The sequence below is a fragment of the Vibrio chagasii genome, assembly GCA_041879415.1.
Lineage (GTDB): Bacteria > Pseudomonadota > Gammaproteobacteria > Enterobacterales > Vibrionaceae > Vibrio.
This window is the reverse complement of record CP090852.1, coordinates 1,557,132-1,614,802: the sequence shown is the minus strand read 5'-3', so window position 1 is coordinate 1,614,802 and position 57,671 is coordinate 1,557,132. Positions and strand designations below refer to the sequence as shown.

Below are 57,671 nucleotides of genomic sequence, written 5' to 3'. Positions count from 1 at the left end.
TTCAAAGAACATCATTGGTGCCATCTCTGCGCCTTGCCACGCCCAACTAAGGACCAGAAGTGCTATCACAGCAATCACACCATTTTTAATCGACAGCTTCGATGAAGGTTCGTAACGTTGAGTTATTGCAGTCATTGTTCTATTACTCGGTTGCTGCGCCACTCAAAGTGGCGCAAGGATTAGGGTTAGCCTTTAAGGGCATCAATTTCAGTTTGTAGTTGGTCGATTTCAGCTTGGTATTGCGCCATGCGCTTAGTTCTATCTTTCTCACTCAAGTTGCTGTTGTTCTCCGCTTCAACCAACTTCTTAAACGCTTCCATTTGACGAATTGGCAACAGTTGCTTGTTATCGGTTGCAGCAAAGCCAGACCAAGCTAGCAGGCTCAGGTTTTCAAGCTGTTGAGGCTCTTCTCCATAAGCGACAAAGAATTCACGCGCCTTCTGCTTTAGCTCTTCATCTAAGCCTTTTCGGTAAGTAATCACATCTGAAGGGATGAGCTCTGACTGCCAAACCACTTTCAGCTTGTTAAACAATTCAGGGTTTTGTTCTTCGATACGAACAAGGCTCATGGTGTGATTGGTGGCAACATCAACCTGGTTGTTGGCTACGGCCATTACGTTTGCGCCATGGCTAGCAGTGACGTTGCGATGGAAATCGTTGGCTGATACACCATTGTTGGCGAACGCTTCGAAGTTTGGTACTAAGAAGCCTGACGTGGAGTTAGGATCACCGTTGCCAAGCCTGAGTTTCTCATGTTGGTCTAGAACATCTTGAAGCGTGTTGATGCTGTCATTTTCTGCATTAACAATAAGTAGGCTGTAATAGCCCTGTAAGCCATCCGCATCGATATAACGGGCAAAAACTTCCGCATCGGCACGATCAACAGCTTCCATTGCCGCTTTGTTTCCGTAGTAGGCAAAATCAACTTTTCCAAAACGTTGCGCTTGGATGATTCCCGCGTAATCGGGAGCGAAATACGCCTTCACGGGCTTACCCAAGGCTTCGCCTAAATCATCTAAAAGAGGCTCCCAGCGCTGACGTAAGTTTTGTTGCGCATCGGTCGCGATAATGCCGAAGTTGATTGCGTCGTTTGCAAAAGCATGACTAGCAGTGAACGTTGTCATCAGTACCGTTGCCAACATTGAGGCTTTTTTAATTCCCGACTTGATTGAATGAAACATCTTAATTCCCTGATATTTAAAAAGACGCAGCAAGCACGTCGTTAGATTGGATGTGTGGTGCGTTCGCCGTTTTTTTAGAGCGGTATAGGTCTTCAAGCTGAGGCTTAGTGAGTTCCGCACTCTTTCCTTCATAGAACACTTGGCCATCTTTAAGAGCGATGATGTTTTCGCAGTACTTAAGGGCATGGTCCACTTGGTGAAGTGTGACGATGACAGGAATGCCTTCTTTTTCATTAATGTCGGTCAGCAGTTCCATCACGATGCGCGCAGATTCTGGGTCAAGCGAAGCGATGGGTTCATCAGCAAAAATGATTTCAGCCTTTTGCATCAATGCTCTAGCAATCGCAACACGCTGCTGTTGGCCACCAGATAGATTGCCAACACGTTGGCCCGCGAAATCTTCCATACCGACTCGACGCAATGCTTCTAATGCTTGTTGCTGCTGTTCAACCGTGAACATGCCAGTTAGCGTTCTCCACTTAGGAGTCGAACTCAGTGCACCAATCAGTACATTGGTCATCACCGATAAACGGTTTACTAAATTGAATTGTTGGAAGATGTAGCCCGCTTTCGCACGTCGCTCACGAACTTTGGCATCAGGCTTACCATTGGATTGAACAGTCTTGCCTAAAACTCGAATGTTTGAGTCGTTACCTTTATCGCCAATAACTAGTCCACTTAAATGACGCAACAACGTAGATTTACCGGAACCCGATGGGCCAAGTAACGCCGTCATCTTGCGGCTGGTAATCGTCAAATTGATGCTATTCAGTGCTTTATTCGAACCGAATGTTTTGTTGACCTTGTTAACTTCAATGATGTTATTCATCGTCAATGTCCCTGTTTGATTTAAGGCCACTTTGACGTCTGAATATTAAATTTACGTGTCGGTTTATTTGCAGAAATGAAATATTTCAACGGGTTAGCCAACTTGTCTAGACAAGCTTAACCTGCTGTTTTAAATGATAAAAACTAAAGGAATTAGCAGAGGGATATCAACTTATATACAGACGTAATTCACAGTAATTTGACAATAAAAAGTTCGATAGACACAGCGACACCTTTTAACTCTCAGATCAATCAATAAACATGTCCAATAACTAATAAGTTCGCATATAAAAAAGCATCCCATTATGGGATGCCCGTTTCACCTCAATCGTGGATTTGTTCTAGATCATTAAAGTGTTCAAAAATGCAATCTTTGGTTTTAAATATTTAAACTTTGATGAAGTTTAAGAAATTAAACCATATTGAAGATGGTTTGGTGATCCTGTTCAAATTTCACTCTTAATTTAGGTTAAATTTCCGTTATTTGTTGGTGTTTTAGACGCTTTTTATCGGTTTACAGAAGTTTACTGCATCTTGTTCAAATACCACCAAAGGAGTAGATTCCAGTCATCGAGTTCAAAAATGTAAACCGAAACTATGAATGTAAAACAAGTTAGATTCACCGACGAAGATAGAGAATGTTTAAGCAACTACTTTCGCTTAGCAGACACACTCGCTGATTTAATTGGCCCCTATTGCGAAGTAGTCATTCATTCATTTGAAAGCTTAGAAAACTCGGTCGTGAAAATCGTCAATGGTCATCACACAGGTCGTGAAATTGGCTCTCCAATCACAGATCTCGGTTTACGTATGTGGAGCACATTCGAGAAAACTGGCGAAGTTTCTCCAAAGAGCTACTTCACTAATGCAGCAGATGGTTCCCTACTAAAATCGACCACCTGTGTGCTAGCAGGCCCACAGAAAAAGCCGATTGGCATGCTGTGTATCAACATGAACTTATCCTTCCCATTCCCAGAAATCGTTAAAACGTTAATGCCAACGTGCAACGTGTCTCAAACACTAGTCAGTGAGACTTTCAGCAAAAGTGCAAACGATGTGATTCAACAAGCACTGACTGCTGCAATAAAAGAAGTAGAACAAGACGAAACGATTTCCTGCAAAAGTCGCAACAAAGCCATCATTCGTTGTTTGTTTGATAACGGCGTATTTGAGCTAAAAGAGACGACGACACAAGTATCAGAACAACTTGGGATCAGCCGTCAGGCGGTTTACAAGTTTATCCGTGAATTTAAATCAGAATAAAACCAATAATTTAGGAGTTACATCGTGAAACAGATCATTGCCACTGAACAAGCACCAGCAGCTATCGGACCGTACTCACAAGGTACGTCTTACGGCGAAATGGTTTATACCTCAGGTCAATTACCTCTTGTTCCAGAAACCATGCAGTTTGTTGAGGGCGGTATTAAAGAGCAAGCTTGCCAATCTCTCGAAAATTTGAAGGCCGTTTTAGAAGCGAGCGGAGCTGGGCTAGACACTGTATTGAAGACAACTTGCTTCCTGTCAGACATGGAGAACTTCGTTGCGTTTAACGAAGTGTACACCGAAATATTTGGCACGGAGAACGCACCTGCTCGTTCTTGTGTAGAAGCAGCAAGACTACCAAAAGACGCATTGGTTGAAGTTGAAGCCATCGCATACAAAAAATAACCGACTTAGGTATTAATGGGTATCATAGGAGATTCTCATGAGCGTTTCATTTATTGGATTAAGCATACTGTTCTTTGGGTTCTACGCACTGTTGTCGAACTTCAAAAAGCAAAAGAAAAGTTTTAACTTCCGCGTACTCAGTGCGCTCGCTGCCGGCTTGTTGTTCGGTGGTGCAATTCAACTGGTTTTTGGTGTCGGCAACGTCGCGACATCTGGCTTTGCTGAACTAATTTCAGTGTTCGGTAAAGGCTATATCAAACTTCTACAAATGATCGTTATCCCGCTCGTATTCGTGGCTATGATCTCTTCGATCATGAACGTTGAAGGTGGTGGTGCACTGTCTCGTATCGCACCAAAAATCATCGGTATTCTACTTTTCACTTGTGCAATCTCAGCAGCCGTTGGTATCGCGAGTATTTACCTATTTGGTATCGATGCAAATGCGCTAGTGAGCACAATCGGCACCAACAGTGCAATTGAAGCACGCGGCGATTCATTGGTAGCAACACAAGATGCAATGGCGAGTAGCGGTCTGTCTGGTATGGCGCTATCTATCATCCCAACCAACATCTTTGACATGCTAACAGGCTCTCAGCGTACCTCGACACTATCGACAGTATTGTTCGGTATGTTCCTTGGCTACTGCATCCTACAAGTGAAAAACCGTAAGCCTGAGAAAGTGCAAAACTTCGTTGATTTCATCAACTCTGCAAAAGAAGTTGTACTGTCAATGGTACGTGAAATCTTGAAGCTAACGCCTTATGGTGTATTCGCTCTGATGACAACCTTCATGATGACCAACGACCTATTCGCACTCGCTGAAATGGGCCGTTTCTTGCTAGCAAGCTACGTGGCAATCGGCGTGATGTTCGGCATCCACTTCGTGATGGTATCGATGTTCGGCCTTTCTCCAGCCAAGTTCATGAAGAAAATCTGGCCAGTGCTAGTATTCGGCTTTGGTTCTCGCTCAAGCATGGCGGCAATCCCACTAAACGTTGAAACACAAACTCAACGCCTAGGCGTAGATGAAGAAACGGCAAATATGTCAGCAACATTTGGTACCAGTATCGGTCAGAACGGTTGTGCGGGTATCTATCCAGCAATGCTAGCTATCATGGCGGCTCAAGTAATGGGTATGCCAGTTGACCTAGGCTTCATCCTACAACTGATTGCTGTTATCGCGATTGCTTCATTCGGTATCGCAGGTGTTGGTGGCGGTGCAACGTTTGCAGCAGTAGCAGTACTAACCATTATGGGTCTAGATATCACAGTAGTAGCAATTCTAGTGTCTATTGAAGCTCTGATTGACATGGCGCGTACCGCGCTAAACATCTCAGGCTCTATGTTGTCTGGTGTTCTAACAGCTAAGAAAAACGGCTCACTGAACACAGAACAATACGATGCTGATGTAGCTGCAACAGTTTCAAAAGAAGCAGCAGTATAATCCCCGCGTTTAATTAAGAGCACTCCCATGGGTGCTCTTCTGTTTTTCCTGAGTTCAGGTTATTTAGGTAATAAATATGAAAGTTGTTGTTATAGGCGGTAGCGCCGCTGGTATGAGTTTCGCAGCTAAGTACAAACGTAATCAACCGTCAGACGAAGTCATTGTTCTCGATAAACGCAGTTACATCTCATTTGGCGCATGTGGTTTACCCTACTTTGCGGGTGGCATGTTTGACGACACAGAACGCATGATTTCTCGTACACCAGAACAAGCGATTAGATCTGGCTTAGACGTTCGTATTGAAACAGAAATGGTCGCACTAGACCGCGTTGAAAAGCAGATTAAAGTCCGTCATAAAGGCGAAGAGAGTATCATCGATTACGATATGGTGGTGATTGCTACAGGCGCGCGTCCAATCGTTCCTTCGCTCGGTGAATACAACTCAGAACACGTATATACACTGACAAGCATGGAAGATGGCTTAGCAGTTAAGGAAGCTTTGAAAGACAGTGACAAACAACGAGTGTGCGTAATTGGCGCTGGTTTTATAGGTCTAGAAGTATTCGACGCAGCACATGGCCTCGACAAGCACGTAACCATCATCGAACGTGAACAGCACATCATGAGCCGCCAGTTCAGTCCAGAGATCATTGAAGTAGTTGAAGGGGCAATTAGAGAATCAGGTGCAGACCTGAAAACAGGGTGCAGCGTGTCTGCAATTCGTAATGCAGAGCAAGGCGGTTACATTGTAGAAACCGACAACGGCAATGTTGAAGCAGACGTTGTGATCATGTCACTTGGTTTCAAACCAAACACAGAAGCATTCGAGTTACCAAAAGCAGCGAACGGCGCACTACTAGTCGATGAGTTTGGCGCAACAGAAGATGCGCACATTTACGCTGTTGGCGACTGTGCCGTGGTTCACCACATGGCGCTAGGCAAATCAGTGTATGTCCCACTGGCAACCACTGCCAACAAGCAAGCGCGCATGATGGCTGACAAACTTGCAGGCAAAGACACTTACATGAGTGGTTTCTTGGGCTCGTCTTGCTTGAAAGTGCTGGACTACGAACTTGCATGCACTGGCGTATCGGAACTTCTAGCTAAAGAACACGGTTTGGAAGTGAAGGTTTCAACCATTTCAGATAAGAACCAAACCGACTACTACCCAGGCCAAGAAGACATTAAAGTGAAGCTGGTTTACCACCCAGAAACTAATGTGCTGCTTGGTGGCGAAATCGTTGGCAAGAAGGGCGCAGTAGGACGAATCAATGCACTCGCTGTTGCCATCACTGCGAAGATGACTACACAGCAACTAGGTTACATGGACTTCTGCTACGCACCACCGTTCGCACGTACTTGGGATGCATTAAACGTGGCGGGTAACGTGGCAAAATAAGCCATGTCTAATTAACTACATTCAAGAATACTAAAGCAGAGCCTAAATGCTCTGCTTTTTAATATCTTAAGCCTAAAGCTTCCCCTTATCGCGAACGATACTGCTCAATTTTTCATAACAAATACAAATTGTTCTTGGCGACAAGGTATCAATGAAAATTATGTTTCCCCTACGATGTAACCAAATCCCCCTCTTAGCTCCATTAACAATAATTCACATTGATACGAAATATGTCCTCTTCTTGCTATTTATTGTCTCTATCTTGTTACTTGTCAAAATTTGAGCGCTATATAATTTACACCTCTAATTTATCAATGAGGTGTCATTTTTCATATGTTTTCACAGCACATAAAAAATAATATTAAGAAGTCGATTTCATTAATTTTTATTTTATTCATTATAATTCCATCATTAACTGCATGTGGTGGCGGGGGCGGTGATAGCAAGGATGATTCACATACAAAGAGATTAGAAAAGATCACCATCGAAGAAGTCTCTCAAAATAATATCCTAGACTCTAACGAGGCTTTATTAGATACAACATTAACATTTAAAGCAATCGGGTATTATGATGATAATAGCACTAGTGATATCACATCATCAGTAGAGTGGATCAGTAGTGAACCTGAGTTCGCCAGCTTTGATAAACCAGCACAATTAAAGACACTTCAAACCGGACAAACAACTATTATCGCAAAAGCAACTAATATTAGTGCCACTTGGTCACTCTCTATATTAGAGCCTGTCGCGATTACAATTTCACCTCGGGTCCAAGCATTAGGTTTCGATAATGACCAAATAGCTTATGTACCAAATGGAACCTCGATAACACTAGATTGTATCGTGGAGTGGAGTGACAATTCAAAACGTGATGGCACAAATTATGTTTCATGGACTCTAGATAACAGAATTTTCTCTCAAAGCTCGTCTGAAAAAAATCGTTTCAAAGCTACAGGAAACGTTGGTGAGATCACAAGTTTAACGGCTAACTTTGATGATTTTACAAGTAATAGTGTTTCATTAGAAATAAGCGATGCGATGCTAAAAGAGATTATTATTAGCCCAACCACTAACTCTGAGAAGACAACTCAATTAAGCAGCGCTTTGTACGGAACAAGCCGAGAGTTTACTGCAGTGGGCGTCTATCAAGATCCAAGAGATGACCAGGTAAAGCATATTGATATCACAAAAGATGTAAAATGGGTTTCAAGTGAACCAGATATATTCAATAATGCTGAGGGCGCCAATATTTTTACGGCTGATAGTGAAGTAGGTAAAAGCAAGGCTACTATATCTGCAAGAATGTTTGATGTCGAAAGTAATCCACAAGAAATAATAATTTCTGATGCCACATTGGAATACATTGAAATTACTGGAACAGGCAATTTCGATAATTTGGTTAACAATATTGAATTTTCACTTTCCGCAATCGGTCATTATAAGATAAATAAAGAAGATAACAAAAAAATCACGGCTGATATTACACCCTTTGTGGACTGGTTAAGCTCAGATGATAATGTGCTAAAACAGACTGGGCATAATAGTTTCGTGCCAATAAAAGAGTCTAACAACATATCCGTCACTGCAGAAATTAATGATAAAGGTTTTAAGGTATCGAAAAAATTTAACGTTGTTGCGGGGAAACTAAAAAACATTACAATTTCAGAAATACATAACTACCCTCACTACCCAATTACAAATACCATTCCATATAATAAGAGTCGAACTTACAAGGCTATCGGAGAGTACACTGTCGATAAATCCAATAATACTGTATCGTTAGATATCACAGATAATGTCAAATGGCAGCTAGATCAAGAAGACAAAGCTTTTTATTTATCAGGCAGTACTGTACTTGCTATTTCGCATGACAAGAGCTCAGCGGCTATATTTGCCATCGGCGACAATAAAACAAAAGTAACCAGTAACATTATAAAGCTCGCTAACATCGACTTTAATAAAACATTTACCTTAGGAAAGCTTGAATACAGCTTATCTGAGTTAATGATACAATCAACTTCCCCCTATAATTCCCCCTATTATGAAAATGGTCTTTGGTGGGGTCTCGGGACATGGCAGGATTCTTTTGATAGTTGTGCAGGCCAGGATAAAAGGCTAGCTTCAGTAGAAGAATTACAAACTATTCAGTCGACTATAGGTGATGTTAGTAACGCTTTTGGCTGGCCAGTCGGTAATGGTGGACTTGAATATTGGACTAAGAATAGTGGAAAAGCAGCGAGCAGTCATATTAGTAAAAATATGAATATTTTTGGTGGAAGTTATGAAGAAGGGGACTGGGTAACTAACGCTAGTATTTGTGTATCAGATATTAATTAAAAACATCCCTTAGCCTGCAAGTAATTAAAAGCCAGTTGGTATCCACCAACTGGCTTTATTTGTTCTTAGCAGCATGCTTCTTTTCGATGTCTATCAGTCACGTAAGGGTGATGAGTGGATGTAGAAAACGGTAACTGTAACTCCTATATTAGAAAGCAGACGTACCCTACTAGCAGAGCGTAGATACTCTGAATCACGTCATTCATCAATCTCACGGCAGTGTCCTCTCCCCCTTCCATCGAACGCTTAGGTTGCTTGGTAGTACTTACGCGCACATACAAATACGTTTAAAACGTGTTAGGCAGCTTTGTGGAAAGCATACAAAAAGCTCGATTCTAAACGCGCCTTTACGTCTCAGATGTATCAAGGTAACTATCCGCGATCATATAGCACTCAATACACCAAGCGCCTCTACAGTACAGAAAGCCAACCATAGAATCTTTAAGTGTATGATGCCTGTACAACTTATTACATCGCGTCCTGCGCTTCATGTAGATGTAATCAACATACGTCGTCAATGGGCCCACAACGCAACTAACAAGCTCATAGAGCAGCTAGACTGAACCATCTACATGCAGACCGTACGCCAATAGAGCTTTGAATAATATAGATTTTAGATACAAAAAAGCCCGCTGATTTCTCAGCGGGCTTTCTAATGGTGGTGGAGGGATAGGGATTTGAACCCTAGAACCGCTATTAACGGTTGCCGGTTTTCAAGACCGGTGCTTTCGACCACTCAGCCATCCCTCCAACAAATTTACATCAACAGATTAGTACACTGTTGAGGTTGTTATTTGCTATGCAAATAACGAAATTAAAGCCTGGCGATGTCCTACTCTCACATGGGGAAGCCCCACACTACCATCGGCGCTATTGTGTTTCACTTCTGAGTTCGGCATGGAATCAGGTGGGTCCACAATGCTATGGTCGCCAAGCAAAATTTTGCTTTTACTTTCAGCTTTTTTTAAAACTGAAGGCAAAATAATCTGGAAAGCTGTTTATTGTTCTCTCAAACTCATTCAAGCGTTTGTATCTTTGAGTCCATCAAAACCCCTTGGGTGTTGTATGGTTAAGCCTCACGGGCAATTAGTACAGGTTAGCTCAACGCCTCACAGCGCTTACACACCCTGCCTATCAACGTTCTAGTCTTGAACAACCCTTTAGGACGCTTAAAGCGCCAGGGAAAACTCATCTCAGGGCTCGCTTCCCGCTTAGATGCTTTCAGCGGTTATCGATTCCGAACTTAGCTACCGGGCAATGCCATTGGCATGACAACCCGAACACCAGAGGTTCGTCCACTCCGGTCCTCTCGTACTAGGAGCAGCCCCCTTCAATTTTCCAACGCCCACGGCAGATAGGGACCGAACTGTCTCACGACGTTCTAAACCCAGCTCGCGTACCACTTTAAATGGCGAACAGCCATACCCTTGGGACCGACTTCAGCCCCAGGATGTGATGAGCCGACATCGAGGTGCCAAACACCGCCGTCGATATGAACTCTTGGGCGGTATCAGCCTGTTATCCCCGGAGTACCTTTTATCCGTTGAGCGATGGCCCTTCCATTCAGAACCACCGGATCACTATGACCTGCTTTCGCACCTGCTCGAATTGTCATTCTCGCAGTCAAGCGGGCTTATGCCATTGCACTAACCTCACGATGTCCAACCGTGATTAGCCCACCTTCGTGCTCCTCCGTTACTCTTTGGGAGGAGACCGCCCCAGTCAAACTACCCACCAGGCACTGTCCGTAACCCCGATTCAGGGGCCAACGTTAGAACATCAACACTACAAGGGTGGTATTTCAAGGACGACTCCACCACATCTGGCGACGCGGTTTCAAAGTCTCCCACCTATCCTACACATGTAGGGTCAATGTTCAGTGCCAAGCTGTAGTAAAGGTTCACGGGGTCTTTCCGTCTAGCCGCGGGTACACTGCATCTTCACAGCGATTTCAATTTCACTGAGTCTCGGGTGGAGACAGCGTGGCCATCATTACGCCATTCGTGCAGGTCGGAACTTACCCGACAAGGAATTTCGCTACCTTAGGACCGTTATAGTTACGGCCGCCGTTTACCGGGGCTTCGATCAAGAGCTTCGACCGAAGTCTAACCCCATCAATTAACCTTCCGGCACCGGGCAGGCGTCACACCGTATACGTCATCTTACGATTTTGCACAGTGCTGTGTTTTTAATAAACAGTTGCAGCCACCTGGTATCTGCGACTCTCGTCTGCTCCATCCGCAAGGGACTTCACTGATAAGAGCGTACCTTCTCCCGAAGTTACGGTACCATTTTGCCTAGTTCCTTCACCCGAGTTCTCTCAAGCGCCTTGGTATTCTCTACCCGACCACCTGTGTCGGTTTGGGGTACGATTCCTTACAATCTGAAGCTTAGAGGCTTTTCCTGGAAGCATGGCATCAATGACTTCACTACCGTAGTAGCTCGACATCGTATCTCAGCGTTAAGAAGAACCGGATTTACCTAATTCTTCCGCCTACGTACTTGAACCTGGACAACCGTCGCCAGGCCCACCTAGCCTTCTCCGTCCCCCCATCGCAATTGTAAGAAGTACGGGAATATTAACCCGTTTCCCATCGACTACGCCTTTCGGCCTCGCCTTAGGGGTCGACTTACCCTGCCCCGATTAACGTTGGACAGGAACCCTTGGTCTTCCGGCGAGGGAGTTTTTCACTCCCTTTATCGTTACTCATGTCAGCATTCGCACTTCTGATACCTCCAGCAGCCCTTACAGACCACCTTCAACGGCTTACAGAACGCTCCCCTACCCCACACACATAAGTGTGTAGCCGCAGCTTCGGTGTATAGCTTAGCCCCGTTACATCTTCCGCGCAGGCCGACTCGACCAGTGAGCTATTACGCTTTCTTTAAATGATGGCTGCTTCTAAGCCAACATCCTGGCTGTCTGAGCCTTCCCACATCGTTTCCCACTTAGCTATACTTTGGGACCTTAGCTGGCGGTCTGGGTTGTTTCCCTCTCCACGACGGACGTTAGCACCCGCCGTGTGTCTCCCGGATAGTACTTACTGGTATTCGGAGTTTGCAAAGGGTTGGTAAGTCGGGATGACCCCCTAGCCTTAACAGTGCTCTACCCCCAGTAGTATTCGTCCGAGGCGCTACCTAAATAGCTTTCGGGGAGAACCAGCTATCTCCAGGTTTGATTGGCCTTTCACCCCTAGCCACAAGTCATCCGCTAATTTTTCAACATTAGTCGGTTCGGTCCTCCAGTTGATGTTACTCAACCTTCAACCTGCCCATGGCTAGATCACCTGGTTTCGGGTCTAATCCTAGCAACTGTACGCCCAGTTAAGACTCGGTTTCCCTACGGCTCCCCTAAACGGTTAACCTTGCTACTAAAATTAAGTCGCTGACCCATTATACAAAAGGTACGCAGTCACACCACGAAGGTGCTCCTACTGCTTGTACGTACACGGTTTCAGGTTCTATTTCACTCCCCTCACAGGGGTTCTTTTCGCCTTTCCCTCACGGTACTGGTTCACTATCGGTCAGTCAGTAGTATTTAGCCTTGGAGGATGGTCCCCCCATATTCAGACAGGATATCACGTGTCCCGCCCTACTCGTTTTCACTGATGATGAGATGTCGACTACGGGGCTATCACCCTTTATTGCGGCACTTTCCAGAGCCTTCGTCTGTCTCATTAAAAGCTTAAGGGCTAATCCAATTTCGCTCGCCGCTACTTTCGGAATCTCGGTTGATTTCTCTTCCTCGGGGTACTTAGATGTTTCAGTTCCCCCGGTTTGCCTCTTGCTGCTATGTATTCACAACAAGATACTTACTTATGTAAGTGGGTTTCCCCATTCGGAAATCCCAGACTCAAATGACTTTTACTGTCTAATCTGGGCTTATCGCAAGTTAATACGTCCTTCATCGCCTCTGACTGCCAAGGCATCCACCGTGTACGCTTAGTCACTTAACCATACAACCCGAAGAGGTCTTATGTATGGCATTTGCTTTCACTTTTAAAAAGTGAAGACAAAACAGCAACCAAGGTTTTTGGTTGTAACAAGAAGGGTTAGTTCTTATTACGTGTTTGCCGGACTCAATATGATTCAAACGAATTTGAATCGAATACAAGACACTTGAATGTGTTTGTGTTGTGTTTATCTAAAAGATAAACATTGAGAACTTTTAATTTGATTAACTCTAAGAGTTAATCAGTCAGCTTTCCAAATTGTTAAAGAGCAGATTTTCTAACGAAAACCATTTTTAAGAACACTTAGCAAATGTGCTTAAAGATGGTGGGCGATACCGGGCTCGAACCAGTGACCCCCTGCTTGTAAGGCAGGTGCTCTCCCAACTGAGCTAATCGCCCATGATAGTTTTAATTCCTTCATGGAGAAAGAATGGTGGAGCTATGCGGGATCGAACCGCAGACCTCCTGCGTGCAAGGCAGGCGCTCTCCCAGCTGAGCTATAGCCCCATATTTTATTTCCTTGGGAGGAAATGGTGGGCGATACCGGGCTCGAACCAGTGACCCCCTGCTTGTAAGGCAGGTGCTCTCCCAACTGAGCTAATCGCCCACTAAAAGTTTTAATTCCTTCGTGGAGAAAGAATGGTGGGTCGTGCAGGATTCGAACCTGCGACCAATTGATTAAAAGTCAACTGCTCTACCAACTGAGCTAACGACCCAATGGTATCCCGTAGGGGAGTCGAACCCCTGTTACCGCCGTGAAAGGGCGGTGTCCTAGGCCTCTAGACGAACGGGACACTGCTAATTTATCTCCACTTTAAAAAGTAGAAACAAACTTCGAAGAACTTGGGAGTTCTTCAACTCTTTTCTTTTCTAAACCATATCAATCTGTGTGGACACTTATCGTGAACATCTTCGTATAAGGAGGTGATCCAGCCCCAGGTTCCCCTAGGGCTACCTTGTTACGACTTCACCCCAGTCATGAACCACAAAGTGGTGAGCGTCCTCCCGAAGGTTAAACTACCCACTTCTTTTGCAGCCCACTCCCATGGTGTGACGGGCGGTGTGTACAAGGCCCGGGAACGTATTCACCGTAGCATTCTGATCTACGATTACTAGCGATTCCGACTTCATGGAGTCGAGTTGCAGACTCCAATCCGGACTACGACGCACTTTTTGGGATTCGCTCACTCTCGCAAGTTTGCAGCCCTCTGTATGCGCCATTGTAGCACGTGTGTAGCCCTACTCGTAAGGGCCATGATGACTTGACGTCGTCCCCACCTTCCTCCGGTTTATCACCGGCAGTCTCCCTGGAGTTCCCGACATTACTCGCTGGCAAACAAGGATAAGGGTTGCGCTCGTTGCGGGACTTAACCCAACATTTCACAACACGAGCTGACGACAGCCATGCAGCACCTGTCTCAGAGCTCCCGAAGGCACACCTGCGTCTCCGCTGGCTTCTCTGGATGTCAAGAGTAGGTAAGGTTCTTCGCGTTGCATCGAATTAAACCACATGCTCCACCGCTTGTGCGGGCCCCCGTCAATTCATTTGAGTTTTAATCTTGCGACCGTACTCCCCAGGCGGTCTACTTAACGCGTTAGCTCCGAAAGCCACGGCTCAAGGCCACAACCTCCAAGTAGACATCGTTTACGGCGTGGACTACCAGGGTATCTAATCCTGTTTGCTCCCCACGCTTTCGCATCTGAGTGTCAGTATCTGTCCAGGGGGCCGCCTTCGCCACTGGTATTCCTTCAGATCTCTACGCATTTCACCGCTACACCTGAAATTCTACCCCCCTCTACAGTACTCTAGTTCACCAGTTTCAAATGCAGTTCCGAGGTTGAGCCCCGGGCTTTCACATCTGACTTAATGAACCACCTGCATGCGCTTTACGCCCAGTAATTCCGATTAACGCTCGCACCCTCCGTATTACCGCGGCTGCTGGCACGGAGTTAGCCGGTGCTTCTTCTGTTGCTAACGTCAAGAGATGCCGCTATTAACGACACCCCCTTCCTCACAACTGAAAGTACTTTACAACCCGAAGGCCTTCTTCATACACGCGGCATGGCTGCATCAGGCTTTCGCCCATTGTGCAATATTCCCCACTGCTGCCTCCCGTAGGAGTCTGGACCGTGTCTCAGTTCCAGTGTGGCTGATCATCCTCTCAGACCAGCTAGGGATCGTCGCCTTGGTGAGCCATTACCTCACCAACTAGCTAATCCCACCTAGGCATATCTTGACGCGAGAGGCCCGAAGGTCCCCCTCTTTGGCCCGTAGGCATTATGCGGTATTAGCCATCGTTTCCAATGGTTATCCCCCACATCAAGGCAATTTCCTAGGCATTACTCACCCGTCCGCCGCTCGACGCCGTTATCGTTCCCCGAAGGTTCAGATAACTCGTTTCCGCTCGACTTGCATGTGTTAGGCCTGCCGCCAGCGTTCAATCTGAGCCATGATCAAACTCTTCAATTTAAGATTTTGTGACTCAATGAATACTGATTACATTCTCTTCGCTTAATAAAAAGCCAAGTAATGTTGAATTGACTGTGCCGAATCTTACGATTCGAATTGGTCACTCAGTTCATTGAAATCAATGTGATTCCTAAGAATCAATTTTGATATTCATCAACGAGTGCCCACACAGATTGATAGGTTTAAATTGTTAAAGAGCTTTGCTTATCGAAACTTTCTTTTTACAAAGAAACCCTTGAAAGCGGACGTGAATTCTATCGATTTAATCTTAAGTGTCAAACACTTTTTAAAATTAATTTCTTTCGAACTTTCCGTCTTACTGATTACTGCTGAAGCCTTGTGGCGTCTGCCGTGTCAGTGAGGCGGCATTATAGAGATCATCGAAAACATGGCAACCCCTTTTTTGATAAAAATTCAAAAAAACTGTTTAAGTGTTTACTTTTACGTCAAAAGGCTCTTTCGTCGCTCAAAGCTCATACAATAACAGGCATATTCCTCAAAACTTTGTGATTAAATCTCTCGAAAAGGATTCTATATCTAACTCTATACCCCATTTTTTACTCAGCTCTACGATGTTATCTAGGGAGTTCTGCACCGTCGTTATCGTCAATGTGTTGTTATCTAGGTCGTATACTTGTTTTTGTGTGGTGTAATAGAAGTACAGAATGACCAACGCATCTTGGTCACCTTGCTCAGCCTTCGGTTGAATTCGTTTTAGTTTTCGATAAATTTGATTGTGGATTTGTTTTAGGTTCCACACGTACACCGCTTCCTTGAAGTATTCATGTCCTTTTACGCGACTCGCAATAAAAGCATTTAGCGCTACAGACAAGATCACTCCAAGCACGTTTAAATGGAAATTGCCCGTTGATTCACCAGCAATCGAATCTGTTGTGCCAAATAAGTCAATCAGTATGGTGCCGAATACGATAGCAAACACTGCAAGTGATCCAACTAAACCCACCAACAACAGGTTCATCTTCTTTCTATATTCTTCTTTATCTATTTTCTGCAACTTCATCGACTACTTCCTTCAGCAAGCCTCCTAATAATTTGCGCATACTATCTATGTAAACAATCGGTCGCTTCAACCTTTACCATCTTGTAATGTGGTCATTCTCTATTTAATACGTTGAGTTCTTGAAGTTAGCGCTATAAGCAACTCTATTTGACTTCATTAATAGAAAAGAGTTACATACCGCCACAATTTTGGTTATTCATCAATTCATGTTGCTAAAGCTCGTTTCGCTTTATCACATACTGACAAGGTACATTCTATGCGTTCATTTGTATTACGCGCTCGCGCAGCCCCTACGGAGAGTAAACTTATCTTAGAAGGCGTTGGACAAGATGCTCATACTGAGATTCTGGCTCATACTCTGATGAACACGATCTTCGTTGCCCAGTCTCACCGCGAGAATGTCACCGTACACCTTGTATTAGAAAGTACTAAAGACTTTTCACGTACAATTACATTCGATTCAAACGAAATCACTAACATTGGTGGTTTCCATGAGTCGGCGTTGTTGTCAGCGGTAGTAAGAGCGGTTGACGCTTCCCAAGGTATGACTAAAGAACAGACGCGTCAGGTTGAACCGGGCATCACAGTTCGTACTATGAGTTTTGAAAAGCTAGTTAAAGAACTGGCTGAAGACCACCAGCTGTACATGATGGATAAAAAAGGTGACTTTATCCGTGATGCAGAGATTGCTGAAAACCCATGTTTCCTTTTGACTGATCACATCCCTATGCCTAAGAAAAGCTACAACAGCTTAAAGCGCCTAGGTACAGAGAAAATCAGCTTAGGTCCAAACATGCTATTCGCTTCTCAGTGTGTCGTGTTAATCAACAACGAATTGGATATCCGCGGTTTCTAAACCAACGGAATACAGAAAAAATGGAGCATTCATAGCTCCATTTTGCTATTCAAACTAGTTACCGCCGCAACTAAAATCGAGCTTCAACAGTCATCCCTTCAACCCAATACTCTTCTGGTGGTGCTGTAATAAAGTCCAATACAACTTTCAAATACGCAGGCTGGCCTTCAAACGGGCTTACTAACTGGCTTGGTAATTTACTCACAACTTCCACAGAATCTGACACTTCAGCGTCAAACGAGCTACCGTTAGGAAACTTTACCAACACATTTGCTCCTTTTACCGCGTCTTCTAAATATTTAGGGTCTAGGTAAGCCACGATATGAGGAACGGTATTTGGGGCTATTGTCACTAGCTCATCGCCTTCAAAAACACGCTGCCCCTCGACAACATGTATATCAACAACACGTCCTGCATATGGCGACTTTATGGAAAGCTCTTGCTCTTCCACACGCTTGAGCGCAAGGTCTTTCATTAATGAGCGTCTAGCCATACTTACTGGCCCTGCCAACTTTCGCTCCTTTTCGGCCAATTTAGCATTGTGATAATCAAGCTTTTGTTGGTTCAATTGATTATTTAGCGAATTACCCATCCCTACAATGCTCGCATAGTCAACATCAGATACTTGACCTTTTTTACGATATTCTTCATAGCGTTTCTGAATCTGCTGTACTTTAATTAGGTTCCGACGTGTTTCTGCCATACCATTCAAGTGCAATGCTTCCATTTCGCTTGATAAATCATCTTTTAGTCCCAAAAGTTCCGCATGTATAAACTCAATCTGTGCTTCGATTTCCAAATTCGTCAATTGAATTGCAGTCTGTTCTCTATCCATTTGAGTCCCGTCTTCTATGGGAATCGGCCCAACAATACCTGCAACCTTAGCAGTTAAAGTAACTGGATAAGATGTAATAATAGCCGGAGCAATTACGAGAAAGTTTGTCTTCAAGAAAAAATAAGCCACGAATAAAAGCGGACTTATTACCAAGCTCAATATCAAATACCAACGAAAGCGATAGCCCCCTCTTTTAGCTTGTCCGTAAGCAACCTTTACGCCGTCATCCGATTGAGGTTTGTTTTTCTTATCCAGATGAAACTTTACTTTCATTGCTAAAACCTTTTGCCTTTTTTCAATACCCACCAAGGAGCCATACTCGACTCTTCGTGACTTCTTCTAAATAATTCATTAATCATGGAGAACGCAGTAATCAAGCGCATAAAAAACTGATAAAAAGGATAAAGGGGTAGCCATTTAGCCATTCTTAGGTCCTCTTTCTCCCTTTCAGAAACTAAACCAATGTAAACAGTAAAAAATAGAACTACGGTAAACAAATACACGCAATAAATTAGAATTATCAATGCAGTAACAAAATCAATTGAGTAGACCCAAAATATATAGAACATAAATACTGATACTAGAATCGGCAGCAATACATTTTGCAAGACACCATAAACGAGAGTGAAGATGAAGTTCCCCCACCCCAATAAACGGGGAGTTAGTCCTTCATTGTGTTTCCTCAAAAACAGAAACAATAAATCTCCGTCCCACCTAAGCCTTTGCTGTACCAATCCTTTCAAGGTATCAGGCACATCAGTATGACCGACAGCTCTTGGTGCAAAAGCCAATCTATTCTTGGGGTAGCGTTTCTTATATTGCTTAAGCCTCATCGTTAAATCCAGGTCTTCAGCCGTATGCGTATCCCAACCTCCAACTTGTTTTAATACATTTTTTCTAAATGCACCAAAGGCTCCAGAAATATTATTTAGCACTCCCCAATTTGAGAGGCCAGTTTTCCCTGCTTGCATAGACAACATATATTCTAAAGACTGCATACGAGTAAGTAAGTTGTCCCGCCAATTTCTCACACGCAACGCGCCACCCGAAGCAATCACATTCTTGTCAGTAAATTGCTTCATCATTTGCAGTGCCATATCGTTATCAAAAGAAGTATCGCCATCAACATTTATAATAAAATCGCCGGTGGCATTATCTAAACCAGCATTCAACGTTGATACTCTTCCTCCTCTTTGCCACTTAGGTATAACTCGAACATTCCGATTTTTTACTGATTGATGTCTCTGCTCACCTCGAATCGCAGCTTGATAAGTATCTTCATTCTGAACTGCACCATCAACTACCGCTAACACTTCAATCTTTCCGGGATATAGTTGCTCAACTAGTGTGTCTATAGTAATTTCAATTGCATCCCCTTCGCCATAACAAGTAATAACGAAAGATATGCTTGGGTATTCTGTTATTTCAATATCGCTATCTGAATAAGACCAACGAAATACTCCTGTTAACACAAGTAAAAAAAGTGGCAGTTCAATAATAATCATCATGGGGAACAACATGAGCCATAGCTCTGTATTTTCAAGTAACATCCCCCAAAAATATTGTTGAAGATTGAGACTATTCGACAGCATAAATTTCGCCGACCTTACTCTCTAACCATGCCCCTACGTCCTCTTTAACCATAGGGTCAGGAAGGCTCCAAGCGAACACATTCAATGTGAAATCATCGTCTTCAATAAGTAGACAAAGAGCTTCTATTTTTTCACGCAGAACATTGATGTGTTCCATCTTTGCTTTAGGCATAAATACGAAAAGAACATCACTTTTGTACTGACAACAAATATCTGAGTCTCGAAACAAACCGTTAAGGCGCTCAGTAATTTGCTCGATCAATGCAAACATTTTTGCATCACCATTCTTAGATACATATTGAGCTAGATCAGGGAGATGTAGTCCTAGGAGAAGGTGCTCTTCTTGATGACGAATAGCGATACGATTTACCCAATCAAGGAGATTTGAAAAATACCCACTGTCTACTTTGCCGCGTAACGTAAGCTCCGGTGCAGATAATTTGACTCCGTGACGGAATATATACTCACCCTGCACACCTAATTTTAATGAATAGATTTTCCTGACAACCAACTGAGCGACATCATTTTTGGCGTCACAACTAAAGCAAACAGCCAGAGTCTCTGCTTCAGAAAAGGAATGAGAACATACGTTACATGAATGAGTCTCCAACGGGCGATCATAATCCACACCAATATGACGAAGTTGAGTTAAACATTTCGGACATTCCAGTTTATGGTTACGTTTAAATTGCCCTTGCTCGGCTACATGACCACAGGTGAAACAATGTAACGAGACACGCTCGGTAATATCAATGTCTTTACATGAAGGGCACACTTCGATGTAATTCAAATGAGCGCTAGCGCAGTCAGAACATACACGGACACGATTGATCAATTCATCATATTCAAACGTGTCACGCTTGGTTTCAGACAAAACAAAACGATATGTAGAACTTAACTCTGGATAATATAAGTCGACTAAAGGGTATGAATATATCGATTTCAGAGCAAGGGACCGATGAGGGACCAGTCGTCGATGTTGCTCTAACCCTAACCACCCAATTAAAGGGTCTAAAGCGTCCATCGATTCAGAAACACTGTTCAACGTTCTATTATGTTGGAGCAGTTCCTCTTCAATAGTCTCTTGATTTAAAACTCCATCAGATAAACAAGCTGATAATTCGCTAGTTTCAAAGACATAAATCTTCCAAGACCAAAACTTTCTGCAACGATGAAGTTGGCTTAATACATCATCTTGTACACTGGCTTCTGTATTTATAACAACTACACCACCTAACAACTCTGGTAGTTGGTCAATATCACTTACTTGTGCAATATCAAATCGGTCTTCCGTATCAACGATTGGGGCACCAAGACAGTAAATTTTTAATTTATCTCTCATTCATTAACTCCATAATTTTGACACTCCCACCGTCAAATAAACGTAACATTCTGAATATTAATGAATGCTATTGGATTGATCGACCTTACACAAATACTAGATATCGATGTAAAAACAATCCAATTATTAACTAAATATATAAAATACCGACGCCATTACATTAACAACACAAAAACATAAGCATCGGTGATAACTTTAAAGTTATAGATAAATCGCACGCTAAAATTGGATAGTCATACATTTCCCAGGCTACTTACATAACTTTCGGAATTACGCCTCTCTAACTCATTAAATCTTATAACTTTCTCATATCACATCTATACTGACTCTAATCTCTAATTATTGGTGTTAAAGGCAAAGGATGAGCGTATTAACCGTGTTCTTCTGTGGTACGGGATCCAATTCAGAAGATAATAATCATAAGAACTATGTGTCTGGCGAGCTGATATCAACATTGGCGAAGAATACTACTGGGCGAGACATGATTGACTATATCCAAGTGGACGGTGTTGGTAGCGGAAACCAAAACGAATGGTTGAAGCAAGGCAAGGACGATACATACTCTACGATTAGAGGGACTCTGCAAGGCAAAGGTATAGATAGCAACATGCGCCATGTATTGAACATCATACGTGGTAACCAACAAGACAAGAATGACTACCTCAAACGAGCTAAAGGATTGCTCAGTGAATCCCGCCCCGCGAAATCTCCTTGGCCTTTTGCAACCAACCAGAAATATCAAGATTGGCTCAAAGATTCAAAAGAGTTAGCCGCCGATCTAAAACACGGTATTGCCGCTCGTCAGCAAAACATAGCGATTGAGCGCCAGAGCAAACCGATCAGCCAAGTGAACATCGTTGGCTGGAGCCGTGGTGGTGTCAGTTGCTTTGAGCTGGCGAACCGTATGCTCAAAGATCCGGAACTTAGCCATATCCCAGTCAATATTTTCGCTTGCGATCCTGTTCCGGGTGGAATGAACGCGTTCAAGGATTACAAGTCACTTGGTAAAAACGTAAAACAGATCGTTTGCGTATTTGCGGAAGACGAACGTTCTCTAGCGTTCAAAGCAAGAATGCCCCGTTTGTCTCGATCAACCCAATATTACACCACCTATATGCCAGGCCGACACGGAACCTTAGTTGGTAATGCCAATACCTCTGGCGGAAGCAAAGGTGCAGGTTTACTGACTGGCCCAGGGCTTGTAACCCGAGACTTTATGGAAAAAGTATTAACAGGATGGGGAACCAAGCTTAAAGGCAGTTCAACACTGAACTTTTCAAGGCAGCGTATTATTGAGTTATACGAACAGATGCGTAGCCACGAAGAATACTTCAATAAAATGCACGGCATAACCTACACCGCTAAGAATCGACTGTTTTGGACAAGCAAAGACCGAATCGGACAGCAGAGAGAGCGTCGCTTTGGTATTCCAATGTATCGTTTTCAGTTTCCCGGTATAACCAATAACTATGGCGATGCAATCAATCGTCACCACTGCGATGTGTTAGCGACCAATGCTTTCGCGACAAAAGGAACCTCTTCTGCACTGCCTAACTCTGTGTAATCTTGCGTTGCTGCTTTCCTTTAAAAACAAAAAGAGCTCAACAATGTGAGCTCTTTTTTATTGGCTGTATTTTCGTATCGATGGTGTTATCTAAGATTAACCAAAGATGAAGGTGTATAGGTAACCTGCACCAATCGCCATACTTAGTATTACGAATAGGAAGGCCGCTATCATCTGATTTTTGAAGATAGACTTAAGTAAAATCACTTCCGTCAAACTCGCACCAGCACTACCAATGATCAATGCCATTACTGAACCCAAGGCCATACCTTTTTGAACTAAGGCTGCACTCAGTGGAATCACAGCTTCAGCACGAATGTACAGTGGAATACCAATTACAGCTGCGATTGGAATCGCGTACCACTTACCTTCACCTGCATATTCAGCAATCAAGTCAGTTGGAATGAAGCCATAGATAAATGAACCAATTGCGATACCCATCATCAAGTAAGGGAACACTTGTTTGAAGTCTTTCCAAGTTGAGAACCAGATTCTTACCCAACGGCTAGGTTCTTTCTTCTCAACAACTGTTGCTGTCGCTGTACCGTCAGGCGAGCAGCATGATACTTCTACTTTCGGCTCTTCTTTCTTAGTGCCACAACACGCGCTCTCTTTTGCCATTACTGGTGCAGGTTCACCACATGCGCTTGTACCACATGAAGATTCCGCTTTTGCTGGCTCTGCTTTCTTAGGTGCAGAGTCACCACAACTAGTACCACAGCTTGAAGATGAACCTGTTGATTCATACGCTTCTGCTTTTACGTAACGCTCAAAGCCTAATTTCTCCAGTGTGTAACCTGCTACTACCGATACCGTCATTGCGACTAAGAAGTAGAACGCTGCCACTTGCCAGCCAAAGGTAATCACGAACAAACCAATGATCACTGGGTTCAATAGTGGACTACCAAATAGGAACACCATCATTGGACCAAAGCCCGCTCGTGCACGCAGCAAACCTTTTAGGAAAGGAATCGTCGAACATGAACAGAAAGGTGTAATCGCACCGAGTAGTGCGGCAATCACATAGCCCTTACCGTTACGTGAGCTCAAGATAGATTGAATCTTCTCGGGCGTAAGGAACTCTTGAAGAATCCCAACGATGTAGCTAATCGCCAAGAAAAGGATGATGAGTTCTACTGCTAAGAAAGCGAACATATCCAGTGCGTCTTTTAGCATTGTTAACATTTCATTGCTCATAATTAACTCCAAACAGGATTGAAGGTCGAACTCTATGAGGAAAGTATCTGACCCTTAATTTCGAATATTCTCGAATTATAGAAATAAATAGTTACAGATCAAGTATTATTTCGATAAAAGTCGAACTAATTTTCAAAACGAAGGATTTTCAATGACTTACGTATTCACTGTTTTTAGATTTGAATTTAACTTTCATTTCGACTATTATCGAAATTAAATCTTGAGGAGTTAATATGAACTTAGAAGTCGTAGCAAAAGCACTTAAAGAGCTAGGCCACCCAATTCGCCTTAGTATCTATAAGAGTGTTGTAAAGGCTGGCTACCAAGGCATTGCGGTTGGCGGCCTACAAGAAGAACTCGGTATCCCCGGTTCTACTTTATCTCATCACATATCAAGCCTTGCATCAGCTGGCCTTATAAGCCAAAGACGTGAAGGCAGAACTCTCTTTTGTGTAGCAGAGTATGAATGCCTAGAAGGGGTTATTGGTTTCTTACAAGACGAGTGTTGCGTAAATGAACAGTGCAAATAGCACATCTTTAAACTTAGAGCAGGTGTGGGCTGAATATCAGCAGACATTAAAAGCATTCCTCCACTCTAAAGTCAGTAACACCGCCGATGTGGAAGATTTGCTGCAAGAGATCTTAATCAAGACTTTTCAGAACCTGCACAAGGTGCAAGATGCGAGCAGTGTTAAATCGTGGCTATTTCAATTAGCTAATAACACAATTATCGACTTCTACCGCAAAAATGCTCGCCAACAACGTGATAGCAAAATTGATGCGGACGATTTGTGGTTTGCAGATTTAGACCACAACGAAGAGTTCAAACAGAAGTTGTCTTTATGTATTGAACCCTTCATCCAAGCGTTGCCTGAGCAAAGTGCCTCGCTATTGCTGGCCGTTGATATCAAGGGCCAGAGCCAGAAAGCACTCGCAGAAGAGCAAAATGTCAGTTATTCGACCATTAAATCTCGCGTTCAGAAAAGCCGTGGCGATCTTAAGAACCTATTTGAACAGTGCTGCAACTTGTCACTAGACAAACAAGGTAATGTGATTGATTGCGATCTCAAACCGGAATCCAGTTGTGGCAACTGCTAGTGTTGAATGACTATTTTCATAGAACAAAGCCAGCTATTGATGCTGGCTTTGTTGTTTTCTATTGCTTGTAATATAGGCTTAAACTCAAGTTCACTAAGCCACTTCCGCTTTTACAACCGGTTGGTAGCGCCCCGGTTTATGATTCATTGCGAGAATCAGGTTGGTGACTACTGCACCCAATACAGACAAGAGTATTAGTGGTGCATCAACGATAAACAGTGAAAGAACCACAATGGTACAGTCCAATGCCATCTGAACCTTGCCTGCTCGAATCCCAAAACGTTCTTGTAAGAACAACGCCAGAATATTAAAACCACCCAAGCTCATCTTGTGACGGAAAATCACCAACATACCAGTACCAATTAATCCGCCGCCAAGTAATGCTGCATACAGTGCATGAATCTCGGCGATCTGAATCACGTGATATAAGTGATCCACTGCGAACGAAACTATCGAAACTGCAATAAAAGTATTGATTGTGAAACGCCACCCCATACGAGCGACAGATAAAATATAGAAAGGTAAGTTTAGTGCGAAGAACACTTGACCAAAGCTTAAGTCTGTTACTTTGGTGATGAAGATTGCTAGACCAGCGGTGCCTCCGGTTAGCAAGCCGACTTGATTGAAAAAGATAACGCCAAGTGAAACCAGTGAGCTACCTAAGATAAGTGCCAGCAAGTTTTCGCGAAAGTTATGATCTTTATCCATGTGAATGACTCTCCCTGAATCTTTTAACATCGCGTTTCAGTCATGTTGAAACGATTTACGCCCAAATTTACGATGTTTAACAGATAAGTCGAGCGAGAGACCAATCTTATACGGTAATTAGTTTGTATATTAGTTTTTACAGTTATGTGAAATATCTCAATAAAGCATATAGTTACAGAGACGACACTAAGTATCCATATTGAATTACTGGCTTCTTCCTTGGAATCGTTGAGTGCCGAGTTTTCCCATTTCTTAGTCACATTTCCCTCTCAGATCAGCAGCGTGTAAATCTATGCATGAAACGCATAGACTAAATCACAAATTGTCATTTGATACATATCCTCCCCATCATTATGATGCGCGACTTCTTACAACATCGAGCGCATGTAAACACCTTATGTTTTCACAATCTCTTTTTGCTCAACTAGCCAGAATGACGTTATTCCTCGTCATTAGTTTGGTTATTGTGCATCACAGTCAGCCACTGATTGATCTTTTGGCTCAGCACGCCGTGAGTAGTGGCTGCCACCAGCAATCAGGACACGAGGATCATCATGATATGACTGAACAAAACATGTCTGCGCAAGACCACTCACATCACCACCATTAATTTAAGAGTATTAGAATGAGCATTTTCCGTTTTCCTTTACTGGTATGGCTTGGGATCGGCACACTTATTATCAGTCTAGGGATCAGACAATCATTCGGCATTTTCATGATGCCAATTTCAGAGCATTTCGGCACCGGTCGTGAATTTTTCAGCTTCGCTATTGCCCTACAAAACCTATTGTTCGGGGTGTTCCAACCTTTTGTCGGCATGGCTGCAGACAAATGGGGAGCAAGGCGCATCATTATTGCTGGCGCATGTGCTTACGGTTTGGGTTTACTTCTTACCTCAATTTCTACCGAATCAAGCATGCTTTACGTTTCGTTAGGCGCACTGGTTGGCCTTGGACTGAGTGCAACAAGCTATGTGATCGTATTGGGTGCAGTAGCGAAAGTAGTACCTGCAGAACACGCCGCTAAAGCATTTGGTTTAACTACGGCTGCGGGTTCATTTGGCATGTTTGCTGTGATTCCGGGCGCGCAATACATGTTGAACGAATTTGATTGGCAGAGTGCGATGCAAGTGTTTGCTGTGCTGTGCTGCGTGATGATCTCATTTGCACTTTTCATGAGAGCGCCAAAAGTTGCAACGAGTAAACAAACGCAAGTAGAAGACAATCAAACCTTGAAAGAAGCGCTGTCAGAAGCCTTCTCTCACAAAGGTTACTGGTTAATTCATGCTGGCTTCTTCGTGTGTGGCTTCCACGTGATGTTCATTGCAACACATTTACCAAGCTACCTAGCTGACAAAAACCTACCAGCGAGCAGCGCGGCAATGGCATTGGCTTACGTTGGTATCTTTAACATCTTCGGTTCTTACTTCTGGGGTGTGATGGGCGACAAGTTCAGCAAGCGTCATGTGATGTCTGCACTTTACTTAGTTCGAACTGTGGTTATCGGTGCGTTTGTCACTCTGCCAGTAACAGAGTCGACCGCAGCGATCTTCGGTGCTGCAATTGGCTTCTGTTGGCTTGGTACGGTTCCACTCACTTCTGGTTTAGTTCGTCAGATCTTTGGAGCTCGCTACCTATCGACTCTTTACGGCTTGGTATTCTTCACTCACCAAGTAGGTAGCTTCTTAGGTGCTTGGGTTGGCGGTCGTATTTACGATTACTACGGATCTTACGAACCAATCTGGTGGTCAACGGTGGTACTGGCATTCGCAGCTGCGCTTATCCATTTACCGATTAATGACAAACCAATTGAGCGTCTGAAATTGGCAATGGCTTAACGTTTAATACTGACTCCCCCAATCCGTAACAGCGATAAGCAATCCAATGAGAGAGTGGATATTGAACGGACTAGTTCCTGAGATATCCGCTCTCTTTTTATTGGCCGCAAAAACAGACTAGGTAACTAGCGAAACTTGCATAAACCTCACTGAATATTAAGACTATTTCTACCGTTTTAATTTATAGTATCCATTCGCTCCTTTAGAACTTACTCGCAGGCCTATGGAATACCTAAATCAGACTGCCCTTATCGCAATGGTACTCATTTTTGTTGGTTCGTTTGTACAGACCGCCATCGGCTTTGGCTTGGCTGTTGTCGCCGCACCATTGCTGTTTTTGGTCTCGCCAGACTATGTCCCTGCGCCTATCTGCCTCATTGGCCTATTTATCTCGGTATTCAACGCATTAAAACACCGCGCAAATATTTCTATTGGCGGACTCAAAGTCGCACTGCTGGGTCGAATCCCAGGCTCATTGGCAGGAGGTGCTTTGTTGGTGATGGTGTCAACGAGCGTATTGTCACTGTGGTTAGGATTACTGGTAGTGTTTGCTGTGATTGTAAGCCTACTACCATTTAGATTGGAGCCAACACCTGCCAAGATGGGGATTGCAGGATTTTTCTCAGGGTTCTTTGGGACCAGTTCAGGTATTGGGGGGCCGCCGATGGCGTTACTGCTTCAACACCAAGACGCTAACCAACTCCGTGGTAATCTTTCTGCTTTCTTTGTATTTAGCTCAATCATTTCATTAGTTGTGCAGATCCCGATTGGCTTCTTCACGCTTCACCATTTGATCATCACAATACCCTTGCTGCCCGCAGCTTGGTTAGGCTACAAAGTGGCTATGATGACCACTCAAACGATTTCGAAAGAGAAGATACGTATCGCTTCTTTACTGCTATGTTCTATCAGTGGCTTGACGGCTATTTGGCAAGGCTTAGCTGGCTAACTTCGAGCGGTATCCTAAATAAACACCACCAGCACCGAACTATTGAGAGGGCGCTCTATGACATACGATGAATTCAATGCTTTTTGCGAGTCACAAGCTGCTACTAGCTATGTCATGCAATGGAACAATTCACACGTTTGGAAGGTGGGTGGTAAGGTGTTTGCGATTGGAGGTTGGGGACCGAACGACGAGCCTGCATTTATCTTTAAGGCATCTGATCAGAATTTCGATTTTCTCAAAGAAGAGCCAGGGTATAAACCCGCACCCTACTTTGCTTCGCGTGGCATGAAGTGGATTCAGCTGTTTGAGAGCACACCAGAAAGGGATGAGGAATTGAGATACTACCTCACGGAGTCTCACCGAATCGTCTCTTTGGGACTAACCAAAAAGAAACAAGCAGAACTCAGGCTCAATCAATAGCCAGAGATTCCGCTTGTTAAGCTGCTTTTGGGAACTAACTTGTTTTTAATAACTTATTTGCTTTAAAAACTGAGTTACTTTTAACAACGAAGCTCTTCTTGAATGGTTAAGCCGTTCTGAGGAATTTAGGTAATAAAGGTTCTATTTTTTGCGTTGGCACCAGTGGTACTAATAGGTAGATTAAGCCTGCAAAAGCAATAGATGCCGCTAAGTCTTCAGGACGATGCATACCAAGCCAAACGCGGCTATAAGCTACACCACCAGCCCAAGCTAGCATGCTGCCTACAAGGTAAAAACGCTTCGCTTCTAAGAACAACCCACCAAAGAATGCTAAGCAAACACCCACGAAAATCATGTGTCCTGATGGGAATGAATAGTCAGTTTCGCCAAGCCAATGACGCGTTCGCCATTCGCTGACCTTATCTTCTACTGACTCAATGGCCACGTTCTTTTCTTCTAGTGGCAATTCATAAAACAACTCCGGCATATCAACCACTTCTTGAGTAACTAAATACTCAGTATATGGACGTGGACTCTCCGTTGATGATTTAAGGAATGTCTTCGCTGCAAAGCTCAACACCAATAAAACACCGAGCTGCAAGCAAAGGCTCACCAACTTTGCTTTGGAGAACTTTAATGTCAGCACCAATAAAGAGAGGACCGCGAGTGTGATTAGGAACCCTTGATTACCCGCTGAATAAGTCACGAATGTCATCACCGCACCATAGAAAGGCAATACGGCACTTCCAAGGTCGAAATGAGATCCAAAGATCAAAAAGGGAACGAGAGAATACAAGCTTAAAACGAGCAGCAGTAAGCCTTTGGATTTGTTAGAGAACAGAGAAGTCATGGCTAAGATCTTTTGGATAAAGTGGTCGGATGCTATCGTAGCTTAGCACCGCCAATATCAATTTTATGTAAAAACGGTCAGTAAGACGTCGTAGCGCAATAAACTTCATTTATTCGAGTCGCTTTATTATTGGTTACGTGAAACACCGCACTGTAACCCATCAGCGGCAACACCCTTATTTCACATTCCAATAGCAAATGGCGGGAACCAGCTAGCCCATAATAAAGCACCCTGCCTGCGTTCTGTTGATAAAGTGAACACTTAACGGTTTGAAAGCGATGAATCTAAAAAACTTTGCTGTGAGTCCTTTAAATCCAGTATTGAAAGGATTACCATCTGGTCTGCTTTCATAGCAAAACAAATTATTAATTTTTATTCTCAGGGCGGGGCGAAATTCCCCACCGGCGGTATGTCCTTAGCAAAATCTAAAGATAAGCCCGCGAGCGCTCGATTCGTCGAGGTCAGCAGATCTGGTGAGATGCCAGAGCCGACGGTTATAGTCCGGATGAGAGAGAATGGAAACACACTCGTTTAAGTTGGCAAGGCGTACCTGTTTATTGGGTTCATGCCTCCAACTCAGACGTGTGCATTTCGTTTTGGATAAAACCATGATGAACCGACTTGTAATGAGTTGGCTTTGTTGTGTTCGTTGAGATCCCTCATACAGCCCTGATTCTGGTGATATTTTAGGAGTTTAACCATGAATCAGTCTTCACTACTTGCCGAATTTGGCGAACCAATCACTCGTGTTGAAAACGCACTGCAAGCTCTGCGCGAAGGTCGTGGCGTACTTTTACTTGACGATGAAGATCGTGAGAACGAAGGCGACATCATCTACTCAGTAGAACACCTAACTAATGCTCAAATGGCACTTATGATCCGTGAATGCAGCGGCATTGTGTGTCTGTGTCTAACAGATGATCAAGCTAACCAACTTGACCTTCCACCTATGGTTGTTGATAACAACAGCGCAAACCAAACTGCGTTTACTGTGACTATTGAAGCAAAAGTTGGCGTTACAACAGGTGTTTCTGCCGCTGACCGTGTTACTACGATCAAAACAGCTGCAAACCCGACAGCTAAACCTACTGACCTTGCTCGCCCTGGTCACGTATTCCCATTACGTGCTCGTAAAGGTGGCGTACTTGCTCGCCGCGGTCACACAGAAGGTACTGTGGACCTAATGCAAATGGCAGGTCTTCAACCAGCAGGTGTATTATGTGAAGTTACTAACCCAGATGGCACAATGGCAAAAGCGCCAGAGATTGTTGCTTTCGGTAAACTACACAACATGCCAGTACTAACCATTGAAGATATGGTGATGTACCGCAACGAGTTCGATCTTAAGCTTGCATAAGGCTTAGTGCTTAATGACTCCCTTTGTAAGTCATTGAGCGTCAGATAAATATCGAAAGGCCTCATTCTTTAATGCTGTTTCTAGTGAGCAGCATTAAAGAGTGAGGCCTTTTTAATTTCCCTTATGGCAAGAAAAGTCAGCTCTGAAATCAAAGATACGTTCCACTTCTGACGGATTACCTCTCAAAAAATCCTGCAAAATATGAGAAAAACTCACTCGAATGGTGAAGTCATGCACCAACGTTGATCATTCAAAAACAGCACATAAATATAAGTCATTGAAATATAACACTTATCAATTCTGGCATAGTGTCTGCACTACCACTAAATAGGTATTTAGATATTGGGAGTTGAGTATGTTTGTAGTTATTTCAGTGGGTTTATCCATAGTAGTGCTTGCCACTCTGTTCTATTTCTCCAGAAAGAGACAGACTGCGCTATCACACAAGTTTGAAACCTTAGTTCTACTCAGAGAGCTGCTGTTGCTGTCACGACAACACCGTGCAGCGACGCATTACGCTTTGGCTTGTAAATTATCTAGCAACTCAATTCGCAGAGTAAATGAGATATACGACAACATACTAGAGGTGTCTGAGCTGCTTCAATCGCACGTCTCATTTGATAGCCGACCTATGTATCGCATCTACCACCTCAAGCTCATCGCAATGCACAGTGATTGGCAAAACCGCAGCTTGGTTCGCAACCAATCGATTCATGGTAAAACCATTCGCCACTGCATGTTCTTAATGGATGAGGTGATGATCGTATGGTTAACTCAATCAGAGCGTGAATACATGAGCCGTGAGTATCACATGAACTGGCAGCAAATCTTAGATTGCATGGATGTTCTGACTAAACTTCGTTTATGTATCCCAGAAATTACAGTTACTGATAGCGAAAAGCCGGAAGAATATTTGAGGTTTAAGTTCTACGCGTCTCAGATGCATCGAAAGCTTAACCAACTATCAATAATTTGCCCTATTAGCACTGGCTCACCCGTTTTTTCACGAGCAATGCATTCGCTCGCGGAGATCTCTTCAAGCAGTGAACTAACTCAGCCAGCAGATAGCATGTATGAACTAACCAGTGATATATCTCGTGCCGTTTCGCAAGTCTATGATCAGGTGCTGTCTGAAATAGCCAAGAGCTTGTATCAGCCTTTACCAGACATCAATGGAAAGACAGTAAATACCCGATTATCCGAACATGGGTATGTATAACGACTTCGTGAGAGGAGAGCGTGCTAGAACTCTAGACTATTGAGTTCAAATCCGATATCACCATTGATGTCGGATTTTTGTATTTATATGCCGACGAACTCTGTCGTGAATCTTCACTTAGCTAGCTTATTCAAACATCATTAGACCTGATATCCTTCGACCAAGCTTCTGCTGCAAAATCAATGAACTGACGCACGACAGGAAGCTGATAGCTTCGAGATAAATATACGGCCCAAAGCACGCTGCTGGGTGAAACAAAACCCTCTAATACCTGCTTCAATTGACCATCTGCAATCAATGGGTTAGCTAGATCACAAGGCAAACGAACTACCCCTTTTCCATGCAGGGCTGCCCGAGTTAGCACTCCCACATCATTAGCTATAATCGAACCAGACACCTCAACCGAATAGTGTTGATTGTCCTTAACGAAGTCCCACTTGGAGACATTCAAATGCCGAAAGCAATTGTGCTGCCTGAGATCTTCAACCGTTTCAGGTTCACCATGTTTATCTAAATAAGCTGGTGAAGCACATACCACGGAATCAATTTCCATTAGCTTTCGAGCAATTAAACTATCGTCCGGTTGATCGGTATAGCGAAGTGCAATATCGATCCTCTCATCCACCAGCTTAGTAAAACGGTCAGAAGCAAACAATTCAACCGTAATATTCGGATGCAGCTCAATAAACTGTTCAACCACATCCAAGAGCATGTTTTGAGTTAAGCCAATAGGCGCAGCAATTCGAATGGTACCTGAAAGGTCGTCCATCTGATTAAGAGCAGCCACTTCAAGTTCGGCGGCTTCATGAAGGATTTTCTCGCAACGCTGCAACGCTATTTCTCCTGCAGCCGTTAAGCTCACTTTCCGCGTCGTTCTGTGCAACAACCTTTGCTTTAACCACCCTTCTATCTCTTGAACATGACGTGACACCTGTAATCTGCTCATATCCAAATGCTCAGCCGCTTGGGTGAAGCTGGCACAATTTGCGACTTCGACAAAGCTACGCATCGCCGTCAATCTATCCATCACACTCTCTCCGAGCGGTTTAACCGCTAATTCAACCTTATTAGATAACTATATGGATACAATCTACATCATTTTCTGATATTTATCGCAATTTAGTGAGCTATTAGACTGCAATGGCTGTCGAGAAAACGACTCAATAAATTAGATAATTGGAGAGACATTATGAAAATTGCAGTATTAGGTGCATCAGGTTGGATTGGTAGTCACATTGCTCAAGAAGCTCAATTTCGTGGTCATGAGGTCGTCGCTGTCGTAAGAGATGCAAGCCGTGTGGAAACCAAAGACATTGAAGTTCGTTCATTTGATTTACAAGACGATGCAGCAAACTTATCAACTGCATTCTCAGGCGTTGATGCAGTTATTGCTTCGATTGGCGGGCGTGCTCTGGGCAACCACGACATCGTAAAAAACACTGCGACTAAATTGTTGGAAACATTGCCAAGTATCGGCATCGAGCGCTTGTTGTGGGTTGGTGGTGCAGGTTCCTTAGAAGTGGCGCCAAACGTACCGCTAGTGACCGTTCCAGATTTCCCTGAAGAATATAAAAATGAAGCCTTAGCGCAAGGCGAAACCCTTGAAGTATTCAAGCAATCTAAAAGCGAAGTTAACTGGACTTTTGTTAGCCCTGCAGCAGAAATATTCCCAGGTGAAAAGCTATCGACCTACCGTACAGGTGGCGACCAACTGCTCACAGACGAAGATGGCAACAGCAAAATATCAGTCAGCGATTACGCTATCGCGATGATTGATGAACTCGAAGCCGGTAAGTTCCCACGCCAACGTATTGGAGTCGCCTACTAACCATCTCGTCAATGGACCAGTACGACTATCTGGCTTGCCTGATTGCCGCTTAAATCCACTGATTAAGCGGCATTTTCACTTTCTCCCTCACTTGCTATCCATAGGTTGGCACCTTTTGATAGTAGCCTGTCGTGATGCGCGAGTGCGTGGCGCGATGAGGTACCCTACCATTTACCCCGTCAGCAACAATAATCAAAACAACGGGGAAAACTTATGAACACTTCAAACATTGCTTTAATCACTGGTGCATCAGGTGGTATCGGCCTTGAACTTGCAAAAATTCACGCAAAAAAAGGTGGGGACCTTGTTCTTGTTGCTCGAACACTGCCAAAGCTCGAATCACTAAAGGTCGAGATTGAAAAACAATATAACGTTTCTGTTCATGTAATTACTGAAGACCTGAGTGACCCTCAAAGCCCTCAGCGAATCTTCGATTACACAGAAAGCCATGGGCTTGAAATAAGCACTCTAATCAACAACGCTGGCTTTGGTGGTCATGGTCTATTTCATAAGCGAGTGCTAGATGCTGATTTGTCGATGATTCAAGTAAACATCAATGCACTGGTATCACTGACTCACTTGTATCTTCAAGGTATGGTAGAACGTAACCATGGCAAAATATTGAACGTGTCATCAACCGTCTCTTTCTTACCCGGTCCACTGCAAGCAGTGTATTATGCGACCAAATCATTCGTCACTTCATTCTCTCAAGCTATTGCTCAAGAAGTCGAAGACAACAACATCACTGTTACAGCTCTGTGTCCTGGCACCGTGAAAACAGGCTTCGTAGAAGCAGGCGATCTCAAAGGTGTCGATGCTTGGAAAAATGCGAAGTCTCCTGAGTCTGTTGCACAAATTGGCTATCAAGCGATGGAAAAAGGCCAATTAGTTGCGTTTAATGAGAGAGGACTGCAGTTCATGCTGGAATGGTTGATTCCACTACTACCAAGAAAAATGGTGCTAAAACTGTCTCGCCAATCAATGGAAAAACATTAAACCTATCAGCGAATCGCTCTTAATTGAGCGAGCTACACCTAATCGGTTTAGAAGAGTTTTATTATTTTTGACAAAGTCAGAGCGCTTTAAAAAGGTCATTATGAAACGAGCGAAGAAATTCACTTTTTCTCCAAGTTGGAAGTTATTACTCAGTGATATGGGCATTGATCCGCTCGCAGTACTAAAACATGCAAAGCTACCTGACGATCTGTTTAGTAGGCAGCATTTCACCTTGACCCCAAATGAATACTACCGACTCTGGGAGGGTATTGAGGCTGCATCTGGTGAAAAAGAAGCACCGCTGTTACTGGCGAAACACATGACAGTGGAAGCGTTTGATCCTCCAATTTTTGCTAGTATTTGTAGTCCAGATTTGAATACCGCACTACAACGCCTTAGCCAGTACAAACCTCTTATTGGCCCAATGATGTCGGACGTCGAAGTTAATTCAAAGCACACGAGTATCACCGTCAACTGTTATGGATACGATGCGGAAATCCCCAAATACCTTGGTGTCTCTGAGTTAATCTTCTTTACCCAACTAGCACGATTAGCAACCAGAGAAAACATCAAACCCATTGCCATTGAATTGCCACTGCTGCCTAACAACCTAGAAGATTATAAAGCGTATTTTGGTTGCGAGCTTACACACAGTGAACGGATAAAAATTACCTTTAGTGCTAAAGACGCTGCTTTGCCCTTCTTAACCAAGAATATCTCTATGTGGGCGTTCTTCGAAGAATCACTTAATAAAAAGCTGGTTGATTTGGATTCAGAAGCTTCGACATCTGAGCGAGTAAAAGCCGCTCTGTTGGAGTCACTACCAAGTGGTGAAAGTTCAATTGAAGGTATCGCGAGTAAGCTTGCAATGAGTAAGCGTACCCTACAAAGAAAGCTTACCCATGAAGCAGAGAGCTTTCAAAACCTACTGCAAGAAGTGAGAGGAGAATTAGCCGATCACTATTTGGAAAAGTCGACACTGTCCTTGGGCGAGATATCCTTCTTACTGGGGTTCAAAGAAGCGAACTCGTTTATACGTGCGTACAGTAATTGGAAAGGGATATCGCCGGGTATCTACAGAGAACAAGTTCATTAATTTGTTCTCTGAGATTTATTCCAAACCAAACAATAGCTCAGTTATGGGGCGAGCTAGTCGATCGGCAAGTGACCCGTTTTCACTAAAATGACCGTCTCTTCTTCCACATAAGGGAAATGCTCACTCATGTGAGGGCTGCGCATCCAAGTATGCTTCGGGTACACACCATGTTCATCTTTAAAGGTGCCCGACAACACAAAGATCTCTTCACCGCCGAAGTGACGATGTGGCTGAAAGCGTTCACCGACAGGCCACTTCACTAAAGCGACATGTTCATGCTCAAACTCATGCAGTGGCATCACCTGTAACCCGCCAATACCCGGTAGCCATTCCGTTTCTAGCGTATTGATTCGAACTTGAGTTAAGTCTCTAGCATCAAACTGATTTAGCTTAACTAAGATCGTGCAACCCTCTTTGCTCGATGGAGAGTGCGCGCTGCCAGGTGGGTTGCGAATGTAAGTGCCTGCTGGGAAATCGCCAGTTTCATCAGAGAACACACCGTCCAACACGAAGATCTCCTCTCCTTGCGGATGTGGGTGTTCAGAAAACGAAGATTGAGGATCGTATTTCACCATACTAGTCGTGTGACCCGATTCTTTCTCTTCTCTTTCTAGGGGCTTACGCCATACCCCTTTGGCAGGGCTTGCAACCCAATCTAGTTTATCGGTTTCGATAACCAGTCTCTTTGAAAAGTCCATGTTGAACATAATGACGACCTTACTCTAAGTATTGTTTTAATTATTATTGTCTTGCTAATATCTATTCTACGCGAATAACGAGCGAGGGAGAGACTTCGCTGTTAGCTGCTAATTCTTAATTGCTAATTGATAATTGCTAACGAAGCCCCCCCCCCCCCCATATTGAAAGCTCGGCTTGATTAATTGCGGCCCGCGATCACACCACCATCAACATCCCAGATTGCGCCCGTTACCCAATCGGCACTGTCTGATAGCAAGAAAGAGATGCTGTTTGCGATGTCTTTAGGTTGGCCCACTCGACCAATTGGGTGGAAAGCATTGAAGCCTTCTAGCGCTTGGTCCACCTCTTCTGGCTTAATGAATGATTCGTAGATCGGCGTTTTAACGACAGCTGGAGAAACCGCATTCACACGAATATTGTGGTCCGCCAATTCCATTGCCATGTGCTGTGTTAAAGCGTGTAGCCCAGCTTTTGCCATTGAATACGCAGAAGATGGCGTCGCTTTGATCGCTTGTTTCGCCCACATAGAGCCTACATTTACCACGTTACCGCCACCGTTTTTGATCATCAACTTGCTGACAGCTTGAGTGATGAAGAAAGTCGCTTTGTTGAGCTGCATGTATTGCTCGTAATCCGACTCTTGATGATCGACAAACGCTTTAGGGTTAAAGTAGCCAGCCGCATTAACAAGGTAACCAATACCCTCTTCAATAGACTCTAAATGCGCAATAAGATTCGCTACACTTGCATCATCATAAAGATTAGCTTGCCATCCAGTCGCGTGGCCTAACGACTGAAGTTCTGATACTGCTTTATCTAACTTAGCTGGGTTATTGCCGACAACCAGCACATGGATATTTTGAGCGACTAACTGCTTCGCTGTTTCAAAGCCCATACCACTTGTGCCACCGATTACTACTGCAATACCATTTTTAGTGAAGTTCATTTTGTTATCTCCTAAGTCATGTGAACGTGGTAATCTTAGGCTTTGAACTAACACTATGAATAGTAAGTACAAATCGGTTAGGTAGGTACTTATTGGTACATCTTTATGAAAAATCAGGAAAACTTTTTTTCAAGAAAATCAGCACCAGAGCGCTCTGCTCGCATGGTAGAGACCATCTACGGTTGTAAATGGTCGCTCACGGTTTACCAACTACTGGCAAATGGCATCAATCGTCCCGGTGAAATGGTACGCTCGGTCGAAGGGTTATCGACCAAGGTCTTGAATGAATGTTTAAAGCGAAATGTAGAGTTCGGGATTCTAGATAAGCAAATGTTCAACGAACTGCCACCAAGAGTTGAGTACCAAGTCACTCCATTTGGTGAGAAATTCCTACTGGTTCTAGATCAGCTAGAAAGCCTACAAAACGAAATCGACGAAATGTAAGTCGAAGCCAGCCTAACTATTGTCAAAAGACGGAAGACAGCTAACATACCTAGCTCACTGGCATTTGTTCAAAGCGACTTTTCACAAAATCAATAAAGGTTCTAATCCGGCTTGGTTGATAGCGGTCTCGATGGTAGATCGCTGAAAAGTCCACTTTAGGCACCACCCAGTCATCAAATACCTGCACTAATTGCCCATCATTCAGTTCTTGCAAGCAATAGATGGTTGGCACACGAATAATCCCGTTACCCGACTTCGCACCTTGTACTAGCACTCGACCATTTTTGCATTGCAACTTTCCTGTCACATGTACATCGAGCGTTTTCTTAGTGTCATCGAGCGCTTGAAAACTCCATTTACGCACCGAACCGGTTAAGCAGTCATGATGGATCAACTCTTTAGGGTGGTTAGGCTTTCCTTTACGAGCAAAATACTCAGGGCTCGCGAGCGTTCCCATCTCTATATCCAATAACTTCCTTGCAATAAAGCCCGCGTCTTCAAGGCTTCCCATACGAAAAGCGATATCGAATGCATCTTCAATCAAATCAACTCGGTTACTACTGAAATCCAGGCTTATGCTGATGTCTGGGTAGAGCTGCATAAACTCATTGACCAGATCAGCAATGATCACCTCCCCCAAATAACCACCGACACAGTTGACTTTGATGTCACCGCGTACTTCTTCGACATCGTCGACGGCCGCAATCAGCGCTTGGTCTATATTATCTAGAGCTTGTTCACATCTCGTGTACAGATCTTGCCCTGCATGGGTCAGCCTTAGGGTTCGAGTGGTGCGAATAAACAATGTCACACCCATCTGCTTTTCTAAGCTACTCACCTGACGTGATACATGGGAACGTGACACATCGAGCTCCTCAGCGGCTTTAGTAAAATTGCCCAATCGAGCAATAAGCACAAAGGAACGAATATCAGACAGGTTAATTTGATTGAGCATAGCCGCCAACTTACTTGTGAAATTAAAAGAGATGAAGCAATAAGGTGAACACCCTAATTGTTGCACTACAGCAACAGTGTTTCAAGTAAAGCGCTATATATCAACAATGCTATTTTCCTTAATATACCTCCATCGCAACGAAGCAAGGCAACAAGCACTTGATTCGAAAGCACTTAAACAATACGTCGTAGCCAACCGACGCAATAAAAGTACAGAGGAAATAAAATGAAAAAACTAATCGTAATTACAGGTGCAAGCTCTGGTATTGGTGAAGCAATCGCTCGTCGTCTTAGCGATGAAGGTCACCCTCTGCTACTTCTAGCTCGTCGTATTGATCGCCTTGAAGCGCTAAACCTACCAAACTCTCTAGCAGTAAAAGTAGATGTGACTGACCAAGCATCATTCGAAGCTGCGATTGCACAAGGTGAAGAGAAATTCGGCCCTGTTGATGCGCTAATCAACAATGCTGGCGCAATGCTTCTAGGCCAAATTGATACGCAAGACGCATCTGAGTGGAAACGTATGTTCGATGTGAACGTAATCGGTCTTCTAAACGGCATGCAAGCTGTTCTAGCGCCAATGAAAGAACGTAACAGCGGCACAATCATCAACATCAGTTCAATTGCGGGTAAGAAAACATTCCCTAACCACGCAGCTTACTGTGGTACTAAGTTCGCTGTACACGCTATCTCTGAAAACGTACGTGAAGAAGTAGCTGCAGCTAACGTTCGTGTAACAACAATTGCACCAGGTGCGGTAGAAACTGAACTTCTTTCTCACACAACATCTCAAGAAATTAAAGATGGTTACGGTGAGTGGAAAGAGCAAATGGGTGGCGTACTAGCAGCTGACGACATTGCTCGCGCAGTATCATTCGCTTACCAGCAACCACAAAACGTATGTATCCGTGAAATCGCTCTAGCACCAACTAAGCAAGAGCCATAGGACTTATCTATCGCTAATGAGTCAGCGGTAAAATAAGCCAAAAACTAAAATCGCCACTACTTACCCAGTAGTGGCGATTTTGTTTTGATTCAATCTAATTGCTAGCAGTAAGCGAGGTTAGAACTCAACGCGATAAACTGATGTACTGCCGCTTACTTCATTGCCAACCGCAATAAAGTGGTTACCAGAACGAGTGAAATACTTGATTGATTCTGGACCTAAGTCACCGGCTTTCGAGTTGTAAGTATCATTGTCACAATCGCCGTCTTCATCAATCTTAGTGCACACTGGCTGAGTAAAATCACGATTATTGAGATAGCTGATGAAGCTTGCGTTCTTAGGCTGCGTTACATCGTAAACCATGATGCCACCTTGGCGTTCAAGGCCGATAAAGGCATAGTGCTTACCGTTAATCTCAGCCACTTCGATAGCTTCAGGCTCCACCCCTTTATCATCGCTGCGATCATCACCACTCTGATTGTTATCATTGGTGCTGTTGAAGTTTGCAGGATCTTGCTCAAGCACGATTCGAGCAAAGTCATCACCACTATCAAACACTAATTCGCCTGAGTCATTCCAGATAGAGAAAGAGCGGCTACCGAATGCTTGAACCTTTTGGTCAGCAGCAAGCGTGCCTTGTGGCTTGATCACTTTAAGACGTGCAAGCTGCTTATTGTCTTTTAATGCACCTGCCAATGGGTGGTTAGCGTCAACATCTAACTTTTTGCCACGCACTTCATCAACATAAGCGATACAAAAGTCTTTCTCTGTGGTGTAGTTTTCGGTGCCTTGATAATCATCACCATCCCACTCGAAACCCTTATCATCACATACTTTTTGCGTCGTCTTGATGCCATACTCGCGGCCGTCACCTTCGTTCGCCGTCACGATGTAGGTATTGCCATCGACACTGTAGCTAGTGATGCTGTCTGGCATGTAAAGCCCTTCTAACATCGCGTAGCTTTGTAGGTTGCCAATATTTTTGTCTTTATTCGACGCATCCAATTGCGCGCTATCCCAAGGTTTACCACCTAAACCAAGAATCGCATCCACCTCTGCAGTTGCGACATCAATCGCTGCTAGTGCGTTGTTCTCTTGGAGGGCAACGTAGAGTTTGCCGTTGTCAGCAAACGTTAGATATTCAGGCTCTAAGTCTTGAGCAACGGTCGCATTCGGTGCTGAAATTCGAACCTTGTCGGTCAGTTCTTTGTGACGAGACTGACCTTGATTAAATGCCTTGAAATCAATCTGAGTGACCTTCGCTTGCATCGGGCCATTCGCTAAATCCACCAATGTCACCGAGCCTTCAGGGTCAATGGTGTAATCCGAGTTCGGCTCACCTTCATTTGCTGAAGCAATGTAACGACCATCTTTAGAAAAGCTCACCATGTCTGGCAGCGCGCCCGTCGTGTACGTGGTGATTAACTCTAAAGTATCTGAACGATACAAAGCAATAATGCCATTTTGTTGTTTGTCGGCGTTTTCGATCGCAACAGCAACTAATCCTTGATGTGTCGAGACGCTATTTGCAGCACCGATATTGATACCAGAAGCTAACGCGGCAGATTGAAGATCAATAGAGCTTTCCGAGTTTGGCGAGCTATCAGCATTCATCGATAGCACATCGACTTTCTTTGCTTGAGCATTTACGACATACAATTTATCGGTACATGAATCGTAACTGACAATTTCTGCTGCAGAAGTTGCGAAAGGAGCGTCGGCAATAGAACTGCCAACCAAAGTAAGTCCGGTAACCTCAGCATCGTTTGCAATTGGCTGTTGGCTGGATTGGCATTGGAGGCTCAAAGCATCAAGTGAGGTTTGAGAGAGTGTACTAGCCGTAGATGATGTTGACTGAGAACATCCAGCAAGAGCAGAACTCACTGCGATAGGTAGTAATAAAGTCAGCTTATTGATTTTGCGATTCATATATCCTCCATAATTTGAATCGCGATTTTATGAGGTAGTTATGACAGCTATCTTTCTATTTTATTAATAATAGATGACGACAATAGGTCTACTTTACCCATAACAACAAGGCGTTACAGTGACTAATTCATTAACAAAAAAAGGCGCACAAGCTGGCTGGTGCTTGAGCGCCTTCGTAAACTGAATCGTAGATTAGAAGTTGTAACCACCACCGATCATGAATACCCATGGGTCGATATCAACGTCAGTTTTAAATGTATCTGTCGCAGTCTTGTATGTTGCCGTTGTTCCAATATCTGCGTACCAAACCGATGCATTTAGGAACCAGTCCTCATTGATCATGTAGTCCATACCAATGTTTGCAGCCAAACCCCAAGAGTCATCTAAAGACACATCTGTTAGACCAGCGTTTTTGCCGTTAGCATTCAAACCTTCATCAAAGAATACGGTGTAGTTAAGGCCAGCACCTACATATGGGCGGAAGTCACTGTTCGCTTCACCGAAGTAGTATTGAACCATGAACGTTGGTGGAAGGTGTTTAGTATCAGCAATTTTCCCTAAACCGTTAACAGAAATGCTGTGAGAAAATGGGCTTGCTGCTAACACTTCAAAGCTGATGTTGTCAGTGAACATATAACCGAAAGTCAGACCAAGCTGAGTATCAGAATCAACTGAGAATTCTAGGTCAGGGTTATTAAGTACAGCGTCGCTGCTGTCGTTTGGAGATACTGTTGCTGCACCTGCACGGATGATGAAATCACCTTCTTTATGAGCAAGAACATTCGTTGACATAAGAGCCGCAATAACCGCAATACCACATACTGTTTTTTTCATTATTATTTCCTTTGAGGGCTTCATTTTATTGGTGAATGAGTAATCATTTCTTATTTTGCGTGCAAAATATCACAGAATAACCCTACTTTATTGATGGAAATCAATTTGTGAAAAGTTGCAACTATTTATGTAAATTTATATCGACCCGATCACTTTATTCCTTCATTTTATTGACAGTTTTGTAATGCAACTTTCCCGTGCGTCATTTTGTTTAATCCAACCCCGTCGACTTGTTCTAATGAGTCTGAATCAAAATAGAGCAAGCTAAGATTCTAAATGCATCAATGTGGTGCAACAGGATGGAAATCTTTATCCCCTCTTTTAATATTCAATGGGTTACATTTGGCTTAGTGCTTGCAGGACCTTAAACATAATCATAAATACATTGAGGTTCTGACTATGCAAGACACTCTAACAATCGTTCTGGCCGGCGGTGTTGGCTCTCGGCTTTCTCCTCTCACTGATAACCGCGCAAAACCTGCGGTGCCTTTTGGTGGCAAATATCGAATCATCGATTTCACGCTCGCGAACTGCCTGCACTCTGGGCTTCGCCAAATCCTTGTGCTAACTCAGTACAAGTCTCACTCTTTGCAGAAACACTTACGTGATGGTTGGTCGGTGCTTAACCCCGAGCTCGGCGAATACATCACTAATGTGCCACCACAAATGCGCACGGGAGATAGTTGGTATAGCGGCACTGCTGACGCGATTTATCAAAACTTATATTTGCTGTCGCGCAGTGAAGCCAAGCATGTGGTGGTGTTATCCGGCGATCATATCTACCGGATGGATTACGCTCCAATGCTCAAGCAACATAAGCAGAATGAAGCTGACTTAACGGTAGCCTGCATGGAGGTGTCGATAGATGAAGCCAAAGAGTTTGGTGTGATGGAGATCGACGAGTCTCATCAGATTAATAACTTTACCGAAAAACCGCGTTACCCCGCGAGCGTACCCGGTAGACCAACGCGAAGTATGGCTTCTATGGGGATTTACATCTTCGACAAAGAAGTACTGACACAAACATTATTAGCAGACGCTGAAGACCCAGATTCAAGCCATGATTTTGGTAAAGACATCATTCCTAAGCTAGTCGAGAATAACAGTGTTTACGCCTATAAATTTGGCGACGAAGAGGGGCGCGTAACCCAGGATGCCTATTGGAGAGACGTGGGTACCATCGACTCTTATTACCAATCGAACATGGATTTGCTAAAGCCCACTTCGCCAATCGATTTGTATCAGCCGGATTGGGCAATTCGTACCTATGAACCGCAACTACCACCAGCACGCACCATTGCTTCGGTAGAGGGAAATCAAGGGATATTCATCAACTCGATGATTGCTAATGGTGTAGTGATAGAGGGAGGCTCCGCGCAAAACTCTATCTTCTTCCCGAAGGTAAAAGTGAGCAACGCGGCAATCGTGATTGATAGTATCTTGTTTGAAGATGTTGAGATTGGACGAAACTGCCACATTCAAAACTGCATCATAGATAAGAACGTGAAAGTACCAGATGGAACCCAAATTGGTCTTGATAGCCTTGCAGACGCCAAGCGTTTCCACATTTCGAAACAAGGTGTCATCGTCGTACCCTCCTCTTATCAGTTTGAAGAGTAATGCTCTATCTCGGGTAACTTCAACTCGAACGAAAAAGGCAGCGAATTCGCTGCCTTTATAGTTATTGGATTGTTTCAAGCAAAGCTATCCGACTAAAGCACGAGCCTTAGAATGGACCTAACTCAATCATTTGAGCAATCACGACTGAAATCAGAGCGCCTACCGACCAGAACAAGAATAGTGGTAAGAAGAAACCTACCCACTTGCCATAAGGTACTTTGGCAATCGCTAGTACCGCCAGCAAACCACCGTTGGTTGGATAAATGTAATTCGAGATACCGTCACCCAATTGAGATGCCAACGCCGCAACTTGACGAGTCACTTCGCCAATGTCTGCCAATGGAATGATAATTGGCATGGTGATCACCGCTTGACCACTACCCGACGGGATAAACAGATTAATCGCCGCTTGTGAGAAGTAGATACCTGCCGCCGCAACAAGCTTAGAGCTGCCTGAAATGATCTGCGCAAGATAGTAGATGATCGAGTCGACAATCTTCGCGTCTTCCATAATGGTCAACACCGAACGCGCAAAGAAGATGATCAATACAGCGACCAATACATCGCTGACACCTTTGGTCCAATATTCACAAATCTTGTTTGGAGACAGTCCCGCCACTAAGCCCGGAATGATCGCCATTGCCACAAACGCACCTGCGATCTCAGTAAAGCCAAAGCCCATAGTCAGGGTACCGAAGATCATATACGCGAATACGCCCAAGAACGCGATACCCGCTAGCTTCTCACGCAGAGTTAGAGTCTTCGCTTCAACATTCGATTCGTAATGGTAGCCTGTGCCATGCAACAAACCTTTGGTTGGATCTTGTTTTACTTTTCTTGCGTAATTCAACACATACCAAGCGCCAGTCAACAGCATAAACATACCGACAATAAAGCGATACCACATGCCTGAGTACAAAGGCAGTTCAGCGATAGTATGTGCAATACCCGTGAAGAATGGGTTCGCCAACGCAGCAGCAAAACCAGCACAACTTGCCAGTAGAACAACGCCTAACGCTGTAATCGCATCGTACCCAAGCTTGATACAGATCGGGATCATCAACGAGATGAAAATAACATCCAATTCACGCATACCAGTGAAGGTCACATTGAAGAAGATCGCCGTCATGATCACTGGCGCAATCACATACAAGCCTTGTTTTTTAAGCTTAGTGGTAAGCGCGACGACCGAAGCGTCTAACAGCCCCATGTGTTTGATGATACCGAAAGCACCACCAACAAACACCACAACACCCATCACGCCTGAAGCGGATTTAAAGCCTTTAAAAAATGATTCGAAAAAAGAGGCTAATGTTGTTGGGTTGCTTGCTAACAGTGTATAGCTGTCTGGGTCGATCACCGTGCGGCCATTCATAACCACTCGTTCAAACTCGCCTGCAGGGATAAAGTAGGTTGCGATTGCTGCAACGATTACCATGATGACCAAAGAAAGAAATGGATGGTTTACTTCTTTCTCTGTCGAAGCTGTATTACCAGCTGGAGATGTAGGTACGGATGTAGATACCGTAGACGTCATATAGACTCCTTACTTGTCAGCAACCAAGCAATACTTGGCGCCAGGGGATTTTTGGAAAAACGAAACCCTTCACGCAGAACGTAGTTCGCGCTAACTAGGCTGTTTCTAAAAGGCCTTTGATAGATGGTGCTCTCAAATGTACATAGTGAAGTAGTGAGAACTACTCTCTTTGCGTCCGAGCAAAATGCAGATGTTCAGCCAAGTTAGGCCAAACTGAATGAGGTCATTACAAGCAGATAAACAGAAAACTCTGTTTGGGTAATGCGTTTTTTATCAATTACAAAGACAAGCGGCGCATACTAGCATAACGAGCGGTAAAATGTCAGAAAAGTGTGAGTTAGGTCATATTTTGGTGGGGATATAAAAAGCGCCCTGCAAACCAGAGCGCTTTTCGGAAATGGAATAAAACTACTTAGGTGCTAGCTCGTAGTTCTCTTGCATCTCATGAGGGGCAATACCGTACTCATAATCCGCTAAGTAACCGTCCTTATAAACCTTCATCCCTTTTTCATCCCAGCTCACTTTAATCACAGCTGTTTTGCCATCTTCGCTGCCCATTAGCTCAAGCATTTCAGCGTCAATCTTAATGGCTTTGATGGTTTTAATTCGCTTAAACGGTTTGAACTCAGAGGTCGACGTTGGCAGTGAACCATAGCTACTGATCCACGTCTCTTTTGGTACCAACCATTGGTTGAAAACATCATCAACAATCGCCTTAGGCATGCTTGCAATAACTACATCATCCGTCATCACGTTGTTAGTTTCTAAGCTGTAACCACCCTTTCCGTCAGAAACGTAGGTAGGGAAATCCGTGCCTATTTCAGATTCAGCAGGCAAACGCCCTAGAGTCACTGACTTTTTGACGTACAGCTCTGCAGTTTCAAATTGCTGCATGATCTCTGGAATTTTCTGAAACTCAACAGGCGCAGCAAAAGCATTAAAAGCGAAAGAAAGTGAAGCTGCAACAGCAGCCAATTTAACAGGCATTTTCATGGTAACGAATCCAAATTTAACGAAGATGTTATGGTATCCCGTACTAACAGATACCTCAATAAACTACCGCAGCCCTTATTTGTAATTGTGATATTGAGTGACGAATTCATAAACTAATCGTTTTTAAGCTCTCCAAGTTCCCTCCTCTTTTACCGTACTGTCAGCCTTATGTCAGTGGCGCAAAATGGTAAGACCCGCATTCGAACAAAACTAAAATGAGACCTCGATCATCATTTTGAGGTTCTCATGAAGGCTATGTACATCATTGCTGCCGGGCTATTGCTGAGCAGTACTTTGGCAAACGCAAACGTGCACAAATGGAAAAACACTGAATTTCAAACCTACTCGGACAAAACACAAGTCAGATTTCTATTGGTGAACCGTTATACGAAAAACGCCGACTACTACCTGAGAATTGATGACAAAGAGTTTCCGAACAAAATTCAGTTGGCTGCCAATCAAGAGATTGAGCTAGATATCAATGTAAAGACACCTGCTGGGCAAACGACCAAGAAAAAGATTTGTACCCGCATGGTGACGGACTCTCCGAACAGCTACGAAGTGTGCACCAACCTTAAATTCAAGCGCTATTAATCCAATTCAGACGGTAATGATAATGAACAACATCACTACAACGCTGCGCAGAGCTTTATTGACTGTCGTAGCACTGGCTATCGCTTCATTGAGCAGCATTGCTCTAACGCTACCCGTTTATGCGAACCCGATACCGAGTGTATCTAACCCTTCAGGAACCGACCGAGTTCGTACATCTGAGGGGGCTTCTTGCGAACAAGCGATTTCTACGGGCAAAACCGTTCAGTTCGGAACCTATGGCTCAACAGGTAATGAAGATAGCGATAGCTATTACAACAATTATTACTACCAAAATCAGGATGAGGCTGGTGTATACGCCGCTGTCACATTTCAGTTTGGTGGTGAGGAACGAGTTGACTGTCGTCGACTGTACGAGTTCGAGCTGCGTGAGCGAGAACGTTTAGAAGAGCTGGCTCAAGCGGAACATGAGCTCAAGCTATTACAAATCGAAGCAGAGAAATATCGTCTGCTGAAGATGAAACAAAGCAATACCACTTTTTCGGAGTAAAAAATGCTTAATAAAAAACCATTACTTGGCTTAGCAGCCATATCTATTTTTACCACTGGATCGGCATTTGCTCAGACTCCTGGTCATGAAGATGACCAAACCGGAGATGTCATTTTCTCTGCATCGGTAGAGTCTCAATGCGGTATCGAAGCTACCGAAGATAAAGCGAACCTAGCGTTTGGAGAAAATTACAATGACTCTCATGCAACCGTGAAACTGGTAAGCAACAAGGACGGAGTTAAAGTTCGAGCAGAAGAAGTAAAAATAGAGTCTTTTGACGGACAAATTCAAAAGAGTGATGTCTTCTTTCAATCAACGGGTACCACAGAGCTCGATCAATCAGCTATCGGGTGGGAATCTGGTGTCGACATCACTCGTGATCAAATTCGAGAAGACAACAATTTGAATCTATACGCGCGAGTTGCGGTTGATGAAAGTAACCTCGATGCAAATGATGACTATGAAGTAGAAACAAAATGGAAGATTGAGTGTAACTAACCATCATCTCTCCCACAGAAAGCCCTCTAATCAAGAGGGCTTACTGACTCAGAGGCTTTATGAAAACCTTACTATTATTCTTATCGATCTTATTTATCGCGCCCTACGCTGTGAGCACCGGCTTCGATAGACAAGAAGTCGAGCAGTTCAATCAAATATGTGTTGATGGTTCAGAGAATCATGAGCGTCGAATTTTTGATGCACTTTCAAATTCAGAATACATCGACTGGTCGAGTATCGAACTCATCGACACTGAAAGTCGTGTTAACTACACCGATACCACCGCTGCGGTAAAACAAGCCGATCGTGTCACTTGTGACCTGATTGTTGAGTACAAATATCACCATACCGATATCGTACTGAGCTCGAGTTATCAGGTATCCCTCAAAGACAAACAAACCATCAGTAATGTGGCAGTTACTGAACAAGCGGTCACGGATTTTATAGTCCGCGTTATGGTGAACTAACATGCTACGCTTTATCGTCGCGTTTATTTTACTGAGCCTCTCTAGCTGCACGTTTGCATCCAATAAACACTCTACATTGAGCTTTAAGAAACACGTGAGAGAGCGCTGCGGGCTAGAGGTGATTAATAACCTAGGTGAGATGAGCTTTGGACAAGACTACGATGGCCGAGCGATAACACTAAAGCTGGAATCCAATAGAAAAGATTCACGATTATTGCTCAAGTTGCAGCACATTGACCTAGGCTCAATCGATGAGTCTCGCATTTCAGAACTTGTAAGGTTCAAAGTAGAAACGCCCGTTCGGTACGAAGGGGACATAAATTACTGGCGTCAAGGCGTAGAATTTCCGAGTGAACAGCTCTCGTCCAATAACGAAGTTTCAATTATGGCGCGTATTACCATCCCAGAGTCGCAGCTGACCGCAGGTGAGTTTCACTTCAATATGGAGTGGGCTGTTGAGTGTCTATAAATTAAAGTCTAGTGGTAACTTATTTATCAAAAACGAAAGAAGTTAGCCAAGTGACAAGTTCGGAATTATAAAACCGATGAAGAGTTATTCACTAGAGTGGCGCTCATAATTAGAGCAAATTATCAAGGATGGAGTATTTTTGAACATGTCTCGAAAACACGAAACATAATATGCGATCAGTTATTCGGACTTTCAAGGGAGTAAGTAGAGATTATTTGATAACACTGAAGTCAATCACACATGTGTACTTTCTCTATTGGTTAATCTATCCGATGTTTGCTACGTTTAAATGACACAGTCATTGGAAAGGTATGATTTATGAAAATAAACGTTCAAACACATCACGTATCAATTAACGACGACTCACGTAAAGACATCGAAGGTAAATTCGAAAAGATATCTAACCATTTTCCATCACTGATCAGCTGCGACATCATCATTACCAAAGAACATGGTCAACATCAGGTTGAAGTGTTCACCAACTACGAAGGTGTACGTGTAACAGCAAAAGCGACAGATGACGTTATGTACCCAGCTATTTCATCAGCTATCAAAAAGCTAGAAGCTGGCCTAAGCAACCGTAAGGGACAATTGAAAGCAGATCTACACGAGAAACCAACAAGTACCAAGCCAGAAATCGCTTCGGACATCATCCAAGAGATGAAACTGGTATAACTCCTCAAGTAGTCAAAGCTTACCGATAAAAAAGCTTATTAAGAATTTCAAAGCCAGCACATGTTGCTGGCTTTTTCGATCTTGAGAGTCAGCCAGTCACTCTCGTTACCAAATCGCTTTTCCAGCTCAGTCCATATCGCCAGTCCCTGATAGCTATGACAATCATCAGTAGTCTTTGGTAAAGTAACCCTAGATAACCTACACCAAACGGAATATTTGTTATGAAGAAAGTCGCGTTGATCCTTTTCCTAGCCACTCAATTAATGGCTTGTACAGAAGTTGGCAGTGAAGCTTGGTGTGAAGATATGAAAGAGAAGCCAAAAGGCGACTGGACAGCGAACGAAGCTGGTGACTTTGCTAAACACTGCATTTTCTAAGCGGGTTGTATTAGGCTGTTCAGAGTATCTCGTCCTAAGCCATAATTGCTCAATGATGCAAATAGAAAATCGCATAGGTTAACGCCTATGCGATTTTTGTATGGAGAGACTTCTAACTGAATAGTTCAGAACTAGAGAATGATCATTCCATCTCGATAAGTCAGTGCTGGCGACACGTCTTGACCAAGTAAAACAGGTCCATCGAGATCGACAATTTCAGATTGCACGGCGATTGGCAGCGCTGCACGCATTGCCAATGAAGTGCCAAGCATACAACCAGACATAAGAGTAAAACCAAGCCTTTGCGCTTCTTCGGCAAGTGCTAACGCTTCTGTCAGACCACCGGTTTTATCAAGCTTAATGTTAACCATTTCATACTTGCCCAATAGCGACGAAAGCTGCGACGTGGTGTGGCAACTTTCATCAGCGCACAATGGGATTGGATGCTTGATGTGCGCCAAAGAGGCATCATGCTGTTGTGGCAGAGGCTGTTCTATCATCGCGATATCAAACTCAGCCAATTGATTGAACAGCTCCTCGAGATTCAGCCCTGTCCACGCTTCATTGGCATCAAGTACAATTTTCACACCAGGCGCGGCACCTCGGACTGCACTCACACGCTCTACCACTTGCTCACCATCTAGCTTCACTTTTAAGAGTTTTGCACCATTCGCCACATAATCACGAGCTTGTGTTGCCATCGCTTCTGGTGTGCCAATCGAGACCGTCATTGCCGTAACTATGTGTGTAGGTAACTCAAACATACTATTTGGGAACATCTGCTCGTTTTGCTGCGCTTCAAAATCCCAAAGTGCACAATCGACAGCATTACGAGCAGCTCCTCCAGCCAATAAAGACTGAAGATAATCTCTTAATTCAGCCGGCTCAGTCATACCACGTTCAAAGGCCGTTTCAAGAGAGCTCGAAGCTTGTTGAATTTGCGCCAATACAGATTCGGATGACTCGCCATAACGAGGGTAAGGAGTACACTCACCTTGCGCTTGTTTACCATTGTGCTCAATGTAAACGCGAACAACATGACACTCTGTTCGGCTGCCTCGAGAGATGCGAAAAGGCGTTTGCATCGCGATAGTAATTGGTTCTGCTGTAATCTTCATAATTTCACTCGGTTGATGTTCGCTTTAACAAATGGAAACGTAGAAATGATGAAATCGTTAAAGTGAATGTCGCAAATGATCAGTAACGTGTTGTACACCCAATCGCACCGGATCCGTCACTGGTACTTGATAGGTCTCGGTCCATTCCTGGCACAATGCCTTAGCCTCTTCAATGCTAATCGCCGATGTGTTCAGGCAGATACCCACTAGTTTCGCGTCTGGATTTGTTAATCGCGCGGCTTGTAAATTTGCATCAATAGTTTGCTCTATTGTTGGCAATTTGGCATGCGGTAGATTGCGAATATGTGGGCGCCCTACTTCATGACAAAGCACTAAAGCATCAGCTTGCGCACCATGCAATAAACCCAAACTCACGCCTGCAAAAGAAGGGTTAAACAAAGAGCCCTGCCCTTCAATAATGTCCCATTCGTGGTCTGTAAAATCTGGGCTAATCGCTTCAACTGCGCCAGAGATGAAATCTGCCACCACTGCATCAATCGAAATACCGCTACCTTCGATCAATATGCCAGTCTGCCCTGTCGCTTTGAATCGAGCCGACGTCCCCGCTTCTTTTAGCGATTTTTCTATCGCCAATGCAGAAAACATCTTGCCTACCGAGCAATCGGTTCCAACAGTGAGCAGACGCTTGCCTTGGCGAAGCTTGCCATTACCAACGTTTAGAACACCATCAAAATGGCGCACATCATGAAGCTTAGTCAATCCTCGCTGCTGCATGTCAGCAAGCGGTGAAAATTCACTCAAGCGTTGGTGCATGCCCGATGCAATCTCAAATCCCATTTCTGCAGCTGCCAGTATGGTTGGTTGCCATGACTCAGGGATCACACCACCTGGATTGGCTGTACCAATAACTAGCGTTTTCGCTCCCTGCGCTTGTGCCTCTTGCAAGGTCATATCCGTCAAACCAAGAGAAACTGTCTCTTCTGTTAAGCGTAATTGGCCTAGGCAGATTTCAGGGCGCCATTGGTGAATACCACGAGCGGTTTTTGCAGCCAATGGGTCTGTAACATCCCCAAGAAAAAGAAGGTAAGGTTGAGCGATAGACATGAGCATTCCTAATTAATAAGTCCTTGTATGGATTTACTTTAATTAAGAAATTGAGCCCTGCCGAATACCAATTCATGGCGCACCTATAACATGATGTTATAGGTTGTAAGTTGGGCGAAAAATATTAGGTGGTAGACAAAGTTAGTCGTTCGCTAACAAGAACCCTTCAGCGCTGTAATGAACTGCTTGGCAACAATCGACTGCGGCGTGTGCTCGGCATACAAAGTCGATACTGAGAATGGAATCTCAGGCTGCAGTGACAACACACAAACAGCATCCTCATTTTGGTACTGTTCTGCCGTCCACGGATCGACAATCGCAAAGCCTGCTTGGTGCTTAACCAGCTCTGCCGCAGCACTGTATCCACGTACTGATATAGGGTGATGATAATGCTCATCGCGTGCAATCAAGCTTTGATGGAGCAGCAAACCCAGTGGATCACGACTATCAAGCCCGATGATTGGCAACGGATAATTGATCAGATCATCAAGGGTTGAGTCTGCTGGAAAATGCTCAACGGTGTTAGATGGAACTAGGACTTGAAGAGATTTGGTTAATAGCGTTTCTGACAATATCGCAGGCGGTGCTTCATCTCCAAATGCGATAGCAATATCAAGCTCATGCTTCAATAGCCCTGAACACAGTTCATCGCGATTGGCAGTAAGCAATTCAAAAGAAATCTCTTGCTCGCGAGACATTTGGGCGATCACTGGAGTCAGCAACTTGGTCGCTAGAATCGGTGGCGCACCAATACGTAAATGCTGATGGCCTTGCTTCACTTTGTTAGTTAAAGAACGGAATTGCCCCAGTTGTTGGTAGACCTTCTCCGCTTCCGGCAACAAAGTTTTCGCTTCGACCGTTGGCACTAGTCTGCCTTTGACACGCTCAAATAGGCCAAACCCAAGCTGTTGCTCGGTGTGAGCCAAAATACGAGTCACGTTTGGCTGAGATACATGCAAACTACGTGCAGCTCCAGATACAGTTCCGGTCTGCATAATGGCGTAAAAGACTTCCAGTTGTCTTAGGTTCAAATCGATGTCCTTATTGCTTATTCCCGATACTCTAAATACGTTCTATTAGAGAGTGCTACCCTCTTAATAGCGCTTCAATTCTAGGTTGAAGCACCTCAGCCCAAGCCTGATAAGCTTTGGCATTCAAATGTAAGTCATCACACGAGTATTCATTTGAAAGTAGCTTGCTTGGTGACAACACGCCATTCACATCCAAAAACTCGATGTCTTGTTGAGCACAGTACTCGCTGATTTTGCTATTGAGCAATTCTACAGAAGGATTTAAGCCTTGCAGTTTTGCGCCAACATAAAGCGTCGATTGCACCAAAATTTGAATATCATTTTCTTGCCACACCTTAAGCATATTAATGTAGTTCTGATAGATATGGTCAACATCGTAGCCTTGCGAAAGGTCGTTTATGCCCGCCATAAAGCACACGAGCTTTGGCTTTACATTCAACGTGGTATCAATACGGCGCAACATTCCAGTTGTCGTATCTCCAGCGAGGCCACGGTTGACCATAGATACATCACGGAAAATATCAGCCCATGGTGCCCACTCAGTAATCGAATCGCCAAACATCACTAGATCGGCTTGAGGTGAAAAATGGCGATGATTATCGGATGTCATGATGTAACGACTCATACTGTGACCACGTTGTTGAATCTCAGATTGGATAGCGACAGCGCTTAGAATCTCACTATCTGGCGTTGTATCATCAAATTGAGCTAGCAAGCCTTCGATATGTGGCTTTAAAGGGCTAAGACGAGTGCTCAGCTGATGGTGTTCTTTAAGGGAAGATAATCTCTCTAGTAATGTGTACAGAGACTGGTTTTGGCCAACGTCTTGAAATAGCTGATAGAGATCGAGGACAGGGTGTTGTTGTAGCGCGGCAAGTAATTGCTTGTCTTCCATGGTGTTATCTAACCCTTCAATTATCTGATGATGTTTCAAGATAATATCCGATAAAAGGCAGGATAGATAACACTAGAAGAAGAGATTTATTTTTCTTTGATTACGAGATGGTTACGGTTATCGCGACTTTTCTTAATCAGCTCATTGCTCTCGTCCATTTCATCAGATTTAGCAAGGCGATCGTAAAGCAAAACGTTCACAGTCGCCGCTAGATTCATGCAACCAACTGTCGGCACGTACACAACGTGGTCTGCTCTATCCGCAACATCTTGGGTAATAGATCCGTCTTCTGGGCCGAAAATGTAAATCGCATTTTCTGGGTGTTTAAAACGTGGCAGTGGCGTAGCACCTTCGGCAAGTTCCACACAAACGATTTTGGTTTCAGGGTCAAGGTTGTCTAAAAACGACTCAACGCCCGTCAACGGAATAGTACGTGTCGCACTCTTAGTATCAGTGTGAAATTTAGCGGCTTTTTCGTAGCGTTGCCCTGTGTATTTAACTTCGTCGACTTGATAACAACCAGCCGCTCGCATGACAGCACCTACGTTTGTCGGGCTTTTAGGGTTAGTTAAACCAATAGTCACATGGCTTTTGTTCATGAATCTTTCTCACTTAACGAATAGACATAGCAGGGTGCTACAAAGCGTCGCATTCTAACAAAGCAACGTCGAATTCAAAAGCATCGAAACAGATGAGTCACATCTCCTTTAAGCCCCTAGTTGCAAGGGTTGTCACATAAAAAATTTAACCGCCATCATATTTATAAAACAAAAACATTTTAGAGTAACAATTAAACAACAAGCCCATTTACATTTTGAAACCACATTAATAATGTGTTGAAAATTGCATGAGACAATCACACAGGAAGCGTGACATGACCCTAACCATCAAAAACCGCCTTTATATTCTCTCTTTCATTCCATTGCTGCTGATGGCAATTGGGATGATGAGTGTGACGTATATGAAGAGCACCGAGCTAACCGCACAACAAGTAGAATCGACTCGTAGCAATATGATGGCGATGAAAGAAAAGGAACTCAAAGCGTATCTGCAAATGGCCCAATCTTCTATCAGCCCGTTCTTAGAAAGAGGTGCGACATTAGAAGAAGCCTTACCTACCTTAAGAACCCTCGAGTATGGCGAATCGGGTTATATCTTTGGTTACGACTCTAAAGGTGTCAGAGTGGTTGTCGGACAGAATACGGATGGCATCGGCAAAAACTACTACGACCTACAAGACAAAAAAGGCAATTACCTGATTCGTGATCTCATCAAGAACTCAAAACTTGGTGAATTCACAACTTACTACTTTCCAAAACTTGGTCAATCAGAAGCGCTACCAAAGCTCAGCTACTCGATATTCATTCCGCAATGGGACTTAATGCTCGGCACTGGCTTTTACACCGACGACATTGATGCGGTCATTGCAGAAATGAAAGAGAGCTCGAACGCTGCACTTCAAAGTTCACTTACTGCTATCGCACTTTTCTGTGGCTTGATCGCAGTCGTTGTTGCCATTTTCGCCGTTGCAGTAAATCGTACCATTATGAAGCCATTAGAGCAGTTTGACCGCTCAATAAGCGCATTCGCAAGTGGCGAAGCTGATTTAACCGCTCGAATGGAGACGTTCAAAGCACCAGAATTTACGAAGCTGAGCGAAAACTTCAATGCGTTCGTTGCAAGCCTACAAACCATCATTCGCAGCGTCAGCGATGTAGGCCAGCAAGTTGTTTCTGAAACGTCTAGTATGTCTTCACGCGCCGCTCAGGTGGATGAGCTCGCTTCAGGCCAACGTGAAGAAACAGAGCAAGTCGCTACCGCGATGACTGAGATGACGACAACGGCTCAAGAGATATCAAGCAATGCGAGCCAAGCAGCGGATTCAGCGAAGCTTGCAGAAAACAACGCTAAGGAAGCTCAGCAGATCGTAAACGCTGCGGCCGACTCAGTAGCAGGTCTAGCGAGCGAAGTATCAGAAGCGAATACCGTGGTATCACGTTTAGAAGGTGATGTGCAGAACATCTCCTCTTCACTGGCGGTCATTCAAGACATTGCCGAGCAAACCAACCTACTAGCACTGAATGCTGCCATTGAAGCCGCTCGTGCAGGTGAGCAAGGCCGTGGCTTCGCTGTCGTTGCGGATGAGGTTCGTAAGCTTGCAAGCCGAACTCAAGAAAGCACAGGCGATATTCATAAGATGATTGAGCAGTTAAAAGCCGCTTCAGATGCCGCTGTGAAAGCGATGGATTCAAGTCAAAATAGAAGTGCTCAAACCGTCGAAGAAGCGAACGCTGCCGCGGCTGCACTGGCGAAGATCCAAGAGTCGATCGATACGATCATGGATATGAACTCGCTTATTGCGACAGCAACCGAACAACAAAACATTGTCGGCCAAGAGATATCTCAACGTATTGTCGTAATATCAGACCAAAGCTCTCAATCGGCATCGCTAGCCAACCAAAACCGCGCTGGTAGCCAAAACCTCAACAACCGCGCGAATGAGCTTTACCACTTGGTCGATCGCTTCACAGTGTAGAACCATTTTGGTCTTGTCACGGGCAAGTAAACGACTCGGAATTTAATATAGCTCGGGCTTCAGAACCTTCATTCTGAAGCCCGATTTTTATCTTGAGATGATTTGGTAAATGAGGGGCAACGTCGTTTAAGCCAAAGCTTCAACGCCATTTTTTATGCAATCTTGAGTTAAAGGACAATATTGACACTTCGGTTTGGGATGACAGAACTGCTGCCCATGCTCAACCAACAAGCCATGGTAATAGCCATACCTTTGAGTATCCTGTGGGATAACACTCTCCATAAGGGCTCGAAACTTTTCGTACGATTTAGGCACATCCAGTCCATTGCGAGTGAAGATTCGCCGCGCATACGCATCAATCACAAAAGACGGCTTACCTATCGCATAGACCAAAATCGCATCTGCCGTTTCGCCGCCAATCCCTTTGACTTCGAGTAACTCTTTACGCAGTTGATCCTTGTCTTGCTCACGAACCATAGTCATATCGT

At 44.0% G+C, this 57,671-nt stretch carries 53 protein-coding genes, 6 tRNA genes, 3 rRNA genes and 1 riboswitch (2 of these 63 cut by a window edge); of the genes, 29 read left to right on the top strand and 33 right to left on the bottom strand.

Going from position 1 to position 57,671, the window contains the following annotated elements:
* The 3 genes in view from phnE to phnC are tightly spaced (at most 50 nt apart) and all read right to left on the bottom strand, a layout consistent with a single transcriptional unit that may run on beyond the window.
* A protein-coding gene (phnE, locus tag L0991_21110; GenBank protein ID XGB64519.1) for a phosphonate ABC transporter, permease protein PhnE crosses the window boundary here: on the bottom strand, positions 1 to 135 show its start. 654 nt of this gene lie to the left of the window's left edge; 135 of the gene's 789 nt are visible here — the first part of the coding sequence; the start codon lies at positions 133 to 135; the stop codon falls past the left edge of the window.
* Positions 136 to 185: 50 nt separating this feature from the next.
* Entirely contained in the window at positions 186 to 1,181 is a 996-nt protein-coding gene (gene phnD / locus L0991_21105; protein XGB64518.1) for a phosphonate ABC transporter substrate-binding protein, read from the bottom strand.
* Positions 1,182 to 1,197: 16 nt separating this feature from the next.
* Positions 1,198 to 2,010 carry a phosphonate ABC transporter ATP-binding protein gene (phnC, locus tag L0991_21100; GenBank protein ID XGB64517.1) on the bottom strand — a complete coding sequence of 271 codons (813 nt, stop codon included), beginning with the start codon at positions 2,008 to 2,010 and terminating at the stop codon, positions 1,198 to 1,200.
* 596 nt (positions 2,011 to 2,606) lie between these two features.
* On the opposite strand from phnC, the gene L0991_21095 reads away from it, so the two are divergent.
* From L0991_21095 to L0991_21075, 5 genes are all read left to right on the top strand, one after another.
* Entirely contained in the window at positions 2,607 to 3,272 is a 666-nt protein-coding gene (locus tag L0991_21095; protein ID XGB64516.1) for a PAS domain-containing protein, read from the top strand.
* Between the two features lie 24 nt (positions 3,273 to 3,296).
* Positions 3,297 to 3,680, top strand: coding sequence for a RidA family protein (locus L0991_21090; protein XGB64515.1), 384 nt, complete (start codon positions 3,297 to 3,299; stop codon positions 3,678 to 3,680).
* A 37-nt stretch (positions 3,681 to 3,717) separates the two neighbouring features.
* Positions 3,718 to 5,124, top strand: coding sequence for a cation:dicarboxylase symporter family transporter (locus L0991_21085; GenBank protein ID XGB64514.1), 1,407 nt, complete (start codon positions 3,718 to 3,720; stop codon positions 5,122 to 5,124).
* A 76-nt stretch (positions 5,125 to 5,200) separates the two neighbouring features.
* Positions 5,201 to 6,523: a CoA-disulfide reductase gene (locus L0991_21080; GenBank protein XGB64513.1), complete on the top strand. Its 1,323-nt coding sequence runs from the start codon at positions 5,201 to 5,203 to the stop codon at positions 6,521 to 6,523.
* Positions 6,524 to 6,856: 333 nt separating this feature from the next.
* Positions 6,857 to 8,860: a hypothetical protein gene (locus L0991_21075; protein XGB64512.1), complete on the top strand. Its 2,004-nt coding sequence runs from the start codon at positions 6,857 to 6,859 to the stop codon at positions 8,858 to 8,860.
* 659 nt (positions 8,861 to 9,519) lie between these two features.
* Here the strand turns inward: L0991_21075 and L0991_21070 are convergent.
* The 10 genes from L0991_21070 to L0991_21025 form a co-directional block, all read right to left on the bottom strand.
* Positions 9,520 to 9,610: transfer RNA gene (locus tag L0991_21070), tRNA-Ser, on the bottom strand.
* A gap of 69 nt (positions 9,611 to 9,679) precedes the next feature.
* A 5S ribosomal RNA gene (rrf, locus tag L0991_21065) occupies positions 9,680 to 9,795 on the bottom strand.
* A 130-nt stretch (positions 9,796 to 9,925) separates the two neighbouring features.
* Positions 9,926 to 12,816 (bottom strand): 23S ribosomal RNA (locus tag L0991_21060).
* Between the two features lie 320 nt (positions 12,817 to 13,136).
* Positions 13,137 to 13,212 (bottom strand) — tRNA-Val (locus L0991_21055).
* Between the two features lie 32 nt (positions 13,213 to 13,244).
* Positions 13,245 to 13,320 (bottom strand) — tRNA-Ala (locus L0991_21050).
* Positions 13,321 to 13,344: 24 nt separating this feature from the next.
* Positions 13,345 to 13,420, bottom strand: a tRNA-Val gene (locus L0991_21045).
* Between the two features lie 33 nt (positions 13,421 to 13,453).
* Positions 13,454 to 13,529: transfer RNA gene (locus L0991_21040), tRNA-Lys, on the bottom strand.
* Positions 13,530 to 13,531: 2 nt separating this feature from the next.
* Positions 13,532 to 13,607 (bottom strand) — tRNA-Glu (locus L0991_21035).
* 123 nt (positions 13,608 to 13,730) lie between these two features.
* A 16S ribosomal RNA gene (locus tag L0991_21030) occupies positions 13,731 to 15,283 on the bottom strand.
* The 16S, 23S and 5S rRNA genes sit together here with 6 tRNA genes alongside, the layout of an rRNA operon.
* A 496-nt stretch (positions 15,284 to 15,779) precedes the next feature.
* A complete protein-coding gene (locus L0991_21025; GenBank protein ID XGB64511.1) occupies positions 15,780 to 16,304 on the bottom strand; it encodes a DUF3087 domain-containing protein in 525 nt (174 codons plus the stop codon).
* 256 nt (positions 16,305 to 16,560) lie between these two features.
* Here L0991_21025 and trmY point away from each other — a divergent pair, with 256 nt between their 5' ends.
* The gene (gene trmY / locus L0991_21020; protein ID XGB64510.1) at positions 16,561 to 17,160 is read left to right on the top strand and encodes a tRNA (pseudouridine(54)-N(1))-methyltransferase TrmY; all 600 of its coding nucleotides are present in this window, start codon (positions 16,561 to 16,563) and stop codon (positions 17,158 to 17,160) included.
* A 70-nt stretch (positions 17,161 to 17,230) separates the two neighbouring features.
* Here trmY and L0991_21015 read toward each other — a convergent pair whose 3' ends face one another.
* Genes L0991_21015 through L0991_21005 form a run of 3 tightly spaced genes read right to left on the bottom strand, consistent with a single transcriptional unit; the run spans position 17,231 to position 20,929 of the window.
* A complete protein-coding gene (locus L0991_21015) occupies positions 17,231 to 18,304 on the bottom strand; it encodes an HlyD family efflux transporter periplasmic adaptor subunit (GenBank protein XGB64509.1) in 1,074 nt (357 codons plus the stop codon).
* Complete coding sequence (locus tag L0991_21010) at positions 18,271 to 19,587, bottom strand: glycosyltransferase (GenBank protein ID XGB64508.1); 1,317 nt, start codon at positions 19,585 to 19,587, stop codon at positions 18,271 to 18,273. The genes L0991_21015 and L0991_21010 overlap by 34 nt, the downstream gene beginning before the upstream one ends.
* Positions 19,574 to 20,929, bottom strand: a complete 1,356-nt coding sequence (locus L0991_21005) for a diguanylate cyclase (protein XGB64507.1) — start codon at positions 20,927 to 20,929, stop codon at positions 19,574 to 19,576. Before L0991_21005 ends, L0991_21010 begins: the two co-directional genes overlap by 14 nt.
* Positions 20,930 to 21,290: 361 nt before the next feature.
* On the opposite strand from L0991_21005, the gene L0991_21000 reads away from it, so the two are divergent.
* Positions 21,291 to 22,493, top strand: coding sequence for a hypothetical protein (locus L0991_21000; protein ID XGB64506.1), 1,203 nt, complete (start codon positions 21,291 to 21,293; stop codon positions 22,491 to 22,493).
* Between the two features lie 96 nt (positions 22,494 to 22,589).
* Here the strand turns inward: L0991_21000 and L0991_20995 are convergent, their stop codons facing one another.
* A complete protein-coding gene (locus L0991_20995) occupies positions 22,590 to 23,690 on the bottom strand; it encodes a permease (protein ID XGB64505.1) in 1,101 nt (366 codons plus the stop codon).
* Positions 23,691 to 23,923: 233 nt separating this feature from the next.
* Here L0991_20995 and L0991_20990 point away from each other — a divergent pair, with 233 nt between their 5' ends.
* Entirely contained in the window at positions 23,924 to 24,220 is a 297-nt protein-coding gene (locus L0991_20990) for a metalloregulator ArsR/SmtB family transcription factor (protein XGB64504.1), read from the top strand.
* Positions 24,204 to 24,788: an RNA polymerase sigma factor SigZ gene (sigZ, locus tag L0991_20985; protein XGB64503.1), complete on the top strand. Its 585-nt coding sequence runs from the start codon at positions 24,204 to 24,206 to the stop codon at positions 24,786 to 24,788. The genes L0991_20990 and sigZ overlap by 17 nt, the downstream gene beginning before the upstream one ends.
* 93 nt (positions 24,789 to 24,881) lie before the next feature.
* Here the strand turns inward: sigZ and L0991_20980 are convergent, their stop codons facing one another.
* On the bottom strand, positions 24,882 to 25,496 hold the full coding sequence (locus L0991_20980; protein XGB64502.1) for a YitT family protein: 615 nt from the start codon (positions 25,494 to 25,496) through the stop codon (positions 24,882 to 24,884).
* Between the two features lie 397 nt (positions 25,497 to 25,893).
* Here L0991_20980 and L0991_20975 point away from each other — a divergent pair, with 397 nt between their 5' ends.
* The 4 genes from L0991_20975 (at position 25,894) to L0991_20960 (ending at position 28,702) form a co-directional block, all read left to right on the top strand.
* A complete protein-coding gene (locus tag L0991_20975; protein ID XGB64501.1) occupies positions 25,894 to 26,106 on the top strand; it encodes a hypothetical protein in 213 nt (70 codons plus the stop codon).
* Between the two features lie 15 nt (positions 26,107 to 26,121).
* Positions 26,122 to 27,333, top strand: coding sequence for an MFS transporter (locus tag L0991_20970; GenBank protein ID XGB64500.1), 1,212 nt, complete (start codon positions 26,122 to 26,124; stop codon positions 27,331 to 27,333).
* A gap of 223 nt (positions 27,334 to 27,556) precedes the next feature.
* A complete protein-coding gene (locus L0991_20965) occupies positions 27,557 to 28,282 on the top strand; it encodes a sulfite exporter TauE/SafE family protein (protein ID XGB64499.1) in 726 nt (241 codons plus the stop codon).
* 57 nt (positions 28,283 to 28,339) lie between these two features.
* Positions 28,340 to 28,702 carry an MmcQ/YjbR family DNA-binding protein gene (locus L0991_20960; GenBank protein XGB64498.1) on the top strand — a complete coding sequence of 121 codons (363 nt, stop codon included), beginning with the start codon at positions 28,340 to 28,342 and terminating at the stop codon, positions 28,700 to 28,702.
* A 106-nt stretch (positions 28,703 to 28,808) separates the two neighbouring features.
* Here L0991_20960 and L0991_20955 read toward each other — a convergent pair whose 3' ends face one another.
* Positions 28,809 to 29,552, bottom strand: a complete 744-nt coding sequence (locus L0991_20955) for a phosphatase PAP2 family protein (protein ID XGB64497.1) — start codon at positions 29,550 to 29,552, stop codon at positions 28,809 to 28,811.
* Positions 29,553 to 29,922: 370 nt separating this feature from the next.
* A riboswitch (FMN riboswitch) is annotated at positions 29,923 to 30,073 on the top strand.
* Positions 30,074 to 30,252: 179 nt separating this feature from the next.
* On the opposite strand from L0991_20955, the gene ribB reads away from it, so the two are divergent.
* Positions 30,253 to 30,909 (top strand): 3,4-dihydroxy-2-butanone-4-phosphate synthase, encoded by a 657-nt coding sequence (gene ribB / locus L0991_20950; GenBank protein ID XGB64496.1) that lies wholly within the window; start codon positions 30,253 to 30,255, stop codon positions 30,907 to 30,909.
* Positions 30,910 to 31,264: 355 nt separating this feature from the next.
* Positions 31,265 to 32,128: a hypothetical protein gene (locus tag L0991_20945; protein ID XGB64495.1), complete on the top strand. Its 864-nt coding sequence runs from the start codon at positions 31,265 to 31,267 to the stop codon at positions 32,126 to 32,128.
* Positions 32,129 to 32,258: 130 nt separating this feature from the next.
* On the opposite strand, the gene L0991_20940 is transcribed toward L0991_20945, so the two are convergent.
* Entirely contained in the window at positions 32,259 to 33,155 is an 897-nt protein-coding gene (locus tag L0991_20940; GenBank protein XGB64494.1) for a LysR family transcriptional regulator, read from the bottom strand.
* A 162-nt stretch (positions 33,156 to 33,317) separates the two neighbouring features.
* Here L0991_20940 and L0991_20935 point away from each other — a divergent pair, with 162 nt between their 5' ends.
* The 3 genes from L0991_20935 (at position 33,318) to L0991_20925 (ending at position 36,048) form a co-directional block, all read left to right on the top strand.
* The gene (locus L0991_20935; GenBank protein XGB64493.1) at positions 33,318 to 33,956 is read left to right on the top strand and encodes an NAD(P)-dependent oxidoreductase; all 639 of its coding nucleotides are present in this window, start codon (positions 33,318 to 33,320) and stop codon (positions 33,954 to 33,956) included.
* Between the two features lie 213 nt (positions 33,957 to 34,169).
* The gene (locus L0991_20930) at positions 34,170 to 34,952 is read left to right on the top strand and encodes an SDR family oxidoreductase (protein XGB64492.1); all 783 of its coding nucleotides are present in this window, start codon (positions 34,170 to 34,172) and stop codon (positions 34,950 to 34,952) included.
* Between the two features lie 100 nt (positions 34,953 to 35,052).
* Positions 35,053 to 36,048, top strand: coding sequence for an AraC family transcriptional regulator (locus tag L0991_20925; GenBank protein XGB64491.1), 996 nt, complete (start codon positions 35,053 to 35,055; stop codon positions 36,046 to 36,048).
* Between the two features lie 53 nt (positions 36,049 to 36,101).
* On the opposite strand, the gene L0991_20920 is transcribed toward L0991_20925, so the two are convergent.
* Positions 36,102 to 36,755, bottom strand: coding sequence for a cupin domain-containing protein (locus tag L0991_20920; GenBank protein ID XGB64490.1), 654 nt, complete (start codon positions 36,753 to 36,755; stop codon positions 36,102 to 36,104).
* 170 nt (positions 36,756 to 36,925) lie between these two features.
* Positions 36,926 to 37,693 (bottom strand): SDR family oxidoreductase, encoded by a 768-nt coding sequence (locus L0991_20915; GenBank protein XGB64489.1) that lies wholly within the window; start codon positions 37,691 to 37,693, stop codon positions 36,926 to 36,928.
* Positions 37,694 to 37,798: 105 nt separating this feature from the next.
* Between L0991_20915 and L0991_20910 the strand changes: the two genes are divergently transcribed.
* Positions 37,799 to 38,137 (top strand): helix-turn-helix transcriptional regulator, encoded by a 339-nt coding sequence (locus L0991_20910; GenBank protein ID XGB64488.1) that lies wholly within the window; start codon positions 37,799 to 37,801, stop codon positions 38,135 to 38,137.
* A gap of 49 nt (positions 38,138 to 38,186) precedes the next feature.
* On the opposite strand, the gene L0991_20905 is transcribed toward L0991_20910, so the two are convergent.
* On the bottom strand, positions 38,187 to 39,092 hold the full coding sequence (locus L0991_20905; protein XGB64487.1) for a LysR family transcriptional regulator: 906 nt from the start codon (positions 39,090 to 39,092) through the stop codon (positions 38,187 to 38,189).
* Between the two features lie 225 nt (positions 39,093 to 39,317).
* On the opposite strand from L0991_20905, the gene L0991_20900 reads away from it, so the two are divergent.
* A complete protein-coding gene (locus tag L0991_20900; GenBank protein ID XGB64486.1) occupies positions 39,318 to 40,037 on the top strand; it encodes an SDR family oxidoreductase in 720 nt (239 codons plus the stop codon).
* Positions 40,038 to 40,154: 117 nt separating this feature from the next.
* Here L0991_20900 and L0991_20895 read toward each other — a convergent pair whose 3' ends face one another.
* On the bottom strand, positions 40,155 to 41,966 hold the full coding sequence (locus L0991_20895; protein XGB64485.1) for a choice-of-anchor I family protein: 1,812 nt from the start codon (positions 41,964 to 41,966) through the stop codon (positions 40,155 to 40,157).
* A gap of 192 nt (positions 41,967 to 42,158) precedes the next feature.
* Positions 42,159 to 42,800 (bottom strand): outer membrane protein OmpW, encoded by a 642-nt coding sequence (gene ompW, locus L0991_20890; GenBank protein ID XGB64484.1) that lies wholly within the window; start codon positions 42,798 to 42,800, stop codon positions 42,159 to 42,161.
* A gap of 399 nt (positions 42,801 to 43,199) precedes the next feature.
* Here ompW and glgC point away from each other — a divergent pair, with 399 nt between their 5' ends.
* Positions 43,200 to 44,420 (top strand): glucose-1-phosphate adenylyltransferase, encoded by a 1,221-nt coding sequence (glgC, locus tag L0991_20885; GenBank protein XGB64483.1) that lies wholly within the window; start codon positions 43,200 to 43,202, stop codon positions 44,418 to 44,420.
* A 106-nt stretch (positions 44,421 to 44,526) separates the two neighbouring features.
* On the opposite strand, the gene L0991_20880 is transcribed toward glgC, so the two are convergent.
* Positions 44,527 to 45,957, bottom strand: a complete 1,431-nt coding sequence (locus L0991_20880) for an AbgT family transporter (GenBank protein ID XGB64482.1) — start codon at positions 45,955 to 45,957, stop codon at positions 44,527 to 44,529.
* Between the two features lie 408 nt (positions 45,958 to 46,365).
* Positions 46,366 to 46,950, bottom strand: a complete 585-nt coding sequence (locus tag L0991_20875) for a hypothetical protein (protein ID XGB64481.1) — start codon at positions 46,948 to 46,950, stop codon at positions 46,366 to 46,368.
* 246 nt (positions 46,951 to 47,196) lie between these two features.
* Between L0991_20875 and L0991_20870 the strand changes: the two genes are divergently transcribed.
* The 7 genes from L0991_20870 to L0991_20840 all read left to right on the top strand — a co-directional run bounded on the left by L0991_20870 (position 47,197) and on the right by L0991_20840 (position 50,538).
* On the top strand, positions 47,197 to 47,544 hold the full coding sequence (locus L0991_20870) for a hypothetical protein (GenBank protein ID XGB64480.1): 348 nt from the start codon (positions 47,197 to 47,199) through the stop codon (positions 47,542 to 47,544).
* Positions 47,545 to 47,566: 22 nt separating this feature from the next.
* Positions 47,567 to 48,052: a hypothetical protein gene (locus L0991_20865; protein XGB64479.1), complete on the top strand. Its 486-nt coding sequence runs from the start codon at positions 47,567 to 47,569 to the stop codon at positions 48,050 to 48,052.
* 3 nt (positions 48,053 to 48,055) lie between these two features.
* Entirely contained in the window at positions 48,056 to 48,550 is a 495-nt protein-coding gene (locus L0991_20860; GenBank protein XGB64478.1) for a hypothetical protein, read from the top strand.
* 59 nt (positions 48,551 to 48,609) lie between these two features.
* Positions 48,610 to 49,017 (top strand): hypothetical protein, encoded by a 408-nt coding sequence (locus L0991_20855; GenBank protein XGB64477.1) that lies wholly within the window; start codon positions 48,610 to 48,612, stop codon positions 49,015 to 49,017.
* A gap of 1 nt (position 49,018) precedes the next feature.
* Positions 49,019 to 49,486, top strand: coding sequence for a hypothetical protein (locus L0991_20850; GenBank protein ID XGB64476.1), 468 nt, complete (start codon positions 49,019 to 49,021; stop codon positions 49,484 to 49,486).
* A gap of 318 nt (positions 49,487 to 49,804) precedes the next feature.
* Positions 49,805 to 50,161 (top strand): ribosome-associated translation inhibitor RaiA, encoded by a 357-nt coding sequence (raiA, locus tag L0991_20845; protein ID XGB64475.1) that lies wholly within the window; start codon positions 49,805 to 49,807, stop codon positions 50,159 to 50,161.
* 221 nt (positions 50,162 to 50,382) lie between these two features.
* Positions 50,383 to 50,538: a DUF3012 domain-containing protein gene (locus tag L0991_20840; protein XGB64474.1), complete on the top strand. Its 156-nt coding sequence runs from the start codon at positions 50,383 to 50,385 to the stop codon at positions 50,536 to 50,538.
* 131 nt (positions 50,539 to 50,669) lie between these two features.
* Here L0991_20840 and ycjG read toward each other — a convergent pair whose 3' ends face one another.
* The 5 genes from ycjG to L0991_20815 form a co-directional block, all read right to left on the bottom strand.
* Complete coding sequence (ycjG, locus tag L0991_20835; GenBank protein ID XGB64473.1) at positions 50,670 to 51,656, bottom strand: L-Ala-D/L-Glu epimerase; 987 nt, start codon at positions 51,654 to 51,656, stop codon at positions 50,670 to 50,672.
* A 57-nt stretch (positions 51,657 to 51,713) separates the two neighbouring features.
* Entirely contained in the window at positions 51,714 to 52,721 is a 1,008-nt protein-coding gene (locus tag L0991_20830) for a DUF1611 domain-containing protein (protein XGB64472.1), read from the bottom strand.
* 152 nt (positions 52,722 to 52,873) lie between these two features.
* Positions 52,874 to 53,752, bottom strand: a complete 879-nt coding sequence (locus L0991_20825; GenBank protein XGB64471.1) for a LysR family transcriptional regulator — start codon at positions 53,750 to 53,752, stop codon at positions 52,874 to 52,876.
* Positions 53,753 to 53,807: 55 nt separating this feature from the next.
* Positions 53,808 to 54,647 (bottom strand): GDSL-type esterase/lipase family protein, encoded by an 840-nt coding sequence (locus L0991_20820; protein XGB65428.1) that lies wholly within the window; start codon positions 54,645 to 54,647, stop codon positions 53,808 to 53,810.
* Between the two features lie 86 nt (positions 54,648 to 54,733).
* On the bottom strand, positions 54,734 to 55,246 hold the full coding sequence (locus tag L0991_20815) for an RNA methyltransferase (GenBank protein ID XGB64470.1): 513 nt from the start codon (positions 55,244 to 55,246) through the stop codon (positions 54,734 to 54,736).
* Positions 55,247 to 55,521: 275 nt separating this feature from the next.
* On the opposite strand from L0991_20815, the gene L0991_20810 reads away from it, so the two are divergent.
* A complete protein-coding gene (locus L0991_20810; protein ID XGB64469.1) occupies positions 55,522 to 57,183 on the top strand; it encodes a methyl-accepting chemotaxis protein in 1,662 nt (553 codons plus the stop codon).
* Between the two features lie 126 nt (positions 57,184 to 57,309).
* Here L0991_20810 and L0991_20805 read toward each other — a convergent pair whose 3' ends face one another.
* On the bottom strand, positions 57,310 to 57,671 hold the 3' portion of the coding sequence (locus L0991_20805; protein ID XGB64468.1) for an endonuclease. The gene runs 322 nt beyond the window's last position; only the last 362 of its 684 coding nucleotides appear in the window; its start codon lies off the right edge, out of view; the stop codon is at positions 57,310 to 57,312.

Excerpts from the sequence above, each read along its gene's own strand:
- phnD (XGB64518.1), bottom strand. The coding sequence starts at position 1,181 with ATGTTTCATTCAATCAAGTCGGGAATTAAAAAAGCCTCAATGTTGGCA.
- phnC (XGB64517.1), bottom strand. The coding sequence starts at position 2,010 with ATGAATAACATCATTGAAGTTAACAAGGTCAACAAAACATTCGGTTCG.
- L0991_21095 (XGB64516.1), top strand. The coding sequence starts at position 2,607 with ATGAATGTAAAACAAGTTAGATTCACCGACGAAGATAGAGAATGTTTA.
- L0991_21085 (XGB64514.1), top strand. The coding sequence starts at position 3,718 with ATGAGCGTTTCATTTATTGGATTAAGCATACTGTTCTTTGGGTTCTAC.
- L0991_21080 (XGB64513.1), top strand. The coding sequence starts at position 5,201 with ATGAAAGTTGTTGTTATAGGCGGTAGCGCCGCTGGTATGAGTTTCGCA.
- L0991_21075 (XGB64512.1), top strand. The coding sequence starts at position 6,857 with ATGTTTTCACAGCACATAAAAAATAATATTAAGAAGTCGATTTCATTA.
- L0991_21025 (XGB64511.1), bottom strand. The coding sequence starts at position 16,304 with ATGAAGTTGCAGAAAATAGATAAAGAAGAATATAGAAAGAAGATGAAC.
- trmY (XGB64510.1), top strand. The coding sequence starts at position 16,561 with ATGCGTTCATTTGTATTACGCGCTCGCGCAGCCCCTACGGAGAGTAAA.
- L0991_21010 (XGB64508.1), bottom strand. The coding sequence starts at position 19,587 with ATGCTGTCGAATAGTCTCAATCTTCAACAATATTTTTGGGGGATGTTA.
- L0991_21005 (XGB64507.1), bottom strand. The coding sequence starts at position 20,929 with ATGAGAGATAAATTAAAAATTTACTGTCTTGGTGCCCCAATCGTTGAT.
- L0991_21000 (XGB64506.1), top strand. The coding sequence starts at position 21,291 with ATGAGCGTATTAACCGTGTTCTTCTGTGGTACGGGATCCAATTCAGAA.
- L0991_20995 (XGB64505.1), bottom strand. The coding sequence starts at position 23,690 with ATGAGCAATGAAATGTTAACAATGCTAAAAGACGCACTGGATATGTTC.
- L0991_20990 (XGB64504.1), top strand. The coding sequence starts at position 23,924 with ATGAACTTAGAAGTCGTAGCAAAAGCACTTAAAGAGCTAGGCCACCCA.
- sigZ (XGB64503.1), top strand. The coding sequence starts at position 24,204 with ATGAACAGTGCAAATAGCACATCTTTAAACTTAGAGCAGGTGTGGGCT.
- L0991_20980 (XGB64502.1), bottom strand. The coding sequence starts at position 25,496 with ATGGATAAAGATCATAACTTTCGCGAAAACTTGCTGGCACTTATCTTA.
- L0991_20975 (XGB64501.1), top strand. The coding sequence starts at position 25,894 with ATGTTTTCACAATCTCTTTTTGCTCAACTAGCCAGAATGACGTTATTC.
- L0991_20970 (XGB64500.1), top strand. The coding sequence starts at position 26,122 with ATGAGCATTTTCCGTTTTCCTTTACTGGTATGGCTTGGGATCGGCACA.
- L0991_20965 (XGB64499.1), top strand. The coding sequence starts at position 27,557 with ATGGAATACCTAAATCAGACTGCCCTTATCGCAATGGTACTCATTTTT.
- L0991_20960 (XGB64498.1), top strand. The coding sequence starts at position 28,340 with ATGACATACGATGAATTCAATGCTTTTTGCGAGTCACAAGCTGCTACT.
- L0991_20955 (XGB64497.1), bottom strand. The coding sequence starts at position 29,552 with ATGACTTCTCTGTTCTCTAACAAATCCAAAGGCTTACTGCTGCTCGTT.
- ribB (XGB64496.1), top strand. The coding sequence starts at position 30,253 with ATGAATCAGTCTTCACTACTTGCCGAATTTGGCGAACCAATCACTCGT.
- L0991_20945 (XGB64495.1), top strand. The coding sequence starts at position 31,265 with ATGTTTGTAGTTATTTCAGTGGGTTTATCCATAGTAGTGCTTGCCACT.
- L0991_20940 (XGB64494.1), bottom strand. The coding sequence starts at position 33,155 with ATGGATAGATTGACGGCGATGCGTAGCTTTGTCGAAGTCGCAAATTGT.
- L0991_20935 (XGB64493.1), top strand. The coding sequence starts at position 33,318 with ATGAAAATTGCAGTATTAGGTGCATCAGGTTGGATTGGTAGTCACATT.
- L0991_20930 (XGB64492.1), top strand. The coding sequence starts at position 34,170 with ATGAACACTTCAAACATTGCTTTAATCACTGGTGCATCAGGTGGTATC.
- L0991_20925 (XGB64491.1), top strand. The coding sequence starts at position 35,053 with ATGAAACGAGCGAAGAAATTCACTTTTTCTCCAAGTTGGAAGTTATTA.
- L0991_20920 (XGB64490.1), bottom strand. The coding sequence starts at position 36,755 with ATGTTCAACATGGACTTTTCAAAGAGACTGGTTATCGAAACCGATAAA.
- L0991_20915 (XGB64489.1), bottom strand. The coding sequence starts at position 37,693 with ATGAACTTCACTAAAAATGGTATTGCAGTAGTAATCGGTGGCACAAGT.
- L0991_20910 (XGB64488.1), top strand. The coding sequence starts at position 37,799 with ATGAAAAATCAGGAAAACTTTTTTTCAAGAAAATCAGCACCAGAGCGC.
- L0991_20905 (XGB64487.1), bottom strand. The coding sequence starts at position 39,092 with ATGCTCAATCAAATTAACCTGTCTGATATTCGTTCCTTTGTGCTTATT.
- L0991_20900 (XGB64486.1), top strand. The coding sequence starts at position 39,318 with ATGAAAAAACTAATCGTAATTACAGGTGCAAGCTCTGGTATTGGTGAA.
- L0991_20895 (XGB64485.1), bottom strand. The coding sequence starts at position 41,966 with ATGAATCGCAAAATCAATAAGCTGACTTTATTACTACCTATCGCAGTG.
- ompW (XGB64484.1), bottom strand. The coding sequence starts at position 42,800 with ATGAAAAAAACAGTATGTGGTATTGCGGTTATTGCGGCTCTTATGTCA.
- glgC (XGB64483.1), top strand. The coding sequence starts at position 43,200 with ATGCAAGACACTCTAACAATCGTTCTGGCCGGCGGTGTTGGCTCTCGG.
- L0991_20880 (XGB64482.1), bottom strand. The coding sequence starts at position 45,957 with ATGACGTCTACGGTATCTACATCCGTACCTACATCTCCAGCTGGTAAT.
- L0991_20875 (XGB64481.1), bottom strand. The coding sequence starts at position 46,950 with ATGAAAATGCCTGTTAAATTGGCTGCTGTTGCAGCTTCACTTTCTTTC.
- L0991_20870 (XGB64480.1), top strand. The coding sequence starts at position 47,197 with ATGAAGGCTATGTACATCATTGCTGCCGGGCTATTGCTGAGCAGTACT.
- L0991_20865 (XGB64479.1), top strand. The coding sequence starts at position 47,567 with ATGAACAACATCACTACAACGCTGCGCAGAGCTTTATTGACTGTCGTA.
- L0991_20860 (XGB64478.1), top strand. The coding sequence starts at position 48,056 with ATGCTTAATAAAAAACCATTACTTGGCTTAGCAGCCATATCTATTTTT.
- L0991_20855 (XGB64477.1), top strand. The coding sequence starts at position 48,610 with ATGAAAACCTTACTATTATTCTTATCGATCTTATTTATCGCGCCCTAC.
- L0991_20850 (XGB64476.1), top strand. The coding sequence starts at position 49,019 with ATGCTACGCTTTATCGTCGCGTTTATTTTACTGAGCCTCTCTAGCTGC.
- raiA (XGB64475.1), top strand. The coding sequence starts at position 49,805 with ATGAAAATAAACGTTCAAACACATCACGTATCAATTAACGACGACTCA.
- L0991_20840 (XGB64474.1), top strand. The coding sequence starts at position 50,383 with ATGAAGAAAGTCGCGTTGATCCTTTTCCTAGCCACTCAATTAATGGCT.
- ycjG (XGB64473.1), bottom strand. The coding sequence starts at position 51,656 with ATGAAGATTACAGCAGAACCAATTACTATCGCGATGCAAACGCCTTTT.
- L0991_20830 (XGB64472.1), bottom strand. The coding sequence starts at position 52,721 with ATGTCTATCGCTCAACCTTACCTTCTTTTTCTTGGGGATGTTACAGAC.
- L0991_20820 (XGB65428.1), bottom strand. The coding sequence starts at position 54,647 with ATGGAAGACAAGCAATTACTTGCCGCGCTACAACAACACCCTGTCCTC.
- L0991_20815 (XGB64470.1), bottom strand. The coding sequence starts at position 55,246 with ATGAACAAAAGCCATGTGACTATTGGTTTAACTAACCCTAAAAGCCCG.
- L0991_20810 (XGB64469.1), top strand. The coding sequence starts at position 55,522 with ATGACCCTAACCATCAAAAACCGCCTTTATATTCTCTCTTTCATTCCA.